This is a genomic window from Undibacterium sp., assembly GCF_030683615.1.
GTDB classification, from domain to species: domain Bacteria; phylum Pseudomonadota; class Gammaproteobacteria; order Burkholderiales; family Burkholderiaceae_D; genus Undibacterium; species Undibacterium umbellatum.
In genome coordinates this window covers 1-57,671 of sequence record NZ_JAUXQE010000018.1, presented here as the reverse complement: position 1 = coordinate 57,671, position 57,671 = coordinate 1, and the positions used below count along the sequence as shown (strand labels likewise).

Annotated in this window: 50 protein-coding genes and 1 riboswitch (1 of these 51 running past the window's edge); of the genes, 31 read left to right on the top strand and 19 right to left on the bottom strand. The window is 50.6% G+C overall.

Features of this window, described 5'->3' with window-relative positions; all coding sequences use genetic code 11:
• The 3 genes from Q8K39_RS08860 to yihA form a co-directional block, all read right to left on the bottom strand.
• Positions 1-360, bottom strand: partial view of a lysoplasmalogenase gene (locus Q8K39_RS08860; RefSeq protein WP_305259526.1) — the 5' portion only. The gene continues 321 nt to the left of window position 1, outside the view; the window shows 360 of its 681 coding nt (coding positions 1-360); it begins with the start codon at positions 358-360; the stop codon falls past the left edge of the window.
• A 5-nt stretch (positions 361-365) separates the two neighbouring features.
• Positions 366-1,391 (bottom strand): porphobilinogen synthase, encoded by a 1,026-nt coding sequence (hemB, locus tag Q8K39_RS08855; RefSeq protein ID WP_186953139.1) that lies wholly within the window; start codon positions 1,389-1,391, stop codon positions 366-368.
• 187 nt (positions 1,392-1,578) lie between these two features.
• Complete coding sequence (gene yihA / locus Q8K39_RS08850) at positions 1,579-2,346, bottom strand: ribosome biogenesis GTP-binding protein YihA/YsxC (protein WP_305259523.1); 768 nt, start codon at positions 2,344-2,346, stop codon at positions 1,579-1,581.
• 217 nt (positions 2,347-2,563) lie between these two features.
• On the opposite strand from yihA, the gene Q8K39_RS08845 reads away from it, so the two are divergent.
• The 6 genes from Q8K39_RS08845 (at position 2,564) to Q8K39_RS08820 (ending at position 9,368) form a co-directional block, all read left to right on the top strand.
• A complete protein-coding gene (locus Q8K39_RS08845; RefSeq protein ID WP_186953141.1) occupies positions 2,564-3,262 on the top strand; it encodes a cytochrome c in 699 nt (232 codons plus the stop codon).
• Between the two features lie 249 nt (positions 3,263-3,511).
• Positions 3,512-5,650 carry a cytochrome c biogenesis protein ResB gene (locus Q8K39_RS08840; protein WP_305259521.1) on the top strand — a complete coding sequence of 713 codons (2,139 nt, stop codon included), beginning with the start codon at positions 3,512-3,514 and terminating at the stop codon, positions 5,648-5,650.
• A gap of 83 nt (positions 5,651-5,733) precedes the next feature.
• Positions 5,734-6,879, top strand: a complete 1,146-nt coding sequence (gene ccsB / locus Q8K39_RS08835; RefSeq protein ID WP_186953143.1) for a c-type cytochrome biogenesis protein CcsB — start codon at positions 5,734-5,736, stop codon at positions 6,877-6,879.
• Positions 6,880-6,988: 109 nt separating this feature from the next.
• Positions 6,989-7,969: a protein-methionine-sulfoxide reductase catalytic subunit MsrP gene (gene msrP, locus Q8K39_RS08830; protein ID WP_305259520.1), complete on the top strand. Its 981-nt coding sequence runs from the start codon at positions 6,989-6,991 to the stop codon at positions 7,967-7,969.
• 12 nt (positions 7,970-7,981) lie between these two features.
• Positions 7,982-8,608 carry a sulfite oxidase heme-binding subunit YedZ gene (locus Q8K39_RS08825; RefSeq protein WP_305259518.1) on the top strand — a complete coding sequence of 209 codons (627 nt, stop codon included), beginning with the start codon at positions 7,982-7,984 and terminating at the stop codon, positions 8,606-8,608.
• A gap of 130 nt (positions 8,609-8,738) precedes the next feature.
• Positions 8,739-9,368, top strand: a complete 630-nt coding sequence (locus Q8K39_RS08820) for a 1-acyl-sn-glycerol-3-phosphate acyltransferase (RefSeq protein WP_305259516.1) — start codon at positions 8,739-8,741, stop codon at positions 9,366-9,368.
• On the opposite strand, the gene Q8K39_RS08815 is transcribed toward Q8K39_RS08820, so the two are convergent.
• Positions 9,359-9,484 (bottom strand): lipoprotein, encoded by a 126-nt coding sequence (locus Q8K39_RS08815; protein WP_186953147.1) that lies wholly within the window; start codon positions 9,482-9,484, stop codon positions 9,359-9,361. The genes Q8K39_RS08820 and Q8K39_RS08815 overlap by 10 nt on opposite strands.
• Before the next feature lie 62 nt (positions 9,485-9,546).
• Between Q8K39_RS08815 and cyaY the strand changes: the two genes are divergently transcribed.
• Positions 9,547-9,858 carry an iron donor protein CyaY gene (gene cyaY / locus Q8K39_RS08810; protein ID WP_186953148.1) on the top strand — a complete coding sequence of 104 codons (312 nt, stop codon included), beginning with the start codon at positions 9,547-9,549 and terminating at the stop codon, positions 9,856-9,858.
• A 14-nt stretch (positions 9,859-9,872) separates the two neighbouring features.
• Here cyaY and Q8K39_RS08805 read toward each other — a convergent pair whose 3' ends face one another.
• Positions 9,873-12,185, bottom strand: coding sequence for a penicillin-binding protein 1A (locus Q8K39_RS08805; protein ID WP_186953149.1), 2,313 nt, complete (start codon positions 12,183-12,185; stop codon positions 9,873-9,875).
• A 313-nt stretch (positions 12,186-12,498) separates the two neighbouring features.
• Between Q8K39_RS08805 and Q8K39_RS08800 the strand changes: the two genes are divergently transcribed.
• The 14 genes from Q8K39_RS08800 (at position 12,499) to Q8K39_RS08735 (ending at position 30,187) form a co-directional block, all read left to right on the top strand.
• Positions 12,499-13,578: a pilus assembly protein PilM gene (locus tag Q8K39_RS08800; protein WP_186953150.1), complete on the top strand. Its 1,080-nt coding sequence runs from the start codon at positions 12,499-12,501 to the stop codon at positions 13,576-13,578.
• On the top strand, positions 13,578-14,198 hold the full coding sequence (locus Q8K39_RS08795; RefSeq protein ID WP_186953151.1) for a PilN domain-containing protein: 621 nt from the start codon (positions 13,578-13,580) through the stop codon (positions 14,196-14,198). Before Q8K39_RS08800 ends, Q8K39_RS08795 begins: the two co-directional genes overlap by 1 nt.
• Positions 14,199-14,233: 35 nt before the next feature.
• Positions 14,234-14,887 (top strand): type 4a pilus biogenesis protein PilO, encoded by a 654-nt coding sequence (locus Q8K39_RS08790; RefSeq protein ID WP_186953152.1) that lies wholly within the window; start codon positions 14,234-14,236, stop codon positions 14,885-14,887.
• Complete coding sequence (locus Q8K39_RS08785; protein WP_186953153.1) at positions 14,884-15,426, top strand: pilus assembly protein PilP; 543 nt, start codon at positions 14,884-14,886, stop codon at positions 15,424-15,426. The genes Q8K39_RS08790 and Q8K39_RS08785 overlap by 4 nt, the downstream gene beginning before the upstream one ends.
• Positions 15,423-17,573 (top strand): type IV pilus secretin PilQ, encoded by a 2,151-nt coding sequence (gene pilQ / locus Q8K39_RS08780; RefSeq protein WP_186953154.1) that lies wholly within the window; start codon positions 15,423-15,425, stop codon positions 17,571-17,573. Before Q8K39_RS08785 ends, pilQ begins: the two co-directional genes overlap by 4 nt.
• A 70-nt stretch (positions 17,574-17,643) precedes the next feature.
• Positions 17,644-20,016: a hypothetical protein gene (locus tag Q8K39_RS08775; RefSeq protein WP_186953155.1), complete on the top strand. Its 2,373-nt coding sequence runs from the start codon at positions 17,644-17,646 to the stop codon at positions 20,014-20,016.
• A gap of 158 nt (positions 20,017-20,174) precedes the next feature.
• On the top strand, positions 20,175-21,812 hold the full coding sequence (gene aroKB / locus Q8K39_RS08770; RefSeq protein ID WP_305259560.1) for a bifunctional shikimate kinase/3-dehydroquinate synthase AroKB: 1,638 nt from the start codon (positions 20,175-20,177) through the stop codon (positions 21,810-21,812).
• Positions 21,813-21,816: 4 nt separating this feature from the next.
• Positions 21,817-22,962 carry a deoxyguanosinetriphosphate triphosphohydrolase gene (locus Q8K39_RS08765; RefSeq protein WP_305259510.1) on the top strand — a complete coding sequence of 382 codons (1,146 nt, stop codon included), beginning with the start codon at positions 21,817-21,819 and terminating at the stop codon, positions 22,960-22,962.
• 145 nt (positions 22,963-23,107) lie between these two features.
• Positions 23,108-23,809: a DUF4197 domain-containing protein gene (locus tag Q8K39_RS08760; protein ID WP_305259508.1), complete on the top strand. Its 702-nt coding sequence runs from the start codon at positions 23,108-23,110 to the stop codon at positions 23,807-23,809.
• A 422-nt stretch (positions 23,810-24,231) separates the two neighbouring features.
• Positions 24,232-25,389 (top strand): ABC transporter substrate-binding protein, encoded by a 1,158-nt coding sequence (locus Q8K39_RS08755; RefSeq protein WP_186953158.1) that lies wholly within the window; start codon positions 24,232-24,234, stop codon positions 25,387-25,389.
• 132 nt (positions 25,390-25,521) lie between these two features.
• The gene (locus Q8K39_RS08750) at positions 25,522-26,412 is read left to right on the top strand and encodes a branched-chain amino acid ABC transporter permease (RefSeq protein ID WP_186953159.1); all 891 of its coding nucleotides are present in this window, start codon (positions 25,522-25,524) and stop codon (positions 26,410-26,412) included.
• Between the two features lie 9 nt (positions 26,413-26,421).
• Complete coding sequence (locus Q8K39_RS08745; protein WP_305259504.1) at positions 26,422-28,371, top strand: ATP-binding cassette domain-containing protein; 1,950 nt, start codon at positions 26,422-26,424, stop codon at positions 28,369-28,371.
• A 10-nt stretch (positions 28,372-28,381) separates the two neighbouring features.
• Positions 28,382-29,110, top strand: coding sequence for an ABC transporter ATP-binding protein (locus Q8K39_RS08740; protein WP_186953161.1), 729 nt, complete (start codon positions 28,382-28,384; stop codon positions 29,108-29,110).
• Positions 29,111-29,236: 126 nt separating this feature from the next.
• Entirely contained in the window at positions 29,237-30,187 is a 951-nt protein-coding gene (locus Q8K39_RS08735) for a S9 family peptidase (RefSeq protein ID WP_305259501.1), read from the top strand.
• Between the two features lie 479 nt (positions 30,188-30,666).
• Here Q8K39_RS08735 and Q8K39_RS08730 read toward each other — a convergent pair whose 3' ends face one another.
• From Q8K39_RS08730 to Q8K39_RS08695, 8 genes are all read right to left on the bottom strand, one after another.
• The gene (locus tag Q8K39_RS08730; protein WP_305259499.1) at positions 30,667-31,761 is read right to left on the bottom strand and encodes an enoyl-CoA hydratase/isomerase family protein; all 1,095 of its coding nucleotides are present in this window, start codon (positions 31,759-31,761) and stop codon (positions 30,667-30,669) included.
• Between the two features lie 606 nt (positions 31,762-32,367).
• Positions 32,368-32,715 carry a ribosome hibernation-promoting factor, HPF/YfiA family gene (gene hpf / locus Q8K39_RS08725; RefSeq protein ID WP_186953165.1) on the bottom strand — a complete coding sequence of 116 codons (348 nt, stop codon included), beginning with the start codon at positions 32,713-32,715 and terminating at the stop codon, positions 32,368-32,370.
• Positions 32,716-32,822: 107 nt separating this feature from the next.
• Entirely contained in the window at positions 32,823-34,313 is a 1,491-nt protein-coding gene (locus Q8K39_RS08720) for an RNA polymerase factor sigma-54 (protein ID WP_305259497.1), read from the bottom strand.
• Positions 34,314-34,324: 11 nt separating this feature from the next.
• The gene (gene lptB, locus Q8K39_RS08715) at positions 34,325-35,077 is read right to left on the bottom strand and encodes an LPS export ABC transporter ATP-binding protein (RefSeq protein WP_186953167.1); all 753 of its coding nucleotides are present in this window, start codon (positions 35,075-35,077) and stop codon (positions 34,325-34,327) included.
• 1 nt (position 35,078) lies between these two features.
• Positions 35,079-35,642: a lipopolysaccharide transport periplasmic protein LptA gene (lptA, locus tag Q8K39_RS08710; RefSeq protein ID WP_186953168.1), complete on the bottom strand. Its 564-nt coding sequence runs from the start codon at positions 35,640-35,642 to the stop codon at positions 35,079-35,081.
• Positions 35,643-35,662: 20 nt separating this feature from the next.
• Positions 35,663-36,307: an LPS export ABC transporter periplasmic protein LptC gene (lptC, locus tag Q8K39_RS08705; RefSeq protein WP_186953169.1), complete on the bottom strand. Its 645-nt coding sequence runs from the start codon at positions 36,305-36,307 to the stop codon at positions 35,663-35,665.
• Positions 36,304-36,834: an HAD family hydrolase gene (locus Q8K39_RS08700; protein ID WP_305259492.1), complete on the bottom strand. Its 531-nt coding sequence runs from the start codon at positions 36,832-36,834 to the stop codon at positions 36,304-36,306. The genes lptC and Q8K39_RS08700 overlap by 4 nt, the downstream gene beginning before the upstream one ends.
• Entirely contained in the window at positions 36,834-37,874 is a 1,041-nt protein-coding gene (locus Q8K39_RS08695) for an SIS domain-containing protein (protein ID WP_186953171.1), read from the bottom strand. The genes Q8K39_RS08700 and Q8K39_RS08695 overlap by 1 nt, the downstream gene beginning before the upstream one ends.
• Positions 37,875-37,987: 113 nt before the next feature.
• Between Q8K39_RS08695 and Q8K39_RS08690 the strand changes: the two genes are divergently transcribed.
• The 6 genes from Q8K39_RS08690 (at position 37,988) to metF (ending at position 43,964) form a co-directional block, all read left to right on the top strand.
• Positions 37,988-39,970 (top strand): monovalent cation:proton antiporter family protein, encoded by a 1,983-nt coding sequence (locus Q8K39_RS08690; RefSeq protein WP_305259489.1) that lies wholly within the window; start codon positions 37,988-37,990, stop codon positions 39,968-39,970.
• Positions 39,971-40,000: 30 nt separating this feature from the next.
• Complete coding sequence (locus tag Q8K39_RS08685) at positions 40,001-40,543, top strand: adenine phosphoribosyltransferase (RefSeq protein ID WP_186953173.1); 543 nt, start codon at positions 40,001-40,003, stop codon at positions 40,541-40,543.
• Positions 40,544-40,566: 23 nt separating this feature from the next.
• Positions 40,567-41,019, top strand: a complete 453-nt coding sequence (locus Q8K39_RS08680; protein ID WP_305259488.1) for a GNAT family N-acetyltransferase — start codon at positions 40,567-40,569, stop codon at positions 41,017-41,019.
• 129 nt (positions 41,020-41,148) lie between these two features.
• A riboswitch (S-adenosyl-L-homocysteine riboswitch) is annotated at positions 41,149-41,223 on the top strand.
• A 25-nt stretch (positions 41,224-41,248) separates the two neighbouring features.
• Positions 41,249-42,679, top strand: coding sequence for an adenosylhomocysteinase (gene ahcY, locus Q8K39_RS08675; protein WP_305259486.1), 1,431 nt, complete (start codon positions 41,249-41,251; stop codon positions 42,677-42,679).
• A gap of 111 nt (positions 42,680-42,790) precedes the next feature.
• Entirely contained in the window at positions 42,791-43,150 is a 360-nt protein-coding gene (locus tag Q8K39_RS08670; protein WP_186953176.1) for a phage holin family protein, read from the top strand.
• The gene (gene metF / locus Q8K39_RS08665) at positions 43,137-43,964 is read left to right on the top strand and encodes a methylenetetrahydrofolate reductase [NAD(P)H] (protein WP_305259485.1); all 828 of its coding nucleotides are present in this window, start codon (positions 43,137-43,139) and stop codon (positions 43,962-43,964) included. Before Q8K39_RS08670 ends, metF begins: the two co-directional genes overlap by 14 nt.
• A gap of 66 nt (positions 43,965-44,030) precedes the next feature.
• On the opposite strand, the gene Q8K39_RS08660 is transcribed toward metF, so the two are convergent.
• Positions 44,031-44,933: an AEC family transporter gene (locus Q8K39_RS08660; protein ID WP_305259559.1), complete on the bottom strand. Its 903-nt coding sequence runs from the start codon at positions 44,931-44,933 to the stop codon at positions 44,031-44,033.
• A 217-nt stretch (positions 44,934-45,150) separates the two neighbouring features.
• On the opposite strand from Q8K39_RS08660, the gene Q8K39_RS08655 reads away from it, so the two are divergent.
• Positions 45,151-45,933 (top strand): MBL fold metallo-hydrolase, encoded by a 783-nt coding sequence (locus Q8K39_RS08655; RefSeq protein WP_186953179.1) that lies wholly within the window; start codon positions 45,151-45,153, stop codon positions 45,931-45,933.
• Positions 45,934-45,939: 6 nt separating this feature from the next.
• Here the strand turns inward: Q8K39_RS08655 and Q8K39_RS08650 are convergent, their stop codons facing one another.
• Positions 45,940-46,419, bottom strand: coding sequence for an Lrp/AsnC family transcriptional regulator (locus tag Q8K39_RS08650; protein WP_305259484.1), 480 nt, complete (start codon positions 46,417-46,419; stop codon positions 45,940-45,942).
• A 176-nt stretch (positions 46,420-46,595) separates the two neighbouring features.
• Between Q8K39_RS08650 and metC the strand changes: the two genes are divergently transcribed.
• Positions 46,596-47,822, top strand: coding sequence for a cystathionine beta-lyase (gene metC / locus Q8K39_RS08645; RefSeq protein ID WP_305259483.1), 1,227 nt, complete (start codon positions 46,596-46,598; stop codon positions 47,820-47,822).
• A 7-nt stretch (positions 47,823-47,829) separates the two neighbouring features.
• Here the strand turns inward: metC and Q8K39_RS08640 are convergent, their stop codons facing one another.
• The 4 genes from Q8K39_RS08640 to Q8K39_RS08625 all read right to left on the bottom strand — a co-directional run bounded on the left by Q8K39_RS08640 (position 47,830) and on the right by Q8K39_RS08625 (position 54,444).
• On the bottom strand, positions 47,830-48,333 hold the full coding sequence (locus Q8K39_RS08640; RefSeq protein WP_305259482.1) for a GIY-YIG nuclease family protein: 504 nt from the start codon (positions 48,331-48,333) through the stop codon (positions 47,830-47,832).
• A gap of 321 nt (positions 48,334-48,654) precedes the next feature.
• A complete protein-coding gene (locus Q8K39_RS08635; RefSeq protein WP_305259480.1) occupies positions 48,655-50,928 on the bottom strand; it encodes a penicillin-binding protein 1A in 2,274 nt (757 codons plus the stop codon).
• A gap of 8 nt (positions 50,929-50,936) precedes the next feature.
• The gene (locus Q8K39_RS08630; protein ID WP_370868584.1) at positions 50,937-52,703 is read right to left on the bottom strand and encodes an ABC transporter ATP-binding protein; all 1,767 of its coding nucleotides are present in this window, start codon (positions 52,701-52,703) and stop codon (positions 50,937-50,939) included.
• Positions 52,693-54,444, bottom strand: coding sequence for an ABC transporter ATP-binding protein (locus Q8K39_RS08625; RefSeq protein WP_305259479.1), 1,752 nt, complete (start codon positions 54,442-54,444; stop codon positions 52,693-52,695). Before Q8K39_RS08625 ends, Q8K39_RS08630 begins: the two co-directional genes overlap by 11 nt.
• A gap of 146 nt (positions 54,445-54,590) precedes the next feature.
• On the opposite strand from Q8K39_RS08625, the gene Q8K39_RS08620 reads away from it, so the two are divergent.
• The gene (locus tag Q8K39_RS08620) at positions 54,591-56,837 is read left to right on the top strand and encodes a SpoIIE family protein phosphatase (RefSeq protein WP_305259478.1); all 2,247 of its coding nucleotides are present in this window, start codon (positions 54,591-54,593) and stop codon (positions 56,835-56,837) included.
• A gap of 37 nt (positions 56,838-56,874) precedes the next feature.
• Positions 56,875-57,243 (top strand): STAS domain-containing protein, encoded by a 369-nt coding sequence (locus tag Q8K39_RS08615; RefSeq protein ID WP_186953186.1) that lies wholly within the window; start codon positions 56,875-56,877, stop codon positions 57,241-57,243.
• The last annotated feature ends 428 nt before the right edge of the window (positions 57,244-57,671 follow it).

Genomic DNA, 57,671 nt, shown 5'->3' with positions numbered 1-57,671 from the left:
AAAGGCCAGCGGTTTGCCAGCGAAGCGGCTATCTGTGAGCAGGGCGCGCAAGAAGCAAATGTGGGCCAGCAAAAAACTCAACAGGCCGCATAGGAATCCCTGGCGAAATACGCTAGACGGTAACATCAGGAAGACGTCGCCAATCAGCGAGCAGATGATGCCTGCCAGTATGGCTTGCTGATAGGTTCGACTGATGACAGGCTTGCTGTGCCAGGCAAAAAAGAAAATAGTGAGGGTCGTCAGTGGTTTGAAAATGTAGTGGAGATATTGCGCACTGCTTATCTCTTTTCCCAGTTCTGCTCCGGCGATTGCCAGCGCAGCAAAAATGAAGATGAAGACAGAGCGCAACATCGCAGACATGGTGATCAACCAGTATGCTTCAGCAGGCGCGCAATGTCGCGGGCGAAGTACGTAAGGACGCCATCGGCACCAGCACGCTTGAACGCGAGCATGGATTCCATCATGGTCTTGTTGTGATCGAGCCAGCCATTTTGCGCAGCGGCCTTGATCATCGCATATTCACCACTGACCTGATAAGCAAAGGTCGGCACCTTGAATTCATCCTTGACTCTGCGCACGATATCCAGATAAGGCATGCCGGGTTTTACCATCACCATGTCAGCACCTTCTGCCAGGTCCAGAGCGACTTCGCGCAAGGCTTCATCGCTATTGGCCGGGTCCATCTGGTAACTGGCTTTATCACTCTTGCCCAGGTTGGCAGCAGAACATACGGCTTCGCGGAAAGGGCCGTAAAAAGCCGATGCATATTTCGCAGAGTAAGCCATTATGCGGGTATGGATGAAGTCATTGACTTCCAGCGCGTGGCGGATCGCACCTATGCGGCCATCCATCATATCGCTGGGGGCAACGATGTCGACACCAGCTTCGGCTTGCACCAATGCCTGGCGTACCAGCATGGCTGTAGTTTCGTCATTCAGGACATAGCCGTCAGCATTGATCAAACCATCCTGGCCGTGGCTGGTATAGGGGTCCAGCGCGACATCAGTCAATACACCCAGTTCAGGGAAGCGGCTTTTCAGCTCGCGTACTGCGCGAGGGATCAAACCTTTGGGATTGGTGGCTTCTACGCCATCTGGCGTTTTCAATTGCGGGTTGATGGCAGGGAACAGCGCCAGCACCGGAATACCAAGGGCCACGCAATCTTCCGCCACGCCCATCAGCAAATCTATCGTTACTCTTTCCACGCCAGGCATGGATGAAATTTTTTCACTTTGGTTGACACCGTCGATGACAAAAACGGGGTAAATCAAATCAGATGCAGTGACCATGTTTTCACGCATCAATGCGCGCGAAAACGCATCCTTACGCATGCGGCGCATACGTATTGCGGGGAAATGTGCTGAGGGATGAGATTGTTTTATGGATGACATAGTCAGATGAAAATCAATGAAAAGAATTTTATGCAGGTTAATGAAACTTTTTTGAAGTTGCAACATCTTAATGCATAGGTTGGATCAACTCCACGCCTACCGCTTCTCCTCCCTGAGCGGGCACCGTGCGTCCCTATTCGTAACGGTGTTATTACCCCGGCAAATAACTAATTTTGCCGGGGTTTTTTTATTCTGCGTCGGCAGGCTTGTCCACCGGAGTTTCTGCAGGCGAATCTGTTGCATTTGCGCTGGCATCTGCATCGTTTTCATCAATAGTGTTGACGACAGGATCACGGTCCAGTCCAACCAGGCGCTGTACCGCTGCATCAGCTTCTTCTATACCTATGCGTTTCAGTGCAGAAAACAATTGCAGGCTGAAAGGGAAGAGCGGGCCTTCATCATCAACGTAACTGTCCAGCACAGCCTTTGCTTTGCGCAAAGCGTCAGTACATTCGCTGCGATTGAGTTTGTCGGCCTTGGTCAAAATGCAATGGATAGGGCGCCCAGTTGGTGCAAACCATTCCAGCATCTGTATATCAAGGTCAGTAAACGGACGACGGGCATCCATGATCAGGACCAGCGCAGCTAATTGCGTACGTCTTTGTACATAGGCACCGAGTAACTGGTTCCAGTGTTGTTTGGCGGCCCCAGGTACTTCTGCATAGCCATAACCTGGCAAATCTACTAACAGGGCGCGAATTTCATCGACCCTGGTTTCATCTTTGCGATGCTGGCCTACATGGGCACCACCAATGGAAAAATAATTAATATGTTGGGTGCGTCCCGGTGTTTTGGAGGCAAAACAGAGTTTTTTCTGATTGCACAGGGTGTTGATTGCGGTCGATTTGCCAGCGTTGGAGCGGCCAGCGAAAGCAATTTCGGGCACGTGGGTGCGCGGGAGATCGCGCAGATGGTTCACTGTAGTGAAGAAGCGGGCTTGCCAGAGGATAGACATAGAGGAAAGGAATAATGGAAAAATGCAACATAAGGCAGTAAAATCGCCCGAAAGCTATTGTACAATAAGGGGTTAGGTCTTGGGCAGCGATTAAAACCATGTCCACATTCCAGTTTTGAACGTATTTTGTTGCCAAAAAGTGCTGTTTACGTATCAAAATAGCTGCAATGCGTCGCCAATAGGGCAGATTTCCATTATTTAGTCTCAGGGTGTTTGAATGAACCGTGCGTTTTTATCGTTGTCCAAGTCCATCAGCGTCGCAGTCCTGGCGGTGTCTTCTTTTGCCTCCTCGGTCTACGCTAATGAAGTAGCCAAGCCAGCCAAAGCTGATCCTGTCAAAGGCGAAGCCCTGTATACCAATGGCGATGCAGCACGCGGCATTGCTGCTTGTGCATCCTGCCACGGTGCAGCTGGTAATTCGACCATCGCTGCCAACCCCAAGTTGTCGGCACAGCACGAAGCTTACCTGGTAAAACAGTTGACAGACTTCACTGGCGATACACGCAAAAATGCCGTAATGACCGCGTTTGCCAAGGCCATGACTGCGGAAGACATGAAAAACGTTGCAGCCTACCTGTCGGTACAAAAATCCAAACCAGGTACTGCAAAAAATAAAGACATCGTTGAACTGGGTAAACAAATCTATCGCGGTGGTATCGCTGAGAAAAACGTTCCAGCCTGTGCTGGCTGTCATAGCCCGAATGGTGCTGGTATCCCTGCACAATTCCCTCGTATTGCTGGTCAACACCAGGATTACACGATTGCCCAGTTGACTGGCTTCCAGAACGGTTCCCGCAAGGATGGCGCAAAAATCACTGGTGCCCGTCTGAACAGTGCACAGATGATGACTATCGCCAAGAAAATGTCTGAAGATGAAATTAAAGCGGTAGCGGACTACGTTGCAGGCTTGAAATAATAAACAAAGATAGAGTAATTGAGGAGGGGGTGGCAATAGCCATCCCCTTTTTTCATGATGAAAGCGGCTGCCAGACAGGTGTGCAAAGTGCTTGCGCGTGTTTCAGCCATTTTTTGATGAAACGTGTACTATTCGTTGCGCCTGGATATTGATATAAAACACCTACTGGCATGGATGTTTCCTCTAACATCTGCCACATTCATTTTGCGCAAGCCTCATAAGTAGTATCACAAGCAATAAGCAGAGAGTATGGACAATAAGACAGACGGCGATCAGCCTGCAGATACTGGCGGAATACAGTTGCAAACCCGGCGTGCCTGGCTTGCAGACGGGGTGGAGTTGCTGTCTTCCATGCGCTTTGCCATCAGCTTGCTGACACTGATCGCGATTGCCTCAATCATAGGCACAGTGCTCAAGCAAAATGAACCGATGCCGAACTATGTGAATCAGTTCGGCCCTTTCTGGTTTGAGGTTTTCAATAAGCTGGGCTTGTATGCGGTGTATTCTGCATGGTGGTTCCTGCTGATCATGACTTTCCTGGTGATTTCGACTTCGCTCTGCGTGATACGCAATGCACCGAAGATGATGAAAGATATGCGCAGCTGGCGCGATACTGTGCGTGAGCAATCACTGCGTAATTTCCATCACCGCTCTGAATGGCATAGCAGCAATGCCAGGGCCAAAGTGACAGAGCAAATCCTGGCTCATCTGGCCAGGATAGGTTATCGCTTCAAGCTCGTCGAAAAAGAGGGAGCGACCCTGATTGCCGCCAAGCAAGGCGCTGCAAACAAATGGGGATATATTTTCGCCCATAGTGCGATCGTCATCATTTGCGTGGGTGGCTTGCTTGATTCGGATCTTTCGATACGTTTTCAGCAATGGTTCATGGGTAAAGTGCCATTTGAGGGAAGCGGCATTATTTCCAAGATACCTGAACAACATCGTCTGTCGCTGGCTAACCCCACCTTCCGTGGCAATACCATGATCCCTGAAGGGGCCAGCAGTAGTACCGCAATCTTGCCACAGGCAAGCGGAGTACTGGTGCAGGATTTGCCATTCACCATCAAACTGAAAAAATTCACGATAGATTTTTACTCGACTGGCATGCCCAAGCTGTTTGCCAGTGATGTGGAAGTGACTGACCATGAAACCGGCAAGTCATTTTCCTCTGTCATCAAGGTCAACGAACCTTTGATCTACAAGGGTATTGCTGTTTATCAATCGAGTTTTGAGGATGGTGGAAGCCGTTTGCAAGTCAAGGCCTATCCCATGTTGGGGCCGGATGTCAGCACTTTGGCCATGAGCGGAGAAATGGGCGGCAGCACCGCTCTGAAGCCAGGCACAGGGAATGACTACACGATAGAGTGGTCAGGCTTCCGGCCTTTCAATGTCGAGAATATGGCGCGTAATGGTGCGGATGTCAGGGCGGTTAATCCGAATCAAAGCTTGAATGAAAAATTCACCGCTGACTTGAACAAGCACCTGGGTTCTGCTGCCAAAAATGCGAATAATAAAGATTTGAAAAATGTTGGCCCTAGCTTGCAGTATAAATTGCGCGATAAAACCGGCCAGGCCAGGGAATTTCATAACTATATGCAGCCTGTGCTGATCGATGGTGCTTATATGATACTGGCGGGTACCCGCGATACCCCGGCCGAGGCTTTCCGTTATTTGCGCATACCGGCTGATGATGAAGACAGCGTCAAGGAATGGATGCGTTTGCGCGCTGCCGTGCAAAATCCTGAATTACGGGAACTGGCCGCGCAACGCTATGCCAAACGTGCACTACCGGCGAACATGCCGAACGCAGAGCAAGTGCAGGCGCAATTGACAGAGTCAGCCAGGAAAAGCCTGAACATTTTTGCCGGTGATGAACAGCAGTCCGGGTTTGTGGCAATTTCCAAGTTTCTTGAGCAAATCCCTGAGGCAGAGCAAGGCAAGGCGGCCGATGTCTTCATGAAGATTTTGAATGGCAGTATGTGGGATTTGTGGTTGGTCGCCAGGGAAAAAGAAGGCTTGCCAGCACTGGAGCTGGATGAGAAACATGCACGCTTCTTGCAACTGGCAACCGGAGCGATTTCTGATGCGTTTTTCTATGGCGCACCGGTTTTCCTGCAACTCACGGGTTTTGAGGAGGTCAAGGCGTCCGTTCTGCAAGTGACGCGTTCGCCAGGCAAGAATGTCGTATATCTGGGCTGTTTACTGTTGGTATTGGGTGTATTTGCGATGTTTTACATACGTGAACGCCGCCTCTGGGTATGGATCAGGGACGATGTTGCAGGCACACATGCCTTGATGGCGCTCAGTTCTCAGCGCAAGACCCTGGATTTTGAAAAAGAATTTGAACAGTTGAAGATACATTTACAGCAATTGAGTACGCAGCCTTAACACTGCAAGTAGCCACTAACTGCAGCGTAATCGACTACACTAGGAAGCATACGGCCTGATGGCCATGCATCTGGGGATATATGATGGAAATCACACAGAACTACTCACCCTACCAGGGTTTTTTCAAACGCCTCTCTATCGCTGACTGGTTGTATGCCGTGGTCTTGTGCCTGGCGTCCCTGTTTGCCTTAAGCCGTTTTGGTGCTTATATGGATGTCTACGAAAAAGGCATCCTCTTGCTGGCAGCTCCGACTTTTGCCTGGTTGGGCTGGCATTGGAAATCAGTGCGCACCCTGATGGTGATCCTGGCGGTATTGAGCCTGCTTGCCATACAGATGTACGGTGGGTCACTGGATATGGCAAACAAGAAATTCTTCTTGAAATACCTCTTGTCCAGCCAGTCGGCGATTCTGTGGATGAGTACCCTGTTTTTCCTGTCCACCCTGTTTTACTGGGGGGGACTGATTGCCCGTTCTGATTTTGGTGCTTCCCTTGGTTCAGTCTTGTGCTGGTCTGCGGTCGTCATGGGTTTCACTGGCATGCTGGTGCGCTGGTATGAGTCTTACCTGATCGGTGCTGATGTTGGCCATATCCCGGTATCGAATCTGTATGAAGTGTTCATACTATTCTCCATGATTACGGCCTTGTTCTATTTGTATTACGAGCAACAATACCGTACCCGCCAACTGGGGCCCTTTGTCATGCTGATCATTTCAGCAGCAGTTGGTTTCCTGCTGTGGTACACCGTCAGCCGTGATGCTGCAGAAATTCAGCCTCTGGTGCCTGCCCTGCAAAGCTGGTGGATGAAGATACATGTACCGGCCAATTTCATTGGTTATGGCACTTTTGCACTGGCGGCCATGGTGTCTGTTGCCTATTTGCTTAAATCTAAAGGCTACCTCGTTGACCGTTTGCCTGCACTCGAAGTGCTGGACGATGTCATGTACAAGGCGATTGCCGTTGGCTTTGCCTTCTTCACCATCGCCACCATTCTCGGTGCGCTGTGGGCGGCTGAAGCCTGGGGAGGCTACTGGTCCTGGGACCCGAAAGAAACCTGGGCGCTGATCGTCTGGCTCAACTATGCAGCATGGTTGCACATGCGCCTCATGAAGGGTTTGCGCGGCCAGGTAGCTGCATGGTGGGCGCTGGTTGGTTTGTTGGTGACCACTTTTGCTTTCCTGGGCGTGAACATGTTCCTCTCTGGCCTGCATTCGTATGGCACGCTATAAATACTGAGGTAATTTGTAAGAATCAGCAGGAAACTGCGACTCATGAGAAACTAGGGCGCAACAACGATGTCAAATGGCTGTTGTGCCAGTCTCAACCACGGAGTCCACCATGCTGATAAAACGTAGTCCCAATGGCATAGACCTGCCTTACTCTTCTGAAATCACACCGCGCGCCGTGTTTGAGGCGCGCCGCGACTTCATCCGCAAGATGGCCGTGGGCTCAATCGCTGGAACCGCCCTGTTTGAAATGGCCAATCGCGCTGCTTTTGCCCAAAATGCTGGCGCACAAAAGCTGGCTGCGAATCTGAATTCTGCCTATGCTCTGGTGGAAAAGAAGACCGCCTATAAAGATGCCACCACTTACAATAATTTCTATGAATTCGGTACGGATAAGGCTGATCCGGCGATTACTGCGCACACACTGAAAACGCGGCCATGGAGCGTCAGCATAGAAGGCGAAGTTAAAAAGCCGATGACGCTGGATCTGGACAGCCTGCTGAAACTGGCATCGCTGGAAGAGCGTATTTACCGCCTGCGTTGTGTTGAGGGCTGGTCGATGGTGATCCCTTGGGTAGGTTATTCCCTCTCCAATATCATCAAAAAAGTCGAACCTACAGGCAACGCCAAGTATATTGAATTCGTCACGCTTGAAGACAAAAAGCAAATGCCGGGTTTGCGCAGCCCAGTGCTGGAATGGCCGTATGTAGAGGGTTTGCGTATGGATGAAGCAAATCATCCATTGGCCTTGCTGACCTTTGGCATGTATGGCGAAGTCTTGCCCAACCAGAATGGTGCGCCAGTGCGCATGGTCTTGCCATGGAAATATGGTTTCAAATCTGCCAAATCCATCGTCAAGATTCGCTTCGTCAAAGACCAGCCACGCACGGCCTGGAATATCGCGGCACCCAGCGAATACGGTTTTTATTCGAATGTGAATCCGGATGTCGATCACCCACGCTGGTCACAGGCGAATGAACGCCGCATCGGTGAAGATGGCTTGTTTACCCGCAAGCGCAAGACTCTGATGTTCAATGGCTATAGCGAAGTGGCGTCGCTGTATTCTGGCATGGATTTGAAAAAGCTTTTCTAGGATTAACGCCTCATGTTGCTCACCAATAAGCAGGTTTCCTGGTTCAAGATAGTCTTGTTTATCCTGGCGCTCTTGCCATTTATCCGGCTGGTCAGCTTTGTATTTCTGGATAAACTGGGCGCGAATCCGGTTGAATTTATTACTCGCAATACAGGTGACTGGACGCTGTATTTCCTGTGCTTTACACTGGCGGTGACGCCATTGCGCAAGTTGCTGCATATGCCCTGGCTAATCCGCTGCCGTCGCATGCTGGGCTTGTACGCCTTCTTTTATGCTTTCCTGCATTTCTTGACCTTTCTCTGGTTTGATCATTTCTTTGATGTAGCAGAAATGTGGAAAGATGTGATCAAGCGGCCCTTCATTACGGTCGGCTTTATTGCCTTTGTCTTGCTGATCCCGCTGGCTGCGACCAGCACCAATGCCATGATCAAACGGCTGGGCGGCAAGCGCTGGCAGTGGTTGCACAGATTGATTTACCTGATCGCACCACTGGGGGGGCTGCACTACTTCTGGATGAAGGCAGGCAAAAATGATTTTTCCCAGCCTGTGCTATTTGGCCTCATCGTTGCCGGCTTGCTCATGATACGTCTGTGGTGGCGCTGGTTTGGTCGTGACCCTGTGGTTGTCACCGGAGCTTGAATCTCGCCCGCAACTTGTCGGCTTCTCATGTTGCGGGTGCACATTGATCTTGTTTTACAGCGCATATTTCTTCGAGGCATAATCGCGCATTTGAAGAATGCAGGCACAGAACTGCTCACGTGCATAAAACATGGCAGATTTTTTACTGGAAAAAAAAGCAGTAGCAACCCGTACTCAGCGAGTTGCCATCAGTATCCTGGGTGTCTTTGGCTGGCGTGTACGCTATCGCCCTTTACCTGGGCCGCGTGGCGTCATCATTGTTGCTCCCCACACCTCCAATTGGGATTTCATGGTTGGCATATTGGCCAAGCTGGCGATAGGCATGCCTTTTCATTTTATCGCCAAATCTTCGCTATTTGAAGGAATCACCGGGGCGACCCTGGGCCAGCTGGTGCGATATCTGGGCGGCGAACCGGTAGAGCGTGGCGTATCCACTGGGGCAATTGCCCGCCTGGCAGAAAAAATCAATCGTGCAGACTGGTATTGGATGGCAATCGCGCCTGAAGGTACGCGCAGCCTGAAACCGTATTGGCGTAGCGGTTTCTACCATATTGCAACCAGCGCAAACGTACCACTGGGTTGTGCTTATTTTGACTTCACCAAAAGAGAAGTATCACTGGTCGATTATCTCGACATGACAGGAGAGCGTGAGCGGGATATGACCAGCATCGCAGCGATCTATCAAGGTGTGCAAGGCTGTCGTCCGGCTTTGGCCAGTCCTGTTACCTTGCGCCCTGAGGATAGTCATTCTCAGGGCTGATTTGGTGTGCTGGTGGCAGTTGCCGGAGCAGGCTTGGCTGGCATGACCAGTGGGCCTTTTTGGCCGCAAGCCGTCAATAAAGACATGATGAAAAATAGGCTAATCAGTTTGCGCATCTTGTATTCCCCGAACACCGTATAGAATGGCGTTTTTACATATAAAGACGCTGGAGTTTAGCATGACTGAATCCGAATTCCTGGTACTGGCAGATACTTGCTTGCGACAGGTGGAAGAATTATTTGAGCAAGCCTTTGAAAAAGATGAATACGATGTGGAATGCAGCCGCAGCGGTAATGTATTGACTGTGGAATTTGTTGATACCAACTCCAAAATTATCGTCAATAGCCAGGCACCAATGCAGGAAATGTGGGTGGCCGCACGCAGCGGTGGCTTCCATTACAAATATGATGGCTGTCAGTGGCTCAATACCCGCGACGGCTCGGAATTATTTGCAACCTTGTCCCGCGTTGCGCAAGAGCAAGGTCGCTGATCACAAGTTTGCTACTATTCTTCAATCAATTCCACAGGGGGCGCCAGCGTACTGACGCCTGATCCGGGGGGATTTTCTGCATAGTAATAGTCGCCATCTACCGCGATAATACCTTTCGGGATTGGTCTTTCTTCTATTGGGAAATCTTTCAGGATTTTTTGCATATAGGCTATCCAGATAGGCAAGGCCAGGCCACCACCTGTTTCTTTATTGCCCAGATTTTTTGGTTGATCAAATCCCATCCATGCAATGCCAACGACTTTCGATTGATAGCCAGCAAACCAGGCATCAATAGAGTCATTCGTAGTCCCTGTTTTTCCCGCAATGTCAGGACGTTTCAACACCAGTGCCTTGGTGGCAGTCCCCATTTTGACGACGTCACGCATCATACTATCCATAAGGAAGGCATTGCGTTCATCAATGACGCGATTGGCTTCGTCGCCAGCCATATCCGGCTTGGTTTGTACCAGTACCTGGCCATTGCTGTCGGTAATCTTGGAAATCAGATAAGGATTGACCTTGTAACCACCATTGGCAAACACGGAATAGGCAGCCGCCATTTGCAGGGGAGTGACTGCTCCTGCGCCCAGAGCCAGCGTCAGGTAAGGTGGGTTTTTCTCAGGCACAAAGCCGAAACGGCTGGTGTACTCCTGACCATACTTTGCCCCTATCTTGTGCAGGATGCGTATGGAAATCATATTTTTCGACCTGGTCAAGCCGCGGCGCATCGTCATCGGGCCTTCGTACTTGCCGTCATAATTCTTGGGTTCCCAGGCCTGGCCTCCAGTCTGACCGGCATCGAAGCTGAGAGGCTCATCATTGATAATGGTTGATGGCGACAGGCCTTTTTCCAGTGAAGCAGAATAAATGAAGGGTTTGAAACTGGAGCCAGGCTGGCGCCAAGCCTGGGTGACGTGATTGAACTTGTTCAAGTTGTAATCAAAGCCACCGACCAAGGCGCGGATGGCACCATCTGTGGTGTTAGCAGCAACAAAGGCAGATTGTACTTCAGGCATTTGCGTGATGCTCCAGTTCTTACCTTCCAGTACCACGCGTATGACGGCCCCGCGCTGTATGCGCTTGTTGGCGGGAGTCTTGGTTGATAAGCCACTGGCAGCGAATGTAAGACCGCTGTCTTCGATACGAATTTCCTCGCCCGACGACAAGACTGCCCGCACCAGTTTTGGCGCTGCTTCCAGCACCATGGCTACTTGCAAATCGTCGCTGTTGGAATGTTCGGCCAGCTCTTTTTCTATGGCATCTTCTGCCGCTTCCTTGCCTTCCGGTATGGCGATAATGGCTTCCGGTCCACGATAACCGTGGCGTTTTTCATAATCCATGACGCCGCGGCGCAAGGCCAGATAGGCGGTGTCCTGGTCCGCCTTGGTAATGGTGGTGTACACATTCAAACCACGGGTATAAGTTTCTTCCTTGAATTGCTCGTAGACCAACTGACGGGCCATTTCTGCAACATACTCAGCATGAATACCAAATTCACCGCTATCTGTCTTGGTGACCAATTCTTCATTCTTGGCTTGCTCATATTGCGCCTCTGTGATGTAGCCGAGATTGCGCATTCTTTGCAAAATGTATTGCTGTCTGACTGTGGCGCGTTTCGGATTTACCACAGGATTATAGGCAGACGGTGCCTTAGGCAAGCCTGCCAGCATGGCCGCCTCGGCAATGGTCAGGTCTTTCAAGTCCTTGCCAAAATAAATTTGCCCGGCCGATGAAAAGCCATAAGCGCGCTGCCCCAGGTAAATTTGGTTCATGTAAATTTCCAGAATCTGATCTTTGCTCAAATTCTGTTCTATCTTCCATGCGAGCAGGATTTCATAAATCTTGCGCTTGAAAGTCTGTTCACTGGACAGAAAGAAATTTCTGGCGACTTGCTGTGTAATGGTGGATGCGCCCTGTTTGGCACCGCCACTAAGATTATGCAAGGCAGCACGGGTGATACCCAGGTAGTCAACACCACCGTGCTCATAGAAGCGATCATCTTCGATCGCCAGTACAGCTTTCTTTACGATTTCCGGAATGTCCTTGAAACGCACGACATTACGCCTCTCTTCGCCAAACTCGCCGATCAGCATGTTATCCGCCGAAAACACCCGTAATGGCATCTTTGGCCTATAGCTCGTGATTGAATCAAGTTCAGGCAGATTAGGGTAGGCCATGGTCAGAGCGAAACCGACAATAAGTACTCCTGCTACAACTAATCCGCATAAAACGCCCGTAGTTCCGAGTACAATGCGGGCCAAAAGCTTTCCTGCAGAGCGTTGTTGTGGCTCAGTTTTATTGTCGGGTTCTTTGTTTTGTTCTGACATAGCGGGTAATTGTAAATAAGGCAGTGCTCATTATAGCCGCCTTCGTCGGGCATGAGACCGCCAGCAGATAGACGGATTTGTAAGCAAATTTCAAAATATTCCTGATCTACGTGGATATTTGGCAACGCATACGGGTAGTGCTGCGTGGAAATTGCTTTACCAATGCCAGTCTTATTGCTAGGATTTCATGTAAGCTTGGATAATTGTCTCGTAAATAGCGGTTTTTAAAGAGAATTTACTCCAGGAACTAGAATGATTCGCACATGTAATTTTGTGTAAATTGAAATGATGATGTAATCGTGAGGGGATATTCTTGGCTTTAGATCTGGCTTCATTGCTCGGCAGAAAAAATCCGCCACTATTTGGTCTGGATATCAGTTCTCTCGATATCAAGCTTGTTGAACTTTCGGAAGGGAGCAACAAGTCATATCGACTTGAGCGCTATGCCTCCGAACCACTGCCCAAGGGTGCGGTGTTGGATGGCAATATCGAGAATATTGAACAAGTGACCGAGGCAGTACGCAAACTCGTTAAGAAAAGCGGAACCTCGGCTAAGAATGTGGCAATGGCAATGCCGGCTTCTGCCGTCATTACTAAAAAAATAATACTTGCCGGAACCTTGACTGAGCAGGCACTGGAAGTGCAGGTGGAGTCTGAGGCTAGTCAGTACATACCTTTTTCCATGGATGAAGTCAGCCTGGATTTTTGTGTGCTGGGTCCGGCAGCAAATGCGGAAGAAGACATAGAAGTGATGCTTGCTGCGTCGAGAAAAGAAAAAATTGAAGATCGCGTGGCCGTGATTCAGGCTGCAGGTTTGCAAGCTAAAGTCATGGATATTGAATCCTATGCTGCGCGTGCAGCCGTGTCACGCCTGATAGATCAGCAATCAAATGGCGGCAAGGATCAAATTTATGCGATTTTCCAGATTGGTTCCAAGCGTACCTATATTTTCATCATACTTAATGGTGACGTTATTTATGAGCGTGAACAGCAATTTGGCGGCGCTCAACTGACTCAGGATATCGTCAGAAATTATGGTTTGTCCGTAGAAGAAGCAGAAATAAAAAAGAAAAATGGCGATTTGCCTGATACGTATGAAATGGAATTGCTTGAGCCTTTCCTGGAAAGTGCAGCCTTGGAAGTGACTCGTGCCATACAGTTCTTTTTCACTTCCACTCCTTATACCAGGGTGGACCAGATTTACTTGTCTGGCGGTTGCGCAGTGATACCAGGACTGGTGGATATTATTGCCGAACGTACCAAAATTTCCACTGCCGTGGTCAGCCCGTTCAAGGGCATGGAACTGGGTTCGGGGGTAAATGAGAAGACCTTGCGCATTGATGCTCCTGCTTACATGGTTGCCTGTGGCCTGGCATTACGGAGATTTGGCTAATGATCAAGATTAATCTCCTGCCGCACAGGGAAGAAAAGCGCAAGCAGCTAAAAAGTGACTTTTATGGGCTGTTATTGTTGTCCGCGATCGTCGGCGCACTTGTTGTGGTGATGGTGAGTGCTTACTTTTCGCGGGAGTTGACTACGCAAAATGATAAGAATGCTTTCATCAAGAAAGAAAATGCCAAGCTTGACGAGCGCATAAAAGAAATTGCGACACTCAGACAGGAGATTGCTGGGTTGAAAGCAAGGCAGCAGGCGGTGGAAGATTTGCAGGGTGACCGGAATCAGCCAGTCTATTTGCTTGACGAGCTGGTGAAGTTGACGCCTGAAGGTGTTTATTTGCGTACTTTAAAACAGGAAGGGCAAAGAGTCGTTTTAAATGGCTATGCCCAATCTCAGGACAGGGTTGCAGAATTTATCAGAAACCTGGGAGCAAAATCAGATTGGATGTACAAACCGGATTTGGATGATATACATTCAGCGGCCTTGCAGACTGGCAAGGACTCGAAAAAGGTGTTCGAATTCCAAGTCAATGTGAGTATAAAACGTCCTCGTGAAAAAGAGGAAGTAGCATCGCAGACTGGTGAGACGACGGTTAATAAACCTGGTGCGCCTTAGCGCGTAATGATATGCAATACAACGGAAGATTGTAAATGGCGATTAATCTGAATGAAATTGGTCAGTCTATTAACGCCCAGTTTCAAGGCTTGAATGGACTTCATCCTGGTCTTTGGCCAATTGCACCACGTATGGCTTCGGCCATTGGTGTGGTTGTTGCCGTGGTGGCTTTGGGGTGGTTTCTCCAGTGGGATGGCCAGATGCAAGCCATAGAAGCTGGTCAAGCGGAAGAAGTCAAGCTCAGGGATGAATACAAGTCCAAGCTACAACAGGCAATTAATCTTGATGCCTTGTTAGAGCAGCGCAAGACAGTGCAGCAATATGTTGCAACCATGGAAAAACAGCTCCCTAGTCAGGCCGAAATGGCTGCTTTGCTGGGTGATATTAACCAGGCAGGTTTAGGGCGCGGTTTGCAATTTGACTCCTTTAAACCTGGATCCCCTGCGGTAAAGGACTATTACGCTGAGCTGCCAATTGCAATCAAGATTCAAGGTAGTTATCACGATCTTGGGCAATTTGTAGCAGATATTGCAAAATTGCCAAGGATTGTTACCTTGAATAATTTGGGTATCACCGCTTTGAAAGAGGGGGGATTGTCATTGGATGTCACAGCCAAGACTTTCCGCTACCTGAATAAGGATGAGGTTCAGGATCAGGCTGACAAGAAGAAAAAGGAGCCTAAGAAATGATGAAATTTCTCATTAGGCCAACAATCTACATGATGCTGGCTCTGTCCTTGTCAGCATGTGGCGATGCTGAAGAAACTGAATTGAAAGCCTGGATGGATGCTGAGCAAAAGCAAGCCAAGGCCGTGATCCCGAAAATTAGTCCGCCAAAAGTGTACACGCCATTTTCTTACGCGGGAAAAGGAGAGATAGAGCCATTTGATCCAGCCAAGTTGCTGGTGGTTCTGGCACGCTTGAAAGCGGCATCAAGTAATGGTATTAAAGCTCCCAACCTGGATAGGCCAAGAGAAGCTCTGGAAGCTTTCCCGATGGATACCTTGGTAATGGTAGGGACGATAGAGAAAAATAAAATGGTTTATGGCTTGGTTCAAGTGGATAAAACAGTTTATCAAGTCAAGTTGGGTGCTTATATGGGGCAAAATCTGGGACTAATTACAAAGATTTCAGAAAATGAAATTGAAATCAAGGAAACAGTTCAGGATGCCGCAGGCGACTGGATTGAGCGTCAAGCCAAGTTAGAGTTGCAGGAGGCTAAGAAATGAATGCGTTGATAAATACAAGTAAAAGGGGCGCCAAATTGGTTAAATTGATTTTATGTGCTTTGCTAGGTTTTTGTAGTGCAGCTTTTGCACAAACAAATTCGATCGAGTCGCTGACGGCAAATCAGCAAGGTGCCAATATTATTGTCAAAATTACCCTTAAGCAGCCTTTGCAAAAAGTACCTGTTGGGTTTTCAATTGCCAATCCATCCCGAATCGCGCTTGATTTTGCCGACGTTAGCAATAATACAGGTAAGACGGCATTCGAAATGAATATGGGCGACCTGCGCGCCATCAATCTAGTGGAGGCAACCGGGCGTTCGCGTGTGATTTTCAATCTGAACAAGTCTCTCAACTATGCTACAGCAATAGACGGCAACTCATTGATAGTCACAATTGATGCTTCAGGCGGTACTGCTACTGCAGTCAATTCGCAAGGCTTGCCAGTTACTGTGCAGCCAGCAGTTGTTGGAAAACGCATGTTGCGCGATATAGATTTCCGTCGCGGTAGTGCTGGTGAGGGCCGCATTGTCATCGATTTGCCACTGGACCAGGTAGCGGTAGACATTCGTCAGCAAGGTCAAAAAATCATCGTGGATTTCCTCAAAGTAGGCTTGCCAGAAACGCTGCGCCGCCGCCTGGATGTTGCTGATTTCGGTTCGCCGGTCCAGATTGTGACTACGACGCCATTTGGTGAGAATGTCCGCATGGTGATAGAACCCACAGGCTTGTGGGAACACAGCGCGTATCAGAGTGATACCCAGTTTGTAGTGGAAGTTAAACCTATCAAAGAAGATCCAAATAAGCTGACCCAGGGCACGCAAGGGTATCGTGGCGAGCGACTCTCTTTCAACTTCCAGAATATCGAGGTCCGTGCCATCTTGCAGATCATTGCAGAAATCAGTGGTTTGAATGTGATTGCCAGCGATACAGTCAATGGCACCATTACCTTGCGTCTGAAAGATGTACCTTGGGATCATGCTTTGGATATCATCATGCAATCCAAGGGATTGGATATGCGCAAGAATGGTTCTGTCATCTGGATTGCTCCGAAAGAAGAGTTGCTGACCAAAGAAAAGCTTGAACTTGAGCAAAAGGCGCAAATTGCAGAATTAGAGCCTGTAAAAACAGAATCATTCCAGTTGAATTATCAAAAAGCCGAATCCTTCAAGAAAGTTTTTGGGGATGAAGGCGGAGCTAATAATCGCCTGTTGTCTAAGCGGGGTAGCGCTGTGATTGAACCGCGTACCAATCAGTTGTTCGTGACTGATATTGCTTCCAAACTCGAAGAAGTCCGCAAATTAATTGCAAAAACTGATATTGCTTCCAGGCAGGTTTTGATTGAAGCCAGGATAGTTGAGGCGGATGATAAATTTAGCAAAAGTCTTGGTGCAAAACTGGGCTTCCTGGACATGCGTGGTCTTCGTGGTGGTGACGTGGGCTACCAGCTTGCAGGTAATCAACGAGTTGGTCTGACAGGTAATTATCTTGGCTTGGGTGAGCAGCAAGGCACTGCAAAAATTACTGATTCAAGCTATGCGCCAAATAGTCAGTTTGTGAATTTGCCGGCATCAGGAGCTAATGGTTTGAATCCTGGTAGTTTGGCTGTCAGTTTGTTTTCATCTGCGGCTAACCGTTTCCTGAATTTGGAATTGTCAGCGCTGGAAGCAGATGGCAAGGGTAAAATAGTCTCCAGTCCAAGGGTTGTTACTGCCGATCAATTAAAAGCATCGATAGAACAAGGTACTGAATTGCCTTATCAGGTAGCCACATCCAGCGGTGCGACATCGATTTTCTTCCGTAAGGCTTCGTTGCGACTGGAAGTCACGCCACAAATTACACCAGATGGCAATGTGATTCTGGATGTTGATGTGCATAAGGACAGTGTTGGCCAAGAAACTAGGGCTGGCTTTGCGATTGACACCAAAGAGGTAAAAACAATTGTTTTGGTTGAAAATGGCGGTACCGTGGTGCTAGGTGGGATTTTCCAGCAAACTGAACGCGATAGTGTGACTAAAGTGCCATTTTTTGGTGATTTGCCTTTGTTTGGGAATTTGTTCAAATCCACAGGTAGAACAAATGAAAAGACCGAACTGCTGATATTCATTACCCCAAAAATTATTGCTGAAAAATTCAGTAGCAAGCAATAGCCGTATATGATGTTGAACGCATAGCAATATGCAAACCGATTTCCTGAGTTCGTAAAATTATAGGTGTTTCATGATGAAGTATATTCGCGGTCTATTCGCACTACTCTTAATTTTTGGCCTGACGGCTTGTGGCGGTGGCGGCGGTTCGCCAGGTTCCACCACGAATGTCAAGTTTTATACTACGGCCCCCGATAAAATCACGGTGGCTCCAGGTGCCAGCCAAACTTTTAGCATTGGTGGCGGTGTTCCTGGTTATCAGGCCAACAGCAGTACATCGGCTGCCACAGTCAGCATTACTGGGCAAACCCTGACGATCACTGGCGGTGGTGGTGGTTCGTCGATTGTGACAGTAAAAGATTCTACTGGCGCGTCAGTCACCATCGATGTCACCGTTGGAACTGGTCTTGCATTGTTTACAACGGCACCAGGTGATGTCATTGTTGGAGTCGGGGCTCAGTCATCTGAATTCACGATAGGTGGTGGTAGCGCTGTCTATGCTGTAAGCAGCGGCAATTCTGCTATCGCTCAAGTAATTTCATCAGGCAATCGCTTTGCAATTGTCGGTGTTGCCGGTGGTAAAACAACGGTCTCTGTCAAGGACACCATAGGCGGTTCAGTCACTATTAATGTTACGGTAGGTTCTGCGGATCCCTTGTTCTCCAATGCTGCAGGTGATATTAACCTGGGTGTCGGTGCTGCCACAACTTATACAGTGGGTGGCGGTGCGGGTCCTTATACGGTAGGTAGCAGCAATGTTGCGGTTGCAACGGCCTCGATCTCAGGCACCAAACTGACTATCACTGGCATTAGCGTAGGTACATCCAGTGTCGTGATTCGTGATGCAACAGTTGGTAATGTGACTATTAGAGTGACAGTTGGTTCGAATGCAGACTTGTTTACTTCAGCACCAGCTACTTTAACCGTAGGCATTGGAACTTCCAGCCCTACATTTACTATCGGTGGTGGCAGCCAGGTGTACACAGTCACTAGTGGCAATACCCAGATAGCAGGTGTCGGTATTAACGGAAACAAATTCACGATCAATGGAGTTTCTGCCGGTAAGACGATAGTTACTGTAAAAGATAGTTTTGGGGCAGTAGTGCTGATTGATGTAACCATCGGTTCTGGAGCAGATTTCTATACAACTGCTCCACTGGATCTTACTCTGACTGCAAATGGTAGTGGCACTTATGTACTGGGTGGCGGTAGTGCTCCTTACACGGCTACAAGTAGCAATACCTCGGTAGTTACTGCTTCAGCCTCAGGAAACAGTCTTACATTGACTGGTGTTGGTTCTGGTAAAGCAGTGGTGGTATTGCGGGACGCAGCAGGCAAGATCATTAACGTGAACGTAACTTTGGGTTCCGGTACGGTTAATGCGCTCTTTACAACAGCTCCAGCTGCTGTCACAGTCGCTGTAGGGTCCAGTCCTGCTTATCAAATTGGTGGCGGTACTGCGCCTTATTCGGTTAGCAGCAGTAATACTGCAATTGCAACAGCAACTCTGACAGGTAGTACTTTCACGATTACGGCACTGGCGACAGGGACAGCCAATATTGTAGTTAAAGATGCGGCTGGCGTTCCTGTCACTATTGTAGTTAGTGTGGGCACTGGTGCAACAGTAGCTCTATATACCTCCGCACCAAATATTGTAACTATAGCCCCAGCGTCTGCCCCTACTTACATTATCGGTGGCGGTACGGCACCATATGCCGCGACGAGTAGCAATACTTCGGTTGCAACAGTCGCCGTAACAGGTAGCACGATGACGATTACTGGCGTGGCACCTGGTACAGCAACAGTCAGATTGGTCGATAGCGTGGGTGCTCCAGTCACAATTACTGTGAATGTAATATCCGGTACAAACTCGACTCTTTCCGTTGCTCCGTCGTCAATCAGTGGATTTGTTGGTGACGCTGTGACTATTCGAGTTGACGGTGGTAGCGCTCCATATACGGCAACTTCCAGTATTCCAGGTAATGCGACTATTACGAGCGGTGCAACATTGACCGCAGCTGGGAACGTTACAGTGTTTCTTGCAAGGGTTGGTACTGCTAACATTGTTGTGACTGATGCACAGGGTACGGTTTCTAGCGTTGCAGTTACAGTAGCGGCACAAACATCTAATATGTTCCTGAGCCCAACAGTGTGGAATATTAATGAGACAAATAATGCGATTATCCCGCTGACAATCTCCGGTGGTAATGGACCATTCCAGGTATTCACCAATAACACCGTGTTGTCCAATGTTGCAGGAACTAGCCCTGATCCTTTGAATCCGCTGACATTTACGGGCCGTACTGTAAACGTAAGTTTGGGTACTCAAGGTACGCGTTGTGTGGCTGCTGATACCAATGTGACCATCACAGTCAAAGACAGCCTGAATATAACAACAACCAGTGTTATGACCATTAAAGACTTGAATGGTGGTGCTGGCTGTTAATATGGCTCGACAGGTTTGCCTGAAGCGGAAAATTTCTACACAATAGCTGTTTATTTGCTTCGAACCTTTATATTCCCCAGAGCCTCAAACTCTGGGGAGTTCAGCAAAAGTCTTAAGCCAGGTAAACAGTTTTGAAGAATATTTTTCTCGTAGGCCTGATGGGCTCCGGCAAAACCACGGTTGGCCGGGCCCTGGCAAAAAAACTCAATAAACGTTTTATTGATACTGATCACGAAATTGAGGCACGTACAGGTGTCTCGATTCCCGTGATTTTTGAGATTGAAGGTGAGGCTAGTTTTCGACAGCGTGAAGCGGATGTGATCCGTGATCTGACTGAACAAGAAAATATAGTCCTGGCTACAGGTGGTGGTGCCGTGTTGAATGCAGATAGCAGGAAGTATTTGCATGAACGCGGCATTGTCATTTATTTGCGTGCAGGTATAAACAGCATCTTGCAGCGCACCCGCCACGACAAGAACAGACCTCTTTTGCGCACTGCAGACCCGCGCAAAAAACTCGAAGAGCTGGAATCCCAGCGAGCCCCCCTCTACCAGGAAGTTGCCCATGTCAGTATTGAAACTGGCAGGCCCAACGTACAGTTTCTGGTGCAATCCGTACTGGAAAAATTAGCTCAGGAAAAATTACTCGACATTCCTGAAGCCTTACTTAGCCATAGCAAAACAAATATGTCAGACCAAAGCACTGCCAGCACCACGACACTCCTGAATGTGGACCTGGGTGAACGCAGCTACCCCATTGCCATAGGCACTTCCCTGTTATCCGACAGCCAGTTTTTGCAGTCGAAGATCAAGGGCAAGAAAACCGTCATCGTCACCAATACAGTTGTTGCCCCCCTTTATCTTGCCGCACTGGAAGCAGCCTTGCGCGCCGCTGGCAAGGAAGTGCTGTCCGTCGTTTTGCCCGATGGTGAAGAGCAAAAAAACTGGACCAGCCTGATGCTGATTTTTGATGCCCTGCTTGAACATAAATGCGATAGAAAAATTACCTTGCTGGCCTTGGGTGGCGGTGTCATTGGTGACATGACAGGCTTTGCCGCCTCTGCTTACATGCGCGGCGTCCCTTTCGTACAAATCCCGACCACCTTGTTGTCACAAGTCGATTCATCCGTCGGCGGCAAGACCGGTATCAATCACCCTTTGGGCAAGAACATGATAGGGGCGTTTTACCAGCCCGAGGCGGTGATAGCTGATATAGGCAGCCTACAAAGCCTGCCCGACAATGAACTCTCAGCCGGTCTGGCCGAAGTCATCAAGCATGGTGCGATCATTGATCCCGTGTTCTTTGACTGGATAGAGGCAAACATGGCGGCCCTGCGCGCCAAAGACCCCAAGGCCCTGACGCATGCGATTTTGCGCTCCTGCGAAATCAAGGCAGATATCGTGCGCCAGGATGAGCGTGAAGGTGGTTTACGTGCCATCCTGAATTTTGGTCATACCTTTGGACACGCCATAGAATCTGGCCTGGGTTATGGCAAATGGCTGCATGGCGAAGCGGTAGGCTGTGGCATGGTCATGGCTGCTGATTTATCTTGTCGCCTGGGCTATATCGATTACGTGACCAAGACCCGTATCAAACAAGTGGTGGAGGCTGCAGGATTGCCAGGCGTGGCTCCTGATCTTGGTGAAGAGCGCTGGCTGGAATTGATGGAAGTCGACAAGAAAAATGAAGGCGGTAAAATCAAATTCATCCTGTTGAAACCTTTGGGGCAGGCGCATATCACTACGGTGCCCCAAGAGACTTTGCTGGCAACCCTGCGCAGCAGCATCAGCAATTAACACTATGTTTACCGACGCCCACCTCGCTCCCTATGCTGCACAATCAGCAAACTCGCGAGGGAGGCGTTACACTGAAAAGTCATCACCCTCGCGCAGCGAATACCAGCGCGACCGTGACCGTATCATCCACAGCACTGCCTTTCGCCGTCTTGAATACAAGACCCAGGTTTTCGTCAATCACGAAGGCGACCTGTTTCGCAACCGCCTGACACACAGCCTTGAAGTAGCACAGATAGGCCGTTCAATTGCCCGCAACCTGCGTCTGAATGAAGACCTGGTTGAGGCGATCTCACTGGCACATGATCTCGGCCATACCCCTTTCGGCCATGCCGGCCAGGATGCCCTGAATACCTGCATGAAGCCCTTTGGCGGCTTTGAACATAATCTGCAAAGCCTCCGTGTGGTCGATGAGTTGGAAGAGCGCTATGGTGCTTTTGATGGGCTTAACCTCACCTACGAAACCCGGGAAGGCATACTCAAACATTGTTCCATCACGAATGCCAGAATGCTGGGTGATGTCGGGCAGCGATTTATCGATAAACAACGTCCAACGTTGGAAGCTCAAGTCACCAACCTGGCAGATTCCATCGCCTACAATAATCATGATATTGATGATGGCCTGCGTTCCGGTTTACTGCTTGAGTCGCAATTGCTGGAAGTCGATATTTATGCGCGTCATCGCGCGGTTGTTGACGCTACTTATCCAGGTATCAGCGGTCGTCGTGGCATCGCTGAAACCATACGCCGCATGATCAATACCCTGATCGTCGATTTGATACAAACATCGGCAAATAACATCCAGAATTGTGCCCCCACATCAGTGGACGAAGTACGCCGCATGGAAAGAATGATCGCCTTTTCAGATGCCATGTTTCAAGAGGCACAAACCCTCAAGCAATTTCTGTTTGAAAACCTGTACCGCCATTATCAGGTTAACCGTATGACCTTCAAAGCCAGGCGCACCATCACTGAATTATTTGATGCCCTGCATGCAGAACCGAACCTGTTGCCTGCTGATTATCAAGTCCGCAAATCTGATAGCGAAGCGCCGCAATTGCAAGCCAGGAAAATTGCCGATTACATCGCAGGCATGACAGACCGCTATGCCATGCGTGAGCACAGGCGTCTGTACATGGTGGACGAGATTTAGCTTCATCACCAAAGCCGTTTCTCACTAAAACATAATACTGGGTAAACTTCTTAGCTGAGTCATGGATTCACATAATTTGTACATTCAAATTGAGGATATACACTGAGTCTTGTATAGAATAGCAACTCTTTAACAGGAGGAAACCATGCCATCCATTTCTACTTTGTTCGCCCGCCTGCTGATGACCAGCAGCCTGGTTTTCGCTACTGCGGCAGCGCATGCCATCTCTTTGGCTGATCTCAGCAATCAGGATGCAAGCAGCGGGTTAAAAGCTGCCCTCGACAAAGGTTCTGCTGCAGCGGTCAGCAAGCTTGGTGTCGATGGCGGTTTTTTAAATAATGACAAAGTTAAAATCCAATTGCCGTCAATACTGGAAAAAGCACGCCCAATTTTACAGATGACAGGCAAAGGCCAGCAGCTTGATGAATTGGTGTTGTCCATGAACCGTGCCGCAGAAGCTGCCGTGCCGATGGCCAAACCTTTGCTGGTGAATGCCGTCAAATCCATGAGCCTGACCGATGCAAAGAATATTCTGACAGGCGGCGAAACCTCGGTGACAGATTTTTTCAAACAAAAAACAGCAACACCCCTCAGTGCAAAATTCCTGCCCATGGTCAAAGGAGTGACTGACAAGGCTGGTTTGTCGGCTAAATATAATGGCATCATGGGACAGGCGCAGAAATTTGGTGCAGTGTCGCAGCAAGAAGCAACAGTTGAAGGCTATGTCACTCAAAAAGCCATGGATGCCTTGTTTTTGATGATAGCAGAAGAAGAAAAAGCGATCCGCCAAGACCCATTAGGTGCTGGCAGCAAGGCTATCAGTAAAGTCTTTAGCTTGTTGAAGTAAGTGAATCAGCAATGGCAAGGCAAGAATTTGCCTTGCCATTAAGATGGAGATTGATTGCCGCAGTTTGAAAATCTTTCGCTCTCACAAAATTTTGCAGCTTTTTTGCACAGGTTTTGTCACATTCTTTCCTGTCTGCCATAGATGCGATGAATTTCTTTCATCGCAAGCTTGAAAGAGTTTCCTTTGGCCATAATCCCTACCCATTTTTTTTCATTCTGAAAATTGTGCAGGTGCTCTAAAAGCCTTGCTGTATAAGGCTTTGTGCTTCCCAGGAATTTCCTTGGACCTATCCAGCACCTCGACTTGCGTAGTATTACTTAAGTAGAACGGAGTCCGAGAATTTTTCCGTTTCCTGCTAACTTATGCGGGTAATTCATGAATTTATTTTTTTGAAGTACTCACATAAAAATCAGGAGACCAAGATGTCATACAAAGTCAAAACCCTAGTCGCATCCATCGTTCTGGGCCTGGCCGCTGCCAGCAATGCAGCAGAGCCTATCAAGATCGGTGTTGCCGGTCCTTTCACCGGTGGTTCCGCACCCATGGGTGTGTCCATGCGTGACGGCGTCAAACTTGCCGTTAGTGAAATCAACGCCAAAGGCGGTGTGCTGGGAAGACAGTTGCAATTGGTCGAGCGTGATGATGAAGCAAAAAATGAACGCGGTGTGCAGGTAGCACAAGAGCTCATCAACAAAGAAAAAGTGGTCGCTACCGTCGGCTATATCAATACTGGCGTAGCGCTGGCATCCCAGCGTTTTTATCAGGAAGCAAAAATCCCTGTCTTGAACAATGTCGCTACAGGCAGCGTGGTGACCAAGCAATTTTTGGCACCTGAGCACAAGGATAATTACATTTTCCGCACGGCAGCCAATGACACCATACAGTCAGCCATGATTGTTGATGAGGCCGTCGTCAAAAACAAATTCACCAAAGTCGCCATCCTGGCTGACTCTACCAATTATGGCCAGTTGGGTCGTGAAGACCTGGAGAAAACCCTGAGTGCCAGAGGCATCAAACCAGTTGCAGTAGAAAAATTCAATGTCAAGGATGTCGATATGACAGCCCAGTTATTGAAAGCCAAGCAGGGTGGTGCGCAAGCCATCCTGACCTATGGCATAGGCCCTGAGCTGGCGCAAATCGCCAACGGCATGGAAAAGCTTGGCTGGAAAGTACCAATGATAGGAAGCTGGACTTTGTCCATGGGTAACTTCCTCGACAATGCTGGTAAAAATGGTGATGGTGCCATGATGCCGCAAACCTTTATCCAGGACCCGAATACGCCCAAGCGCAAGGCTTTCATCGAAGCCTATCAAAAGGCTTACAAGGTCGAGCGCATGCCTTCTGCCGTTTCTGCTGCACAAGGCTATGACTCCATCTATCTGCTGGCTGCTGCTATCAAACAGGCGGGTAGTACAGATGGTGTCAAAGTGCGCGAAGCACTGGAAAATCTGAATGAAAAAGTGGAAGGCGTGATCACCACCTATAACAAACCTTTCACGCATGATGATCATGAAGCCATCAAAGCTGGCATGCCTGTCATGGGCCTTGCCAAAGCTGGGCAGATCGTCCAGGTGAAATAAGGGCTGGGCATAACACCTGCCCTTAGCTCAGCCGCCTGCGCGGCGCTTGGTTTGTTATTCAGACAGACAGCCGTCAGGCTCTCCAACAATTTTGGAGAGCCTTGGCAGGCTGCATTCCACGGGTGAATCAAAATGGAAATATTACTTCAGCTCGTCTTCAGCGGCATCGCTCTGGGGATGATTTATGCTGTCATCGCGTTCGGCTATCAACTCACGTTTGCAACTTCAGGTACCCTCAACTTCGGTCAGGGCGAGGCGTTGATGCTGGGTGCACTGGTCGGCCTAAGTGTGGTCGGCAATGTACACGGTGGCCCCTACATGAATTATTGGGTGATGATACCGATAGTCTTGCTCTTCGGTGGCTTGCAAGGCATGGTGGTGGAATGGATAGGTGTACGGCCTGCCATCAAGATCAAATCAGAATTTGGCTGGATCATGTCCACCATTGCACTTGCCATCATATTCAAAAACGTTGCAGAAAATATCTGGGGCAAGGATGATCTGACCTTCCCTTCTCCTTTGTCCGCTGCACCATTTCAGGTGCTCGGCGCAAATGTGCAAGCCATGCAAGTGGTGGTGGTTCTAGGCGCTCTGGCGATGATGCTGGCAGTTGAATTTTTTAACCGTAAATCGATTTATGGCAAGGCTGTGGTGGCAACCTCCAATGACAGGGATGCAGCTGGCCTGATGGGTATCAATACCAGCATGGTGATTACCTTCTCTTATGCGCTGTCATCTGCTACCGCTGCCTTCGCTGGCGTGCTGGTGGCACCCTTGACGCTGACCGGCGCGACCATGGGTTCTGCACTGGGTTTAAAAGCCTTTGCCGTCGCCATTATCGGTGGTCTGACGTCTGGCGTAGGTGCCATCGTTGGTGGCCTGATTTTGGGGATTGCTGAAACACTTACAGGTTTCTATATTTCCACCGGCTACAAGGAAGTACCAGGCCTGGTCTTGCTGCTGCTGGTGTTGGCCGTGAAACCTGCCGGATTGTTTGGCAAAGCTGCCATCAAGAAAGTGTGAGGTCCAGATATGAATAAGCAGACTTTAACTCTTTCCGTACTGGGTATAGGTGCACTGGCCTTGGTGCCGGTTGTCATGCACAATCCTTACTACCTGCACCTGGCAGAAACCATACTGATCTACGCCATTCTTTTATTTGGTCTGGATATCGTGGTTGGCTATACCGGCCAGGTTTCTCTCGGCCATGCCGGTTTGTTTGGAATAGGCTCATATACAACGGGTGTGCTGGTATTCAAGCTTGGTATGTCGGTGTTTGTCGCCATTCCTTGCAGTATCGCTGTCACAGCCGTATTTGGTGCCTTGCTGGCTCTCCCTGCGCTGCGTGTGACCGGGCCTTACCTGGCCATGGTGACACTGGCCTTTGGTACCATTATCCAGATTCTCATCAATGAAATGAGTTTCCTGACTGAAGGGCCAATGGGTATCAAGCTCACCAAGCCTGTCATCTTTGGGCAAAAGCTCGGTGAAGTGGGTTTTTTCTACCTTGTCGCAGTCATGCTGGTGCTGTCATTAATTGTGGTTCACCGCATCTTGCGTTCTCACTACGGTCGCGCATTCCAGGCCTTGCGCGACAGCCCGATTGCCTCTGATTGCATGGGTGTTTCAGTTTACAAGTACAAAGTCATCGCCTTCGTCATCAGCGCAGCGCTGGCTGGTCTGGCAGGCAGCCTGTATGCGTATTCGGAAGAGTATATTTCGCCGAATACCTACAACTTTGAACTGACCATCATGTTCCTGCTGGCAGTCATCATGGGCGGACGCAAGACACGTACCGGTTCACTGCTGGGCGCTTTGATCGTCGTCATGCTGCCATCCCTGCTTGCTGATATAGAACTGTTCCGCAAGATCGCTACCGTGGCTGCATTGATAGCCGTAGTTGCCGGTGGCCTGGCAATCAGCAAAAAGCGCAAGACAGTCGGGGAACTTATTGTGCCAGTTGGTGCGACTGTGGCCATGGCCTTGTTTTCGTACAAGCTGGAAAACATTACCGACTGGCGTCTGACCATCTTTGGCCTGATGACCTTGTTTGTCGTGTATTACCTGCAGGACGGCATCGTTGGTTTCGTCAACAGCTTGCTGGGCAAGGGGCAACAGCATCTCATCGTCAACGCAGAAAGCGCCGAGACCAATGCTAGCAATGCCATCGTCAATGCCAGCGATGCTCGCATGGGTGTCCTGCTGACCGGCAGAAAAATTCTCATGCAATTCGGCGGTCTGAAAGCACTGAACCAGGTTGATTTGCAAATTAACAAAGGTACGGTACATGGTTTGATCGGCCCTAACGGCTCCGGAAAAAGTACCATGATGAATGTGCTGACCGGTATTTATCAACCTACTGATGGGGTAGTGGAGTTTGCCGGTAAAGTCATCTCTGGCAGCACGCCCTCGGCAATTGCACTGGGTGGTGTTGCCCGTACTTTCCAGAACGTGCAACTGTTTGGTGAGATGACGGCAACAGAAAACATCCTCGTCGGCTTGCACAGCACCTTCCGCAGTAATGTGGGTGATGCCATGCTGCATACGCCACGATATTTGCGTGAAGAACAGCAGGCAAGAGCGCGTGCGGCCAGCATCTTGCAATTTGTTGGCCTGGCTGACCTGGCCAATGAAGAGGCGCGCAATCTGCCCTACGGCAAGCAACGCCTGCTGGAAATCGGCCGCGCGCTGGGTCTCAATCCGCAGCTCTTGCTGCTGGATGAGCCTGCCGCTGGTTTAACTGCGCCTGATATCAAGGACTTGATCGCCATCATCCGCAAGATACGTGAGCACGGTATCACCATCATCCTCATCGAGCATCATATGGATGTAGTCATGTCGATTTGCGATACTGTGACTGTGCTGGATTTTGGTCAGAAAATTGCCGAGGGCAAACCGGCAGCCGTACAGGCCGATCCAAAAGTGATCGAAGCCTATCTGGGTGGCAGCGTAGCTGATGCCACTGAAGTTGCTGCAGCATAAGGAGAGAGCAATGTTAACCATATCAAATCTGCATGCAGCCTATGGCAAGGTCGAAGTCTTGCATGGTATTTCCATGGACGTGCCCAAGGGCAAAGTCGTCACCCTTATTGGTTCCAATGGTGCTGGCAAGACCACTACCATGCGCGCGATTTCCGGCATGTTGAAGCCTAAAGAAGGCACGGTTACTCTGGCTGGTAAAGATGTCACCGGTCTGGATTCTCACAAGATCGCCAGGGCAGGCCTGGCACATTCGCCGGAAGGCCGACGCGTGTTTGCCACCATGTCGGTGACCGATAATCTTTTGCTTGGTGCCTTCCCACGTTTCACACGAAGCCGCCCGCGTGGAGATATAGAAAGTGATCTGCAAAAAGCCATGGAATTGTTCCCGCGCCTGAAAGAGCGCAAGAACCAGTTGGCTGGTACCTTGTCTGGCGGCGAGCAACAAATGCTGGCGATGGCGAGAGCCGTCATGCTTAATCCTGATGTGGTCTTGCTGGATGAGCCCTCGATGGGACTTGCTCCTATTCTGGTCGATGAAGTTTTTCGCATCATCGTGCGGTTAAAAGAGCAGGGCACGACCATGCTGCTGGTGGAGCAGTTTGCAGCGGCTGCTTTAGCCGTGGCTGACTATGGCTACGTGCTGGAAAATGGCAGAATATCTGTACATGGCCCGGCGGCCAGTTTGCAGAATGATCCGGCGGTGAAGGCTGCTTATTTGGGTGGTGGTGCGCAGCATTGATAGCATCGCTCATGCAAGTTTGGCAAGTTTGAGGAATGGGGAGCTTGCTCCCCATTTTCATTTTTATCGCATTGCTGGCAGGGCTGTGATATTTTCTTAAGTCATTTAAGTAAATCACGCCAGCCCATGCATATCAATTCTATTTCTTCGCGCGTTCTCCAAATCGTTCTGGCATTCATCACGTTCTTTTGCGCTTCCGCGATGGCGGCACCTGTGCTGCAAGAACACAGCATAAAAATCGATGGCAAGCAAAGGCGTTACTATCATTTATCTGATCCTGCGGCGATAACACCTGGTCGTCCTGTATTACTGGTCAGCGGTTCGGGATGTGATGATTTTGCAGTTCGTTTGCCGATGTTTTTTGAGCGCTACCCCGGAGCGGTGAATGTCTATTATCTGGAAAAACCTGGCGTTGCCAAAAATGCAGATGGCAGCAAATGCTCTGAAGCGTTTCTGGCTGCAGATCAGTTCGGCAAACGATTGTCCGATCATTTGAGATTTCTATCGCTCGAGCCTGAACTGAAAAAAATGCCTGCACGGTCTATTGCTGTATTGGGCTTTTCTGAGGGGGGAGCGGTTGCTCCTTATATCGCCAGGGACAGCAATAAAATCGGCTGGCTGGCAACCGCGGGTAGTGGAGGTTTACCGCAGAGTGAAGAGTTTTTGATCTTTGCAGACCGCGGGGTGGAACCTTATGCCAAGCCATTTTCACGCGACTATTTTTTACAGGTCTATGCAGAGATCAAAAAAGATGGCAAGAGCCGTAAGAAAGAGTTCTTTGGTCATCCCTATGCCTATTGGTCAGGTCATTTGTTTACTTATCCTTTGAATGTGTATGCAAGTCTGAATATTCCCATGGTGGTAGCGATGGGTGAGAAGGATGAGAGTGTGCCGATTGAATCAGGGCATGCCTTGCGGGATCATTTCTTGAAGCATCCAGAAAAGGATTTTCAGTTTGTGGAATTTCCTGGTGCCAGTCATGGTTTGAGGTCTGGGGACAGGAATGGGGCGCAGGAGTTTGTTGCGGGGTTGGCGGGGTGGTTTAAAGGGGATAAGAAGGCGTTTGAGTTGAGGTGATTGCTGATATGCATAACAGACTGCTCAGCCTTGAATTTAAGGACAATCTTATTGATGTCATTCATGCGCGAATTGAGCAGGAATCTAGTGGCTTTCTTCGCGTGCTGTGAAGTTCGTTAATACCAGAATCGTGTGATTTTACGAATTAGATTTTCAAATATTTTTATGCGTTATTTATGATTGCAGGCCGGTGGTAGACCGGCAGCTACTCCCTTTTCTTGCTTCGCCAAGAAAAGGAAGCAAAAGAAGGCGACCCAGGCGTCGCCGCCCCTGCGGGGTTCCCGTTTGTGCAGTACAAAAAATGGGAAAGTCCGAAAACTCGCTACGCTCAAACATCGGCCTTTCTTTTTCCATTTTCTGTACTGCACAAACGGTGGCTACACATGGGAACTGCAAAAATCAAAAACAACTTCAAAAACAACGTCAATACTACGGTTATGCAAATATCCTGATTTGCGATTGACCAAAAATTTGATCAATCACTCTTCCAAATATCGCAAAGGATGCGCATGCGCAGGCCAGGCCTCGGCAAAGAATCCTGTCACTTGTTCTGCTGTCACTTCAGCCAATGTGGCAGGTGACCAGCGTGGGCTATTGTCTTTGTCCACCACCAGGGCGCGTACGCCCTCAAGCACTTCGCCATGTTTGAAGCAATGGCGTACCATGTTTCTTTCCATGCGCAGGCAGGCGGACACTTTCATGTCTTTGCTGCGGCGTAGTTGTTCTAGCGTGACTGACATCAGCAATGGCGAACGTTTTTGCATGGTGGCCAGGGTTTGCTGGGCGAATTCGCTGTTGTGCTGCTGCAGTTTTTCACAGATGGCTGTAACACTATTGCCCGCGAAGATGTCATTGATGGCGGCGTGTTGCGCAGCCAGTTTGCTGGTGGCTGGATTTGCCTGGTCAGCAAAAGCTGCAGAAAAATCGCGTATCGCCACGCGCAAATCAGTGGCTACGCTTTCACTGATTAAATTCATCATTGCCGGTATTTCTGCGGTGGGAATATAGACATCTGCCAGACCGGCATAAATGGCATCGGCAGCGGTGATGATTTCGCCTGTCAGTCCCAAATAAGTACCAATTTCACCCTCAGTGCGCGACAGGAAATAACCGCCGCCTACATCCGGGAAAAGACCGATATTCACTTCAGGCATGGCCATCTTGGTACGCTCAGTGACGATGCGCAAACGGCAATCTTCCCCCGCCTGCGCGATACCCATGCCACCACCCATGACCACGCCATTCATCAGCGCGATATAGGGTTTTGGATAGAAATGAATCAAGTGATTTAGGGCATATTCTTCTGTGAAAAAATCTTCCAGCAGGGCAGAATCACCTTTGGGTGTGGCCGTGCCAACATCATAGAAAAAACGGATGTCTCCACCCGCGCAAAATGCCTTTTCACTGCTGCTTTGGATAAACACCGCACGCACATTCTGATCATCCTGCCAGGCCAACAAGGTCGTCGTCAGCGCCCTCACCATATCGAGAGACAGCGAGTTCAATGCTTTGGGTCTGTCGAGGGTGATATAGCCTATATTATTCTTGACGGAGGTGAGGACAAATTCGCTCATGATGTTGACTATGCAGGGTAGGGGATGAAGCTGCTATTTTAACTTTCTCAGGCTTGGGCGTCACGGGGTGTCTATGTTTATGAAGAAATAGAGTAAGGGCGGCGTGCTCGTTGCCGTTGCCGTTGGGTTTGACTTTGGGGTTGTAGTTGTTTTTGACTTTCGCAGTTCCCATGTGTAGCCGCCGTTTGTGCAGTACAGAAAATGGATTAAGAAGAGCCGCTGTTTGAGCGAAGCGAGTTTCGGATCTTCCCATTTTTTGTACTGCACAAACGGGCACCCCGAAGGGGCGGCTACGCCTGGGTCGCCTTTCTTTGAATACGTTCTTTGGCGACGCAAAGAAAGTATTTCGGCTGCCGGGCCGAGACCCGGCTTGTATCCATGAAGTGTAATTGTTTTAATCAAAGTATGGCATGCCTTAAACGCCACTGGATTCCAGCCAAAAGCATGCTGGAATGACGGTTAATGCGTGCACGGATTGTCACAGAGCAATCGATTGGAATAATTAAAAGATATTATTTATTTCAAACCACTCACCCAACAAAAAGGACGCCTTCTAGCGTCCTTGTTTTGGATGTCCGCAACCCTGTTCGGGTAAGGACTGGGGTCTTATGAAGCCGATGCCGGATCAGGTATGTGCTTGATAGCGTCGTGCTGATGGTCCTGGATCTTGTCTTTATGCTTGATGACCTGGCGATCCAGTTTGTCTACCAGTGCATCAATTGCTGCATACAGATCATGCGCCAAACTTTCAACATGGATATCTTTACCGCTGATATGCAGGTTAATGTCGGCTTTGTGTCGTTTATCCTTTTCCCGGAGCTTGTCCACCGTCAGGATGACGGCGATATCAATGACCTGGTCGAAATGCCGCCTGATACGTTCTAGTTTGGTATGTACATATTCACGAATTGCAGGAGTTACTTCGACGTGGTGTCCACTGATGGTGAGATTCATACTGTGCTCCTATAGTGATGTTACTTGCTGTAACGATACGCTCTTGGCCTTTATTTGCTTTGAGCTAAATCATATATAGCAATTCAAACCGTGATTACAAGGACTACTTACAAAGATTTACGCAAACTCACTGGGGGGATTTTGAGGGCTTCACGGTATTTGGCAACTGTCCGTCGGGCAATTACCATGCCCTGTTCACCCAGCATGTCTGCAATTTTGCTATCAGAGAGTGGGCTTTTCTGGTCTTCTGCTCCTATCAGCTGCTTGATGAGTGCACGTATCGCGGTGGAAGATGCTTCACCCCCTGTTTCCGTCGCGACATGGCTGCCGAAAAAATACTTCAACTCAAACATGCCATGTGGGGTCAACATGTATTTTTGAGTTGTTACACGTGAGATAGTGCTCTCGTGTAATCCTAGTGTATCAGCAATTTCGCGCAAAACAAGGGGGCGCATGGCAACAGCACCGTGGGTGAAAAAATTGCGTTGTCTTTCAACTATCGCTTGTGCAACGCGCAAAATAGTGTCGAAACGTTGCCGCATATTCTTTATCAGCCAGCGTGCTTCCTGCAATTGTGTGCCCAGCCCAGCCTCACCGCGGTTTTGCTTCATGATATTGGCATACATGCTGCTGACCCGCAGCCTGGGCATCACGTCCTGATTCAGCATGACTTGCCAGCCATTGTCCGATTTTCTGACGATCACATCTGGCACCACATAATCTGATTCATCAACCGCAAAGGCAATGCCTGGCCGGGGCTGGCAAAGCCTGATGACGGTTTGTGCATCGCGCAAATCTTCATCGTCGCAATCAAGAATTTTCTTGAGTTTGGTGAAATCTCTTTGTGCAAATAAACTCAGTTGTGTTTCAACAATTTGCAATGCCAGCCTGCGTGTGACAAAAGCCACTTTGGGCATACGCCTGATTTGCAGGGCCAGGCATTCAGATGGGCTGCGTGCGCCGACACCTGCCGGGTCAAAGCTTTGCAGCATGTTCAGGGCAAAACCAAGTTCTTCTGGCTCGACGGCAAGTTCCAGTGGCAGACTTGCATGTATTTCGTCCAGGGTTTCGGTCAGGTAGCCATTGCTGTCCAGCGCATCGATCATCAATTCGACCAGAGCGCGGTCACGCGGTTCGCGCAAGTTCAGGCGCATTTGCTCCAGCAAATGTTCACGCAGAGTGATGTGGGCGGCACCCAGTTGCGGGCGCCCATCTTCATCATCACCAGACTTGCTGCCATGCTGCACGTCATCAAAGCCCCAGTCTTCTTCGCTGGAGGTAGTGCTGTCGTTGCTGATGACGGTTTCGGCATCAGCCGCCGCAGGTTCGGCGGATTTATCGGTTTCTTCTCTTTGTGTTGGTGCTTCCATGCCAGCATCGGCAGAAGTGCTGCTGGTATTGATGGCACCGTCAGCCAGCAGGCGCACGGCATGATCGAGGGGATCGTCCACGCGTTCCAGCATTGGGTTATCGGTCAGCAGCGTCTCCAGCTCCTGATGCAATTCCAAAGTGGATAACTGCAATAATCGTATTGATTGCTGCAATTGCGGCGTTAAGGCCAGATGTTGTGAGGTACGTAGTTGCAGGCTTTGTTTCATGATGATTCCCGTCACATCCGGAAGTGTTCTCCGAGATAAACGCGACGTACAGATTCATTTTGGATAATGTCGTCAGGCTTGCCGCTGGCAAGTACCGCGCCTTGATTTATGATATAGGCGTGATCACAAATGCCCAGTGTTTCGCGCACATTATGATCGGTAATCAGTACACCTATGCCTCGCTCCTTGAGAAAGCGCACTATACGTTGAATCTCTATGACGGCGATAGGGTCAACACCGGCAAAAGGTTCATCCAGCAAGACAAAGCGTGGATTAGTGGCCAGTGCGCGGGCAATTTCCACACGGCGGCGTTCACCACCCGAGAGAGATAATGCCTGGCTTTCGCGTATTTTTTCAATTTGCAAATCGGCCAGCAGGGCATCCAGTCTTTCTTCTATTTTTTTGGTGCCAAGAAATTTCCCGTCGCTGTCTTTTTGCAATTCCAGTACGGCGCGGATATTGTCTTCGACAGTCAGCTTGCGGAATACCGAAGCCTCCTGTGGCAAATAAGATAAGCCAAGTACGGCACGCTCATGGATGGGCAATTGAGAGATATTCACATCATCAATCGTGATGTCACCCGCATCTGAAGGTACCAAGCCTACGATCATGTAGAAGGAGGTGGTTTTGCCGGCACCATTCGGACCCAGCAAACCAACTACTTCGCCGCTTTTCAAGAGCAGGGATACATCGCGCACCACCTGGCGTGCACCATAACGTTTTTGCAATCCCTTGACGAGCAAGGTACTGGACTTTGCTGTCATCTTAATTAGCCTGCTTTTCTGGTTTTGGTTGCAGGATGATTTTCAAACTGCCCGAGCCATCCACATGCTGGCCACTGGTCGAGTTGGTGCCGATGAAAAAGTCATTCTTGCTATCATAAGACAAGTATTCACCCTCTTGTTCCTGGGTGACTTTTTTGCCTTCCAGATAGCGCACCTTGGCCTTGGAAATGAATTTGACGATTTCTGTACTCTGGTTGTATTCCGCGCGGTCTGCCTCGCCATCCACCCACAGGTCAGGGCCGCCGTCGCGTTTCTGGCGGAAACTGACTTTGCGGTTGCTGCCACCAGTCAGGACGACGAACTGGTCACCATTCGGGGCTTCTGTGACAACGGCGTTCTCGGCTTTGACTACCAGCGTGCCACGCATCAGGGAAACGCCCTTGGACAATCTGCGCACGCTGGTTTTGCCATCACTCTCGCCATAACCGGCTTCGATGATAGTTTCCTTGTTGCTGTCGGCTTTTTCTGCATGGGCAGAGGCGCAAGCCAGGCCAAGAAGCGCGAGGCTGGCAAAGCGTACGAGAGAGAATGGAGTATTTTTCATATGCATGATTGCTTTCTGAATTATTTGAGTGTGCTTGCCGGAGCAGTTTCACGCTTTTTAAGCTGTATGCGGACTTTGCTCAGCAGTGCCAGATGTTGCGTCGAATTATTGGCCAGCATGCCGGTTGCCGTCGATGTTGATTTACCTGTGGTGATAGAGATGGGTTTGTCGGTTCTGACAATATCTTCATCTGGCAATAGCAATAGATAATCCGATTCTACGCGGACAAATTGAGAACTTAAACCCTCTGGCCTTTCCATGCTGACATGGTCGTACAAATGAACTTCGTCATGATCACGCCTGGGTGTGATCAACGATGATTTTTGTGCCACTACCGCGAGGTCAGCACGCAGATGTAGAGGTGGGCGACCCTGATCAAAGCTATTGATTTGCGGGTTGCGGATTTCTATGCTGTCATTGCGAGGCAAATGCACCAAGTTGTCACCAGTGATGTGGTAGTTGGCCTTGCCATTATTTGACAGACGTATGAAATTAAATTTTTCTACATAATAATCTGGCGCTGATCTGGCTGAACTGCGGTTTTGTTCATCGTCGGCATTGCGACGTATGACTTCCATGACCCAGATGGTGCCCATGGTGATCACGCCCAGCAGGATCACGGCCAGCCAGATGCGGAAGCGGTCTATGGTCAGGTGGGATTTCATGTCAGATATGCTTGCAAAGCCTGTTCATATTTGCCTTGTGCCCGCAGGATAAAGTCGCATACTTCGCGCGCTGCCCCCTGGCCGCCGGTGGCATTGGTAATGTATAGCACGCGCCGCTGAACTTCAGCATGGGCATTTGGTACGCTGGCAGCAAAGCCAACTCTTGTCAGTATCGGCAAATCAATCACATCGTCGCCGATAAAACCGCATTCTTGTGCCGGGATATCCAGCTTGGCCAGCAGTTCAAGGAATGCACTCTTCTTGTCATGGATGCCCTGGCTGACATGGCTGATACCAAGATCCGCAGCACGCTTGCTGACGATGGCCGATTGCCGCGCACTGATGATGGCCGTGATGATGCCTGCCTGTTGCAGGAGTTTGATGCCCTGGCCATCCAGCACATTGAAGCACTTCATCATTTCACCATCGGGGCCAAAATACAGGCTGCCATCGGTCAAGATGCCGTCCACATCAAAAATCATCAATTTGACCTTGCTGGCCCTTGCTATTGCTGTCGCTTTATCCATTAAATCACCTTGGCCCTGGTCAGGTCATGTATATGCAAGGCACCCACCAGTTTGCCGCTGTCGTCTGCGACCAGCAACTGGTTGATGCGGTAAGTTTCCATGACTTCGACAGCTTCCACCGCCAATTGTTCAGGGCGTATGCGACGCGGTGCGTGATTCATGACGTCGGCTATGCGCAACTGGGTAAAGTCACGCGTGCCATCCATCAGGCGGCGCAAGTCACCATCGGTGAAAATGCCCAGCACATGCTGGTGCTCATCCACCACGGCCGTCATCGCCATGCCCTTTTTGGTGATTTCCAGTAGCGCAGTTTTCAGGCTGGTTTCCGGGCCGACTTGCGGTATGGCATCATCAACGCGCATGACATCCCTGACATGCGTCAGCAGACGACGGCCCAGTGAACCGCCTGGGTGGGAACGGGCAAAGTCTTCTTCTCGAAAGCCGCGCGCATCCAACACTGCCACCGCCAAGGCATCGCCCAGTGCCAGCGTGACCGTGGTGCTGGCCGTTGGTGCCAGGTTCAGCGGGCAGGCTTCTTTGTCCACATGCAGGTTCAAATGAATATCGGCCAGCTTGCCCAGGCTGGATTCCGGGTTGCCTGTCATGGCGATCAGTTTCACGCCCAGGCGTTTGATGATGGGCAGGATGGACATCAGCTCTGAGGCTTCGCCGGAGTAAGAGATGGCGATAAACACATCCTGCGGCGTCACCATGCCCAGGTCGCCGTGAGCGGCTTCCGCGGGATGGACAAAAAACGACGGCGTTCCGGTAGAGGCAAAGGTCGCCGCAATCTTGCGTGCAATATGACCTGACTTGCCTATGCCAGAAACCACGACCCTACCGTGGCATGCCAACAACATGCTGACCGCTTGGGTAAACCCGGCTGCATCGCCATTGCCCAGGCGTTTTTGCAGGGCAAGCAGGGCATCAGCCTCGATTTGCAAGGTTTCACAGGCCAGTTTCAGGGCGCGCTTTGCTATGGCAGCGGCGTCTGTCGTGGGTTGTTGTTTAAAAGTTAAAGGTGCATTCAGTTCATTCATGTCGGAAGTATAAACGAAATCCTCAAAGCAAAAACTTTGCCAGTTGTAACGTAATGAATTATGTTTGCCCAAAAGCAGGATAGCAAGGCGATAAATCGGCAATAATAGACAACATGACAGGTCTGGATACTACACTTTTACTGCTGGCTGCTGCCGTCTTGGGCGTGGTCGCCTTCCGCATGCTGCAACTGCCGCCCATGTTGGGTTATCTGGTGGTCGGCATTCTCATCGGCCCGCATGGCTTGGGGGTGGCTGAAGACGGTGCGGTTACCCATGAACTGGCTGAGTTCGGCGTGGTGTTCCTGATGTTTTCCATAGGCCTGGAATTTTCCCTGTCCAAGCTCATGGCCATGCGCAAGGCCGTATTTGGCCTGGGTATGGCGCAGGTGCTGGTCACCATCATCACCAGCATGCTGTTTGGCTGGATCGCCAGCCGCTGGCTACCCAGCATATTCCAGATTAGTTGGGAAGCTTCATTCGCGCTTGGTGGCGCGCTGGCCATGTCATCGACAGCTATCGTCTCCAAAATGTTGACGGAAAGGCTGGAGCTGGAAAGCCTGCATGGCAGGCAAATCATCAGCGTGCTGCTGTTCCAGGATTTGGCCGTGGTGCCGCTGCTGATCCTGGTGCCAGCACTGGCATCGAAGTCTCCTGATCTGGGCAAGACCCTGGCACTGGCGAGTGGTAAGGCAGTTGTCGTGCTGATCTTGCTGCTGGTGGTAGGGCAAAAACTCATGCGTGCCTGGTTCCATATCGTGGTCAGGCGGCGCTCGCAAGAGTTGTTCATGCTGAACCTCTTATTTATTACTCTTGGTGCTGCCTGGCTGACTGAGAAGGCGGGCTTGTCGATGGCGCTGGGGGCCTTTGTTGCCGGCATGCTGATTTCTGAAACCGAATACCGACATCAGGTGGAAGAAGACATCAAGCCCTTCCGCGATGTGTTGCTAGGGCTGTTCTTTATTACCGTCGGCATGTTGCTCAATGTCAGGCTGGTATTGGAACAATTCTGGCTGGTGTTGTTGCTGCTGACCGGGCCGGTTCTGTTGAAATTTGTACTGATTGCTGCTTTGGCTCGTGTCTTCGGCAATTCCACCAGCGTTGCCTTGCGCACTGGGCTGGGCTTGGCACAGGCGGGTGAATTCGGTTTCGTCTTGCTGAATCAGGCAGGTGGTTTACAACTGGTAGACCCCTTGCTGGTGCAATTGATTTTGGCATCGATGGTGATATCCATGCTGATCTCGCCTTTTATCCTGGCCAAGTCGGATGCCATCGTCATGAAGTTCTCCGCCAATGAATGGATGATGCAATCGCTGGCACTGACTCAAATTGCTGCACGCACCATGACCACCAAGAAGCATGTGATCATTGCCGGTTTTGGCCGCAGCGGTCAAAGCCTGGCGCGTATCCTGGCAGAAGAAAATATCGATTACCACGCGCTTGATCTTGATCCTGACCGTGTGCGGGAAGCACAGACTGCCGGTGCCAATGTCTCTTATGGCGATGCGGCACGGCGTGAAAGTCTGCTGGCGGCTGGCGTCAACCGTGCTTCCGCGCTGGTAGTGACTTACACCAGCACAGCCTCTGCCCTCAAGATTTTGCATTTCGTCAATGAAATGAACCCTAGTCTGCCTGTCATTGTGCGCAGCCATGATGATGTAGACCTTGATAAACTCAGGGCGGCTGGTGCCACCGAAGTAGTGCCAGAACTCATGGAAGGCAGCCTGATGTTGGCGTCCCATGCCCTGGTCATGCTGGGTGTGCCCTTGCGGCGCGTGGTACACAGGGTGCAGGCGGCCAGGGATGCCCGTTATGAATCCCTGCGTGGCTTCTTTCACGGTGCCAGTGATGCTGCCGATAGCCCTGAGAACATGCAGATACGCTTGCATACCGTCGTGTTGACCGAACGCGCCAATGCACTCGGTCTACATTTGGCAGACTTGAAGCTGGAAGAATTTGAAGTTGACATCCATGCCGTCCGGCGCGGCAAAGCCAGGCTTGATCATCTGGATGACATCGTTTTACAGGATGGTGACGTGGTCGTCGTCAGGGGAACTTCCGAAGCAGTCGCTAGAGCAGAGCAGCGGCTGTTAAAATAGCGGGTTATTTTAAATTGAAGGACATGCTCGATGTTGAATCCGGCCGAATACATTAAACAACATATACGCACGGTGGAAAACTGGCCACAAGCAGGCGTGATGTTCCGCGACATTACCCCCTTGTTGCAAAATCCTAAAGTATTCCGTGTGTTGATCGATATGTTTGTACATCGTTACATGGATGAAAAGCTCGACGTCGTGGCTGGCCTGGATGCACGCGGCTTCATCATAGGCTCAGTAGTCGCCTATGAACTGAACCTGGGTTTCGTACCTATCCGCAAGAAAGGCAAGCTGCCTTTCCATACCGTATCGGAGCAATATGAGCTTGAATATGGCAGCGCGACAGTGGAATTGCATTCCGATGCCTGCAAAAAAGGTGACCGCGTCGTCCTCATTGATGACCTGATTGCCACTGGTGGCACCATGATGGCAGGCAAGAAATTGCTGGAGCGTCTGGGCGCAACGGTAGTTGAAGGTGCTGTCATCGTTGATCTGCCTGAACTCGGTGGTTCTAAAATTATCAAGGACAGTGGCTTACCCTTGTTCACAGTCTGTAATTTCGACGGACATTGACAGGCTGGCAGGTACTCACTCGCATGCATGAGTTTCACATCGGCGCAGCAGACCCGGCCTTGCCCGAGGCGGTGGTTTTGCTGGATGAGCTTTCCGAACGTCTGGCTGCAATCACCGGCAGTAGCGGACGCTCATCCTTTGACCCAGAAGATGTGCGCGTGCCGGGTGCCTTGTTTGTGCTGGCATGTAATGTGGACGGCAAGGCAGTGGGCTGTGGAGCTTTTCGCCCTATGGGCGAAGGAGTAGCGGAGGTAAAGCGTATGTATGCTCAGGTTGCAGGCGCTGGCCTTGCCATATTGATGCATCTTGAGGCAGCTGCCAGGGAATATGGTTATCACAGACTGCGTCTGGAAACCCGCTTGGTCAACCAGCGAGCCGTTGCCTTTTATGAAAAACATGGCTATGCACGGATTCCAAACTTTGGTAAATATGCTGGACGGCCAGAGGCTGTTTGCTTTGACAAAATACTAAACTAATTCTATAAAAGTCTCACGATTGCTTAAATGCCAAATCCCTGCAAAGGGTGGTCAGTTTTCTTTTTAGGACTTATTCGTTACAAATAGCAAGAAATCTGCACAAAGCCCGGAGCTGCGCTATACTTCAAGTCTTCCAAGGAGCGTTGCGACGAAAACGACGAGTTTTTGCCAGGCTTGGGATATTCATAACTGCGCTCACGTTACTTTTTTCATCAGAAAGGAGGGCGTGATGAACGCCATCGTAGCAAACACATCCACTACCAATACTTCCCAGGATTTTTTCGTTGCTGACCTGAGTCTGGCTGACTGGGGCCGTAAAGAAATCCGCATTGCCGAAACAGAAATGCCAGGCCTGATGGCTATCCGTGAAGAATTCGCGGCCAGCCAACCTCTGAAGGGTGCCCGTATCACCGGCTCTCTGCACATGACCATCCAGACTGCTGTGTTGATCGAAACACTGCTTGCTTTGGGGGCAGAAGTGCGCTGGGCATCTTGCAATATCTACTCTACGCAAGATCACGCAGCAGCGGCGATTGCTGCTGGCGGCACACCGGTCTTCGCATTCAAAGGCGAAAACCTGGATGAATATTGGGATTTCACTCACCGTATTTTCGAATGGAAAGACGGCGGCTATTCCAACATGATTCTTGATGATGGCGGTGACGCGACCTTGTTGCTGCATCTGGGTACCCGCGCAGAAACAGATATTTCTGTGCTGGCTAATCCAGGTTCAGAAGAAGAAATCTGCCTGTTCAATGCGATCAAAAAACACCTGGCGATTGATGGCACCTGGTACTCCAAGCGCCTGGCTGAAATCAAGGGCGTGACAGAAGAAACGACCACTGGTGTACATCGTTTGTACCAGATGCACAAAGACGGAAAACTGGCTTTCCCTGCTATCAACGTCAATGAGTCCGTCACCAAATCCAAGTTCGACAACCTGTATGGCTGCCGCGAATCGCTCGTTGATGGCATCAAGCGTGCAACAGACGTCATGATCGCTGGCAAGGTTGCCGTCATCGCCGGTTACGGTGATGTAGGCAAGGGTTCTGCCCAAGCCATGCGCGCCTTGTCTGCACAGGTATGGGTAACTGAAATCGATCCGATCTGCGCATTGCAGGCAGCGATGGAAGGCTACCGCGTCGTGACCATGGAATATGCTGCTGAACACGGCGACATTTTCGTGACGACTACAGGCAACTACCACGTCATCAGCCATGCTCACATGTTGAAGATGAAAGACCAGGCCATCGTTTGCAACATCGGTCACTTCGACAATGAAATCGACGTCGCTGCATTGAAGCAATACACCTGGGAAAACATCAAGCCACAAGTTGACCACGTGATTTTCCCTGACGGCAAGCGCATCATCTTGTTGGCAGAAGGTCGTCTGGTGAACCTGGGTTGCGGTACAGGTCACCCATCCTACGTCATGAGTTCTTCTTTCGCTAACCAGACAATTGCACAAATTGAATTGTTTGCCAACACGGCGAAATATCCAGTAGGCGTCTACACTTTGCCTAAGCACCTGGATGAAAAAGTCGCCCGTCTGCAATTGAAAAAACTCAATGCACAACTGAGCGTGCTGACAGAAGAACAGGCTGCCTATATCGGCGTGAATCAAAATGGCCCTTACAAGCCAGATCACTACCGTTATTAATCACCATCCGGGTTTGCCATGTGTTTACGATATTAATGGCCGATCCGGATTTATGTGTTGTGAAGCTACCCCCCAAAGGGGTAGCTTTCAAATCTATGGACAGGAGCATGTATGCGTTTACTGGCAACCTGGTTAGTTAATGCGCTGGCTTTGCTGGCGATCCCTTATCTGATATCGTCGGTGCAAATCGACAGCTTTGGCACAGCGCTTGTCGTGGCTGTGGTGCTGGGTCTGGTCAACACCATCATCCGCCCGATCTTTGTGATACTGACCTTGCCTGCAACGGTGTTAAGTCTGGGCTTGTTTATCTTTGTCATCAATGGCTTGCTGTTTTGGGGCGTGGCAAATATGGTGGATGGCTTCCACGTTACTGGCTTTTGGGCATCAGTTGTTGGAGCTTTGTTGTACAGCGTGATCTCCTGGGCACTCTCGACCTTATTGTTGCAACAGAAAAAAGATGACAACGCCTGATTTCAGCATAGAATTTTTCCCGCCCAAGACGGCGGAAGGCACGGAAAAGCTGCGTGCAACCCGGGCCAAACTGGCCGAACTCAAACCCAAGTATTTTTCTGTCACGTTTGGTGCTGGTGGTACTACCCAGCAGGGCACGCTTGATACAGTAACCGAGATACGCCGTGAAGGCCATGATGCTGCACCGCATCTCTCATGCGTTGGTGGTACACGTGAATCCATTCGCACTATATTGAATGAATTCAAGGCCAATGATATCCGTCGCCTGGTTGCTTTGCGTGGTGACTTGCCCAGCGGTTATGGCATGGGCGGTGAATTCCGTTATGCCAATGAGTTGGTGGAATTCATTCGCGCCGAGACCGGTGACTGGTTCCATATCGAAGTGGCTGCCTATCCTGAAATGCATCCGCAGGCACGCTCGCCGCAGGATGATTTGAACAGCTTCGTGCGCAAGATGAATGCTGGTGCAAATGCCGCCATCACCCAGTATTTTTATAATGCTGATGCCTACTTCCGTTTTACTGAGGAAGCGCGCAAGGCGGGTGTGACGGCGCCTATTGTGGCGGGCATCATGCCAATCACCAACAGCACACAGTTACAGCGTTTCTCTGAAATGTGCGGCGCAGAAATCCCGCGCTGGATACGCCTGAAACTGGCCAGTTATGGTGACGATACTGCATCCATCAAAGCCTTTGGGCTGGATGTGGTTACTGCCATGTGTGAACGCCTGCTGGCTGGTGGCGCACCTGGCTTGCATTTCTATTCCCTGAATCAGGCTGCGGCAACGACTGCAATCTGGCAGCGCCTGGTTTGATGTAAGTAAAGACTCAAAAAATCCCCGGAAGACATCATCTTCCGGGGATTTTTATTGTGAGAAAGTTTAACGCAAACCCAACCACAATCCCAAAGGCACAAACAGCAGGGCAGCAGTATTACCCAGCAAAACTATCGAAGCCACCTTATCTGGTTCCTGTTGGTATTGTTCCGCCACCATGAAGCAAAATACTGCTGGGGGCAGAGCGGCAAAGAGATACATCTGGCCGCGCTGGGTTGCTGTCAGCGGCAAGATAAATTCCAGTATCCCGGCCACCAGCAAACCTGCCAGCGGGCAAACGATGGCACCCGCCACGCCTATGCGCCAGCTGGCGAAATTGATGTCCAGCATGCGCACACCCAGAGCAAACAACATGATGGGGATGCAGGCATCGCCCGTCATTTTCAAAGCCAGGAAGAGTGTAGGCTGCAAGGGGATATGCAAGATTGCGAACAACATACCCGCCGCCATCGCCAGCATCATTGGGCTTAACAAAAAGCGCCATGGATTATCCTGATGATCAGGATGGCCATGTTGAATGATGCGTATGCCCACCGTGAAATACACCAGGTTGCAAGCCATGAACAGCGCCACCGCCGCTGACAGGCCGCCAGTGCCAAAGGCCAGTGCCGCAAGCGGCAAGCCCATATTGCCGCAGTTGTTATACATTATGGGCGGCACAAAGCTGCGCACATCGTAACCCAGCAGGCGCGCTACCGGCCAGGCCAGCAAACCTGAGCCCAGAGCAATCAGGAGACCCGCCAGTATCAGCCACAGGTTGTGGGTCACATCAAAATCCTTGCCCGCCAGCGCAGTGAAAATCAGCAGTGGGCATAGCACGTCCATGCTGATACGGTTGACCGAGACCATATCTGCTGCTGCCGCCGGACCTTTGCGCCGTGCATAGGCGTAACCCAGGCCTATGATAATGAATACAGGAAGGATGATGGAAAGTATGCGTTCTATCATGCGTGCGTCAGCCAGGAAAAATGGGGTGATTGATTTACTTCTGCTCACAAGAGTGTAGCTGTTTTGCCAGTCTCGCGCTGTGGCAGTAAGTACAGATGACAAGATTTCATGTGAACTGGATTAGCCAAAGGACTGGCTTGTACTTGATCCATGTCAAGGGCAGGCTTGCCAGTTTTCTTACAATGACCAGTTCACAGCTCAGCTATGCGAGGATCAATTGGCGATAGAACTTTTTAATGATGGCAAACACATCTGCGTGATGTTTAATGATCTGCTGGATGATACTGCAGACCATGCCGTCCAGGCCAACCAGTTCCTTGTCGTATCAGAAGGTGAAGGTGCCTTGATAGATCCTTCCGGCAACCTGACCTACAATGCACTGCTAGTGAGTATGCACAAATATTTGCCGAAGAAAGACCTCAAATACCTGTTCGCATCACACCAGGACCCGGACATCATAGGTGCGCTCGACAAGTGGCTGATGGGTACGAATTGTGATTTGTATGTATCGAAATTATGGTCGCGCTTTGTGCCGCATTTCTGTAACCTGAACCGTGCAGAAGGCCGCATCGTCGGCATTCCGGATGAAGGAATGCCGGTGCGTCTGCGCGACACCATCATCCATGCCGTGCCTGCACATTTTCTGCATGCAGAAGGCAATTTCCAGTTCTACGACAGCAAATCAAAGATACTGTTTTCTGGCGACGTGGGTGCCTCCATGGTGGATGCACATGACATAGAAGCTGCCATTACTACCAAGGCGCAATTCCTTGATCATGTGCATACCATGAGCGGTTTTCACAAGCGCTATATGGTGTCCAACAAGGTTTGTCGTTTATGGGCAAACATGGTCAGGACCATGGATGTCGATATGCTGGTGCCGCAGCATGGACGGTATTTCAAAGGCCGTGAAGCTATCACCGCTTTTCTGGACTGGATAGAAAACCTGCAATGTGGCATAGACTTGTTCACGCAAGAACATTATCGCTTCAGAGGTTGAACAAACTCAGGACTTACCGCTTTTCAGCACCGCATAATTCAGCGGTAAGGCCGTGGTATTCTTGATGACTTCCATCACAAAGCTGGAGCTGACATCCTGCAAGTCGGCTACCTTCACCAGTTTTTTATAGACCTGATCAAAACCTGCCATATCAGGCACATAGACTTTCAACAGGTAGTCGATCTCGCCACTCATGCGCAGTATCTCGACGATTTCCGGTATCGCGCCGACACCAGCAATAAAACGCTGCATCCACTTTTCATTATGCTGGGCCGCCTTCAGCGCCACCATCACCGTCAGGCCCAGGTTCAGCTTGACCGGGTCGCATAGCGTGACTTGCTGTTTGATTACCCCATCCTCCTGCAGTTTTTGCACACGCCGCCAGCAGGGCGTGACCGACAAATGCACTGCATGGGCCAGGTCAGCCAGTGCAATGGAGGCATCTTTCTGCAAAATGTTCAAGATATCTAGATCAATTTTGTCCATTTTTTCTCATTATTAGTAATTTTTTCTAAAAATAGCATAAAAATCTGAATAATTTGGTAAAAAATTCTTTCCGGCTGTTGTTAGCATGTGGCTTGTACTCACCCTGTTGTAAGCAAGGTCTTTTAGTGGCTGGCACAGCAGAGGTAAAAATCAGCAAATACAGAAACGGATGTTTTATGAACTTAGTCGACACCCCATTGCAAACAGCCACCCGCCTGACCCATGCTGGTCGCAAGGGCAAGGATCATGCGGCCTTTGTTAATCCATCCGTGGTACGGGCTTCAACGATGTTGTTTCCCGATGTTGCTTCCCTGAAAGACGCTTGCGGCACACGCCGAGCCTATGGCCGTCACGGCAATGAAACCACGCAGGCGCTGGAACAAGCCTTGTGCGCGGCTGAAGGGGCTGCTGCCTGCATGCTGACACCTTCTGGCCTGTCTGCCATCACAACTACCTTGCTGGCCTTGCTGCAGCCTGGTGACCACTTGCTGATGGTTGATACCGTGTATGACCCAACGCGCTTGTTCTGCGAAGGCATGCTCAAGCAAATTGGTGTGACCACCACTTATTATGATCCTCTGGTGGGCCGAGGCATTGCTGAAGTCATGCAATTCAATACCAAGGTAGTTTTTGTTGAATCACCAGGCTCGCTGACATTTGAAGTGCAAGACATTCCTGGTATCGCGGCCGCTGCACATGCGCGGGGTGCGGTGGTGGTCTCTGATTCCACCTGGGCTACACCGATAGGCTGGGATTCGTTTGAGCTGGGTATCGATGTCTCCATCCATGCAGCGACCAAATACATCGTTGGTCATTCAGATGCCTTGATGGGCGCGATCCTGACCACGGCAGCGCTGGAAGAGCGCATCCGCAATTGCTATCGCCAGCTAGGCATGACCATAGGTGCAGACGATGCCGCACTGGCCTTGCGCGGCTTGCGCACACTGGCAGCCCGTCTGGCAGCGCACAGGGACAGTGCCCATGTGGTAGCCCGCTGGTTGCAAGAACAACCGGAGGTGGCAGAGGTTTTGTATCCTCCAATGCCAGGCAGCTCAGGTCATGAATTATGGAAGCGTGATTTCAAGGCTGAATATGCCTGCGGCCTGATGGGTGCAGTTTTCCGCGCCGACATCACCGAACAGCAAGTTGCTGCATTGATAGACCGCACTCGTTTGTTTGGTATCGGTTTTAGCTGGGGTGGCTTCGAGAGCCTGATCTTGCCTACCAACCCGGCTTCGTATCGCACAGTCAATGCCGATAAATGGCAGACACCGATGTTGCGCCTGCATGTGGGGCTGGAAGCAGTACAAGACTTATTGGCTGATCTTGAGCAAGGCTTTGCAGCCTTGCGCAAGATTCCGGAGACAGTACGTGAACGTAGTTACTTGAAAGCCGTTATCTGAGACCGTTTTAACCATTCACCCACTCTATCGCTTTCCTGAAAATGCCGGCAGGCGGTGGGCTGAAGGCTTCTGCATTGCTGGTGGTCGGTTCATCCGGTTCCAGGTGACGCATCATCGAGAGGGTATGTTGCTGGCGTATCAGGCCCTGGCGATTGATGGTGGCAATAGTGTTGGCGATTTTTTCTGCTGCGGCATCGAGGTCAAATTCGTAGAATTCATCGCCCCGTTTGCCACGGCGTTGTTGCTGGAATAGCTTCAGGATTTCATCCATGGCCTGACCGCAGTCCTTGGCATGCAGTTCGAATACACATTCGTAGGAGCCTGGTATCAGCTGTTGCTGGTCACGGTTGAGTTCCATGGCCTTGGAGACGCCAGAGCGGCGGGTAGCGCCAATCTTGTACAAACCCTGGCGCAAGCCATCGTTTTGCAAAATGTAGATGGTGCCTGGTGTGCCATGCATGAATTGCGGTTCGCGTGGCAAAGACCTTTGAGGGCGGTACGAAGTAGTCATCTCTTAACCTGACATTTTGTAAAGGGATGCAGAAGAGTCTACAAAATGTGCCGGGTGTTTCAGGCCCGGAATAAGAGGGTGCTTTGCGCCCTGTTTGTTGAATAGACGTTCGTAAAAAATGTTCGGCAATATTGAATTACCACCATCCTGTGTAGCTTCCCGCTCAGGATTTTCAGCCCACTGGCTTAGGTCAGTGGGTTTTTTTATGCTGTCATGATGCTGTCATTTCCAGCTACTACCATGCGCCAGTCCTGAAAAGTTTTACCTCCAAAGGTCGGGATACTTGCCCGCAGAGCGATCTGCGGGCTTTTTCTTAAGCGACTACTGTGTCACGGCGTTGGCTGGTGCCGTTGCTGATGTTACCGCTGCTGGTGGTGCATCATCCATATCCAGGGTGCGTACCCCGGCACCGTTCAGGAATTCATTGAACATCCAGTCACCTTCGGCATTGCTGATACCTTCAGGTATTGCTCGCGCCACCTCCGCTTTGCCTGCCAGCGCTACGCGCATACTGTCTATCCAGATAGGCAGAGCCAGAGTGGCTCCAAATTCACGTCCGCCCAGCGATTTGGGGTCGTCATAGCCCATCCAGGCCACTGCCACGACATTACTGGCATAACCGGCAAACCAGCCATCGACAGCCTCGCTGGTCGTACCAGTCTTGCCTGCCAGGTCACGGCGGGCAAGTTTGCTACTGGCGCTGGCACCAGTACCGCTACGCACCACTTCACGCAACATCAGGTCAGTGATATAGGCATTGCGTGCATCGATGACGCGGGATTCTTCCTGGGCTTTGGCGGGCGGTTTGTTTTCAAACAGTACAGTACCCTTGCCATCCACCACCTTGCTGATCAGCCAGGGATTCACAGCATAGCCACCATTGGCGAATACCGCATAAGCCGATGCCAGCTGCAGCGGCGTTACCGAACCCGTACCCAGCGCCATGGTCAGGTTGGCCTGGTGCTTGTCCTTGTCAAAGCCAAAGCGTGGCAACCAGGTCTTGGCATGATCAACACCGATGGCTTTCAGGATACGTACTGACACCACGTTCTTGGATTGTGCCAGTGCCGTACGCATGCTGACCGGGCCATCGTACTTGCCATCATCATTGCGTGGATCCCAGCGCAAGGCTTCTTCCGACGTGGAGGAGAGTTGCACATCATTGATCAGGGTGCCTGGATAAAAACCTTTTTCCAGCGCAGCAGAAAAAATGAAGGGCTTGATGCTGGAACCGGGCTGGCGCCAGGCACTGGTCACATGATTGAACTTCTTGCGGTTGTAGTCAAAACCGCCGACCATGGCACGGAAGGAACCGTCTTCAGCGTTCAGCGCAACAAACGCGCCTTCGACTTCAGGCATTTGTGAAATGACCCAGTTCTTCTTGTTGTCCTGCATCACGCGTATCACGGCACCGGGGCGTATTTTGATGCCAGCCTTTGCCTTATCGGAGAGCGCCGCTGCGGCAAAGCGCAAACCTTCGCCTGTGATTTCCACATTATCACCAGATTGCAATTCAGCCTTGATGATCTTGACGGATGACTGGATCACGACCGCCGCCATCAATTTGTCATTGTCGGGATGTTTGCGCAAAATCTGGTCTATCGCATCTTCTCGCTCATCTTCATCCGCAGGGAGTTCAATATAAGCCTCAGGCCCGCGGTAGCCATGGCGCTGGTCATAGGCCATGATATTGCGGCGCACCGCTTCATAAGCGGCATCCTGCTCAGCCTTGTAGATCGTCGTGTACACCTTGATGCCCTTGGTATAGGTGTCTTCCTTGTATTGCGCATAAATACTTTGACGCACCATCTCGGCAATATAATCACCATGGGTATCGAATTGCTGGCCTTTGACAACCTTGATCTGTTCTTTGGCGGCAGCTTCCATTTGTGCTTGGGTGATGTAGCCATTCCTGACCATGCTCTTCAAGACCAGTAATTGCCTTTGCTTGGTTTTTTCAAAATTGACGGCTGGGTTATGCCGCACCGGATTTTGCGGCACTCCAGCCAGCATGGCAGCTTCTGCCAGGCTGAGCTGGTCCAGCGATTTGCCAAAATAAGTCTTGGCTGCACTGGAAAAACCGTGGCTGCGCTTGCCCAGGAAAATCTGGTTCATGTACAGTTCCAGGATCTGGTCTTTGCTGAGCGCATCCTCTATCCGGTAAGTCAGCAAAATCTCTTTCATTTTGCGTTCCAGTGACTTTTCATTGGTCAGGAAAAAATTGCGGGCCACCTGCATGGTGATGGTCGATGCACCCTGATGAAAGCCGCGGCTCAAGTCTGCCAGGATGGCACGTCCGGCGCTGATGAAAGAGACTCCGCCATGTTCATAAAAACGCGCATCCTCTATCGACAACAAGGCATTTTTCATGACCGCCGGGATTTGCTTGATCGGTACAAAATCCCGGTGTTCTTCACCAAACTCACCGATCAGGGCATTGTCTGCAGTGTAGATGCGCAGCGGGATCTTGGGGCGGTAGTCAGTCACCGCTTCCAGTGTCGGCAGGCCGGGCGCGACCACAAAAAATATAAAGGCCAGGCCTGCCAGCAACAGGGTGGTACAGAGACTGAGGCCAAATACTATCCACTTCTTCATGCTATTCCTTATTCTTCCAGGGTTTGCAGCAGATACAGGCGCTGATAAATGCCCTGTTCCACTTGCATTAATTCTTGATGATTGCCTTGCTCCGCCAGCTTGCCGTGGTTCAGCACGATGATGCTGTCGGCATCGCGTATGGTGGAGAGTCTATGGGCAATCGCGATGATGCTGACCTTGCCGCGCAACTCTGTCAGCGCAGTTTGTACCACTTGTTCGGTTTCACTGTCGATATGGGAAGTCGCTTCATCCAGGAACAGGATGCGTGGCTTGCCAGCCAGCGCACGGGCTATCGCCAGCAATTGTTTCTGGCCAGTAGATAGGCGCGCACCACCTTCGCCCAGCGGTGTGTCGTAACCGTTTTCCAGTTGCAAAATAAAATCATGCACGTGCGCAGCCTTGGCTGCGGCGATGATATCTGCTTCGCTGATGTCGCGCCCCATGGCGATATTTTCGCGTGCATTTGCTGCCAGCAAAAACGGTTCTTGCGGCACCAGCCCCACCTTCTCGCGGAAGTGGGCATCCGTGACACTGGCCAGCGCTTGTCCATCAACTTCCATACGGCCAGACTGCGGTGTATAAAAGCGTAGCAAGAGACTCAGCAGGGTAGATTTGCCGCTACCGGTATGACCGACAATGCCATAAAAACTGCCAGCCGGAATATCCAGGCTAAAGTCATGCAAGACTGGCTGTGCTGGATCATAACCAAAACTCACCTTGTCTAGCGTCAGGTGACCATCGGTAATGCGTGCATCGCTGCTGGCCTGTACGTGCTGGTGTTCATTCAGCAGCGTGTTTACGCGTGCGGCTGAGACCACGGCTTGCTGTATCTGGCCAAACTGCAGGGTGATCTGTATCAGCGGTTCCACCACACGGGCGATGTAGCTGACAAAGGCATACAGCACACCGATTTCGACACCAGAAAAACTGCGCTGACTGAAAGTGAAAATCACTACCACCAGCAAGATCGAATTCATCAAATCCAGCGCCGGGCGCAGCAGCCAGGCATTGGCACGCAACTCATCCAGCCTGGCGGCGTAATGCAACTGGTTGGTCGTGGCAAAGCGTTCACCAAAACGGCGTTCGGCATTGCTGGCTTGCAGCGCGCTCATGCCATTGATGCTTTCTGCCACCTGGGCATTGATTTCACTGCGCAACTGACGCGCCTTGCTGACGGCTGGTGCACTCCAGCGCTGGTAAAACCAGACGATGATGATGACCGCCGGTATCAGCATGATGACAATCAGCATCAAACGCCATTCCAGCCAGGCCATGGCAGTCAGCGCACCGATGACGACAATGGTGCTGTCGAGCATGACGAACAAGACCTGCACATATAGGCTCTTGACTGACTCGGTATCATTCGTCACGCGGCTGACCAGCTGCCCGGTAATCGCCTTGTCAAAGAAAGCCATGGGCAGGCGCAAGACATGCTCATACACTTGTTCACGCAAGCGCCGCACTGAACGCATGGCGACGCCTGCCAGCCTGGTGAGTTGCAGATAACGCAGCCAGGTCGCAGCCCAGCCTGATAACACATAGGCAGCCAGCAAGCCTATGACCATGCCCATATCCATTTGATGCGGCAACAGGTAGCGATCTATGAAGGCCTTACCCAGCAAGGGGCCAATCGCCTCCAGGCCAGCCGCGATAAATAAAAAGAAAATGCCCAGCCAGACATGGCGTTTTTCACTGCGGGCTGCATACAGCAGCAAGTGCACTGCCTGTTTTTTTTCTGACATGGCAGCGGGTAATTGTTTGGTATCAGGCTGCATCCAGGCTTGCTTCCAATTGTTGATAACGCCATTGCGTTGCATACCAGCCATTCAAGTCCAGCAAAGCCTGGTGATTGCCTTGTTCTATGATTTTGCCTTCGCGCAAAACCAGGATGTGATTGGCTTCCAGCACTGCACTCAGGCGGTGGCTGACAATGACGGCACTGCGTTCTGGATGTACTTGCCTCAGTTCTGCCAGGTGCTGCAGGATATGCGTTTCGGTTTGGGTATCGACTGCCGACAAGGCATCGTCCAGCAGTAATAAAGGGCTGGCCGTCAGCAAGGCGCGGGCGATGGCCACGCGCTGTTTCTGGCCGCCAGACAGGGTGACGCCACGCTCACCCACCAGCGTGTCATAGCCATGCGGGAAGCGCTGGATATCATCATCCACCGATGCCAGTTGCGCCGCCTTCATGACCTCGGCACGAGTGGCGGCAGGATTGCTGAGTGAGATATTGTCAGCAATCGATGCCGAGAACAAAAACGGCTCTTGCGCCACCCAGTTGATCGCCTGGCGCAGGGCTTGTAGCTTGTAGTCTGCCAGCGCATGTCCACCCCAGGCCACATGGCCTTGCTCTGCCTCGATCTGGCGCAGCAACAGGCGCACAACGCTGGATTTGCCCGAGCCAGTCGGTCCGACTATGCCTATAGTCTGCCCCGGTGCGATATGCAGGCTGATGCCCTGCAAGGCTGGCCTGGTCTGGCCCGGATACGCAAAGCTGACATCGTCCACGATCAAATTACCGGCTGGTGGCGTATCCAGCTTGCCCTCATCATTGACACTGAGTTCCTGCATCAAGACCGGCTCCAGCCGCGCCCAGGCTGCCTTGCCGCGCTCCAGCAGCGACAAGACCCAGCCAGCAGCAAACATCGGCCAGATCAACTGACCTAAATACATTGAGAAACTGGTCAGCGCACCGATACTCATTTCTCCATGCCATACCAGATAACCACCGACGCCCAGCGTCAGCGCACCAGCCGCAGTCAGGGACAGGCCCACTGCAGGTTCATAGGCGGCTTCCCAGCGTTGGGCATTCAGGCTGGCAGCGGCGGCATTTTCTGCCAGTTCGGCAAACTGTGCGGCGCTGCGCTGTTCTAGGCCCAGGGCGCGCAGGGTACGCACGCCGGATAAAGTCTCTTGCACCTGGTCGTTGAGCTTACTGAAACGGTCGAGTGAGTCGCGTGATGCATCCTGTATGTGATGGGTAATATGCTTGAACGCCCATGCCATGAAAGGAAAGGGCAGCAAGGCCGCCACTGCCAGTCGCCAGTCCACGCCCAGCAGCATCATGCCTATCACTAGGGCAAAGGTCAGGCTGCCGTCAAAACCGGCCAGAGCTGCTTCACCAGCGGCCAGTTCTATGGCATCTGCATCATTGGTGCCCAGCGCCATCAGGTCGCCGGTTCTTTGCTGCTGGAAAAAACTGCTCCCCTGCACACTCAGGCGTTCATACAAGCGGGTGCGTAACTGCATGCCCAGTTTATACGAAGCCGTAAACAATTGCGTGCGCCAGCCTACGCGCAGGAAGTAGATAGCCAGGCCCATGCCCAGCAGCCAGGACAACTCCCACATCAGGCCTGTGTTGTCAAAACGACCTGCCACCATGCCATCGATAATCATGCCCACACGGCGTGGTATCAAGACCGTCATGACAGCAACGGCAAACAGCATGAGGCCAGCGCTAATATACTGGCGCCAGTGCTGGCGGATAAATTGTGCTAAAAGCTGGTACAGACTCATGAATGGTTCAGACCAGCAAGACAGAAAATGGTTGCATGCATCAAATGCAATTCCTCGATTGATGGCAAAGCAGGAAATGATACAGTATCCTCAAACTTTGACCTCAATGTCGCGCATCCCGGCAGACTTTCGTATAGACATACATTGTGATTAAATTAAGAGCATTTCAGTTCACCAGTATTACTTACCGCCTGGTTTTTGCCTGCCTGATGGCGGCAGTGGTGATTTATGGCAGTTCCTACTACCAGATACGCGCCTTGATGCAACAGGTCATGACCGGCTGGATAAACCAGATCGCGCTGTCTAAACTGGATGCTGCTGTGGCAAAGCACCAGTCCAGCCTGCACCTGATAGGCGAACAAGGGACCCGTCTGGTGCAAATGGACGAGCGCCTCCATCTTGCTGATCAGAATGGTCTCAAAGCAATTTTGCCAGTCTCCCCCTATATCAGCAAACTGGCGATTTCTTCTGGCACTACAGGTCAGGATCACAGCTTTGGCTGGCATGCAGAAGCAAATGGGCAGCCATGGCAAAGTACAACTGCAGATGTCGACTTATTGAATTCTTGCAATGTTGTTGATGGTCATCATTATTGGGCTCAGCATATCCGCAATCAGGAGCTGGTTTTCTGTACTGGTATGTATATGTTGGGGAAATCACAGCAAAGCATAGCCATCCAGATCAATATGCAGCCATTGTTGCAAGACCTGCAAAACAATTTGCATCTGGTTGATGCGGTAGACCAAAGTGTGCAAGGCCAGCCTTACGTAATCAACCGGCTGAACGGCCACTTTTTACTGGGGGCAGAGTTCATTCCGGAAGATCTATCAACGCGGCCAAACAGCGGTGCTGGCAAGGGGGGCGACATACACTACAGCCTGCAACTGCAGGATATGCCACTGGTCTATGGGTTTTATTTTTCTGAGGAAAAAATCCAGAACTACCTGGGCAAATATTTTATGCTGGCCATCCTTTCCATGGGCAAGGACATGCTGTTGATGTGCATAGCCATTGCCCTGGTGTCACGCCAGACCACCAAGTCCCTGCGCAGCCTGAGCAAAAGCACCGAAGAAATTGCTCAAGGCAACCTCGATACTGAATTGACAAAAATTCCCAGGAACGATGAAGTCGGGCGACTCTCACGTTCATTCAGGCGCATGCGTGATTCATTGAAGTTGCGCATACTGGAATTGCAGGAGGCCACCGCCGCCAGACAGCGCATGGAAAGTGAACTCGCCATCGCCGCCCAGATACAACAAGCCATGTTACCCAGCGCAGAAGCTGCCATAGATCCACGCTATAGTATGAGTACCTTGCTGCAGCCAGCCAGGGTAGTTGGTGGTGACCTGTATGATTTCTTTCATGTGGCCGATGATCGTATTTGCATGGTCATTGGTGATGTTGCCAACAAGGGCATGCCTGCAGCGCTGTTCATGGCGCGTACCCTTAGCTTGATGCGCACGCTGGCACACCAGAGCAGTACACCGGCAGCGCTGTTGTTTTCAGTGAACCGCGAACTGGCACACAACAACCCAGAGTGTCGTTTTGTAACGATGTTCTTTGCCATGCTGGACCTGAAAACCGGGAGCATGCAATACGCCAGTGCAGGACATGATGCACCATTGCTCTTAAGGGATGGGAGAGTCAGCAAGTTGCCATTGCAGACCGGGCCTGCCTTAGGCTTGGAGGAAGAGGGAAGTTTCCCGCAATTTGAAAGCCGCTTGCATGCGCAGGACATCATCATTCTGTACACAGACGGCATTACCGATGCAAGGAATGAGCACAATGAAGAATTCTCAGAAGCACGATTACAGACTACAATTAGTCAACAGGCACCGGCATTTGCAGCAGACATTATTCGTATAGTGACGTTAGCGCATCAGAAGTTTATAGCGCAAGCACCGCAGTTTGACGATTTGACATTATTAAGTATGCAATTTCACCCTGAAGTCAAACGACGCAAGCCAGCTTTTGGCGACTGGCAGATCAGTCTGAATGGTCAGCCGCTTGACTATGAACAGGTCAAGCCCAGGCTGGCAGGGTTTTTGCGTGCTCAGAAAGTCAGTGATGATATTGTCGACGATTTACAGCTGATTACCGAAGAGGTGTTGGTCAACGTGCTCAAGCATGGTGCGACAGAACAAGATCCTGCATCAATCAGGCTGGATGTGCATCTGCACGATAGTGAAATTGTGATCGATATGGTGGACAACTCGCATGCCTATAATCCCCTGAACGGAGCCACCCAGCCAGATCTGGAGATGGATTTTTCCGACCGCCCTGTTGGCGGCCTGGGCTTGTATCTGGTGAATGCCCTGGCCGACCATATCGATTACAACTATGCACATGGTCAGAATAATTTGCACATACGTAAATACCTCATCAAACCCTGAAATAATAAAATAGAAACCGGATCATAGAGGACAGACAGTGTTAGAAATTTCCATAGACGAAACGCAGTTACCCACAGCCAGAATAGATCTGGCTGGAAGTCTCGATACCAGTACCGCAGCCGATCTTGAGCAGTTTTTTTCCAGCAGTGTCAGTGAAGACGTCAAGATACTGGTCATGAGCATGGAAGCACTGACTTTTATATCCAGTGAGGGTTTGCGGGTGCTTGCCAAGATACGTAAGACTATGCGTAATCACGGAGGGGTGACTTATTTCGTCAATCTTAGCCGGCAGGTGCAAAAAGTGTTTGAAATTGTGCGTGCAGCGCCTTTGAACGAGATATTTACCAGCACCGCTGAACTGGACGCCTATCTGGCTGATATGCAGCGCAAGGTGAGTGAGGAGTGAACCTGGTCGTCCACAAAAAGCTGGTAGTCAACAGCAATTTAGTAGTGCTTAAACTTTGCCTAAATGGGACTTATGCAAAATTGTCTTGCTAATAAAACATAGAGGATTGCTTCTTGGACTACGCCATAAGAGCGCTATATAATCTCCCGCCTCATTACTAGAACTCATTTCATAAATAGGGTGAGATGCGTTTGCCTCATAACGTGGGCTGGCAAGGCGGACGAGGCAGTCAATAGCGGTGCTATTGATAACGAGTCGAATTGTCAGCACCTGCAGTCCAGCACGCGTGATGAGGCAAACCCTTCGGGAACTAACGATTTGGGCGCATTGCAGCGTTGCGCCCTTTGCTAAGGCAGGAGCCTTAGCTGCAGGTCACGCCTTGCACTGCATCCCAAATCGTCTTGTTCGCACTCACCCTATTTATGAAA

What these genes read in the sequence shown, in the direction of transcription:
- lptA (WP_186953168.1), bottom strand. Translation starts at nt 35,642, where the DNA reads ATGAAAAATACTCCATTCTCTCTCGTACGCTTTGCCAGCCTCGCGCTT.
- Q8K39_RS08640 (WP_305259482.1), bottom strand. Translation starts at nt 48,333, where the DNA reads ATGACTACTTCGTACCGCCCTCAAAGGTCTTTGCCACGCGAACCGCAA.
- aroKB (WP_305259560.1), top strand. Translation starts at nt 20,175, where the DNA reads ATGGGCTCCGGCAAAACCACGGTTGGCCGGGCCCTGGCAAAAAAACTC.
- hemB (WP_186953139.1), bottom strand. Translation starts at nt 1,391, where the DNA reads ATGTCATCCATAAAACAATCTCATCCCTCAGCACATTTCCCCGCAATA.
- Q8K39_RS08685 (WP_186953173.1), top strand. Translation starts at nt 40,001, where the DNA reads ATGTTGAATCCGGCCGAATACATTAAACAACATATACGCACGGTGGAA.
- Q8K39_RS08740 (WP_186953161.1), top strand. Translation starts at nt 28,382, where the DNA reads ATGTTAACCATATCAAATCTGCATGCAGCCTATGGCAAGGTCGAAGTC.
- Q8K39_RS08820 (WP_305259516.1), top strand. Translation starts at nt 8,739, where the DNA reads ATGGCAGATTTTTTACTGGAAAAAAAAGCAGTAGCAACCCGTACTCAG.
- Q8K39_RS08815 (WP_186953147.1), bottom strand. Translation starts at nt 9,484, where the DNA reads ATGCGCAAACTGATTAGCCTATTTTTCATCATGTCTTTATTGACGGCT.
- Q8K39_RS08680 (WP_305259488.1), top strand. Translation starts at nt 40,567, where the DNA reads ATGCATGAGTTTCACATCGGCGCAGCAGACCCGGCCTTGCCCGAGGCG.
- Q8K39_RS08720 (WP_305259497.1), bottom strand. Translation starts at nt 34,313, where the DNA reads ATGAAACAAAGCCTGCAACTACGTACCTCACAACATCTGGCCTTAACG.
- Q8K39_RS08630 (WP_370868584.1), bottom strand. Translation starts at nt 52,703, where the DNA reads ATGCAGCCTGATACCAAACAATTACCCGCTGCCATGTCAGAAAAAAAA.
- Q8K39_RS08690 (WP_305259489.1), top strand. Translation starts at nt 37,988, where the DNA reads ATGACAGGTCTGGATACTACACTTTTACTGCTGGCTGCTGCCGTCTTG.
- Q8K39_RS08795 (WP_186953151.1), top strand. Translation starts at nt 13,578, where the DNA reads ATGATCAAGATTAATCTCCTGCCGCACAGGGAAGAAAAGCGCAAGCAG.
- msrP (WP_305259520.1), top strand. Translation starts at nt 6,989, where the DNA reads ATGCTGATAAAACGTAGTCCCAATGGCATAGACCTGCCTTACTCTTCT.
- yihA (WP_305259523.1), bottom strand. Translation starts at nt 2,346, where the DNA reads ATGTCTATCCTCTGGCAAGCCCGCTTCTTCACTACAGTGAACCATCTG.
- metC (WP_305259483.1), top strand. Translation starts at nt 46,596, where the DNA reads ATGAACTTAGTCGACACCCCATTGCAAACAGCCACCCGCCTGACCCAT.
- Q8K39_RS08760 (WP_305259508.1), top strand. Translation starts at nt 23,108, where the DNA reads ATGCCATCCATTTCTACTTTGTTCGCCCGCCTGCTGATGACCAGCAGC.
- Q8K39_RS08840 (WP_305259521.1), top strand. Translation starts at nt 3,512, where the DNA reads ATGGACAATAAGACAGACGGCGATCAGCCTGCAGATACTGGCGGAATA.
- Q8K39_RS08730 (WP_305259499.1), bottom strand. Translation starts at nt 31,761, where the DNA reads ATGAGCGAATTTGTCCTCACCTCCGTCAAGAATAATATAGGCTATATC.
- Q8K39_RS08790 (WP_186953152.1), top strand. Translation starts at nt 14,234, where the DNA reads ATGGCGATTAATCTGAATGAAATTGGTCAGTCTATTAACGCCCAGTTT.
- Q8K39_RS08700 (WP_305259492.1), bottom strand. Translation starts at nt 36,834, where the DNA reads ATGGATAAAGCGACAGCAATAGCAAGGGCCAGCAAGGTCAAATTGATG.
- Q8K39_RS08625 (WP_305259479.1), bottom strand. Translation starts at nt 54,444, where the DNA reads ATGAGTCTGTACCAGCTTTTAGCACAATTTATCCGCCAGCACTGGCGC.
- Q8K39_RS08750 (WP_186953159.1), top strand. Translation starts at nt 25,522, where the DNA reads ATGGAAATATTACTTCAGCTCGTCTTCAGCGGCATCGCTCTGGGGATG.
- ccsB (WP_186953143.1), top strand. Translation starts at nt 5,734, where the DNA reads ATGGAAATCACACAGAACTACTCACCCTACCAGGGTTTTTTCAAACGC.
- Q8K39_RS08670 (WP_186953176.1), top strand. Translation starts at nt 42,791, where the DNA reads ATGCGTTTACTGGCAACCTGGTTAGTTAATGCGCTGGCTTTGCTGGCG.
- lptB (WP_186953167.1), bottom strand. Translation starts at nt 35,077, where the DNA reads ATGACAGCAAAGTCCAGTACCTTGCTCGTCAAGGGATTGCAAAAACGT.
- Q8K39_RS08785 (WP_186953153.1), top strand. Translation starts at nt 14,884, where the DNA reads ATGATGAAATTTCTCATTAGGCCAACAATCTACATGATGCTGGCTCTG.
- Q8K39_RS08805 (WP_186953149.1), bottom strand. Translation starts at nt 12,185, where the DNA reads ATGTCAGAACAAAACAAAGAACCCGACAATAAAACTGAGCCACAACAA.
- hpf (WP_186953165.1), bottom strand. Translation starts at nt 32,715, where the DNA reads ATGAATCTCACCATCAGTGGACACCACGTCGAAGTAACTCCTGCAATT.
- Q8K39_RS08735 (WP_305259501.1), top strand. Translation starts at nt 29,237, where the DNA reads ATGCATATCAATTCTATTTCTTCGCGCGTTCTCCAAATCGTTCTGGCA.
- Q8K39_RS08765 (WP_305259510.1), top strand. Translation starts at nt 21,817, where the DNA reads ATGTTTACCGACGCCCACCTCGCTCCCTATGCTGCACAATCAGCAAAC.
- pilQ (WP_186953154.1), top strand. Translation starts at nt 15,423, where the DNA reads ATGAATGCGTTGATAAATACAAGTAAAAGGGGCGCCAAATTGGTTAAA.
- cyaY (WP_186953148.1), top strand. Translation starts at nt 9,547, where the DNA reads ATGACTGAATCCGAATTCCTGGTACTGGCAGATACTTGCTTGCGACAG.
- Q8K39_RS08695 (WP_186953171.1), bottom strand. Translation starts at nt 37,874, where the DNA reads ATGAATGAACTGAATGCACCTTTAACTTTTAAACAACAACCCACGACA.
- Q8K39_RS08755 (WP_186953158.1), top strand. Translation starts at nt 24,232, where the DNA reads ATGTCATACAAAGTCAAAACCCTAGTCGCATCCATCGTTCTGGGCCTG.
- Q8K39_RS08845 (WP_186953141.1), top strand. Translation starts at nt 2,564, where the DNA reads ATGAACCGTGCGTTTTTATCGTTGTCCAAGTCCATCAGCGTCGCAGTC.
- Q8K39_RS08825 (WP_305259518.1), top strand. Translation starts at nt 7,982, where the DNA reads ATGTTGCTCACCAATAAGCAGGTTTCCTGGTTCAAGATAGTCTTGTTT.
- ahcY (WP_305259486.1), top strand. Translation starts at nt 41,249, where the DNA reads ATGAACGCCATCGTAGCAAACACATCCACTACCAATACTTCCCAGGAT.
- Q8K39_RS08635 (WP_305259480.1), bottom strand. Translation starts at nt 50,928, where the DNA reads ATGAAGAAGTGGATAGTATTTGGCCTCAGTCTCTGTACCACCCTGTTG.
- Q8K39_RS08650 (WP_305259484.1), bottom strand. Translation starts at nt 46,419, where the DNA reads ATGGACAAAATTGATCTAGATATCTTGAACATTTTGCAGAAAGATGCC.
- lptC (WP_186953169.1), bottom strand. Translation starts at nt 36,307, where the DNA reads ATGAAATCCCACCTGACCATAGACCGCTTCCGCATCTGGCTGGCCGTG.
- Q8K39_RS08660 (WP_305259559.1), bottom strand. Translation starts at nt 44,933, where the DNA reads ATGATAGAACGCATACTTTCCATCATCCTTCCTGTATTCATTATCATA.
- Q8K39_RS08775 (WP_186953155.1), top strand. Translation starts at nt 17,644, where the DNA reads ATGATGAAGTATATTCGCGGTCTATTCGCACTACTCTTAATTTTTGGC.
- metF (WP_305259485.1), top strand. Translation starts at nt 43,137, where the DNA reads ATGACAACGCCTGATTTCAGCATAGAATTTTTCCCGCCCAAGACGGCG.
- Q8K39_RS08745 (WP_305259504.1), top strand. Translation starts at nt 26,422, where the DNA reads ATGAATAAGCAGACTTTAACTCTTTCCGTACTGGGTATAGGTGCACTG.